We start from the raw sequence: 52088 nt of genomic DNA, 5'->3' as shown, positions 1-52088 counted from the left end.
TTGTCCAGCGGGATCCCGCCGAACAGCACCCGCATGTCGTCGACCGAGTCGATCGCCACACCCACCTTGCCGACCTCGCCGTGCGCGATCGGCGCGTCGGAGTCGTGGCCCATCTGGGTGGGCAGGTCGAAGGCGACCGACAGACCCATGGTGCCGTTGGCGATCAGCTGCTTGTAGCGGGCGTTGGACTCGGTCGCCGTGCCGAAGCCGGCGTACTGGCGCATCGTCCAGGGGCGGCCGGTGTACATCGACGGGTACACGCCGCGTGTGAAGGGGTACGACCCCGGTTCGCCCAGCTTCTCGGCCGCGTCCCAGCCCGCCAGGTCATCCGGTCCGTAGACCGGTTCGATGGGCAGTCCGGACTCCGACTCGCGCGCCATGGTGTGTTGCCTCCCGCCGAGCAGTTCGCTCGCTGCTTACTCACTGGTACAGACCGACCCTTCGACGGACTGTAGCGGCGGGGCGCGCGCCCGGAGGAGAGGACACCGCTGGGACCTTGCTCACAGCCGCGATGCGGCCCCGGTCACAACAATGCCCCGCCGTTCGCAACCAGTCATCCGCGGGGAACATCTCAAAGGACATCGGGCGGCATTGGGGGGCCGGATGAGGAGCAAGAGGAGAACGACCGGAGCGCTCGCCTCGGCGGCGGCGCTAGCGATCACGTGCGGCGGCTGTACGGTCCAGGCGGCCGATGGGAAGGCGCAGTCTCCGGTCCGCGTCGAACTGCCGAGCAGATCACCTTCCAGTACGCCGCCCAGGACGCCGGACGACTCCAAGCCAGAGCCCGCCGCGCCCGAGGTCCTCTGGTCCCGCGGTGACACCGGCCGCGACGTCCGTGAGCTCCAGGCCCGGCTGCGTCAGGTGGCCTGGCTGTTCGACGGACCGACGGGGACGTACGACGATCTCACCGAGCGGGCGGTCAAGGGGTTCCAGGGCAAGCGCGGGCTGCCGAGGACAGGGAAGACGGACACGGTCACCTGGAAACGGCTGCTGAAGATGACCCAGGAGCCGGGGAAGTGGGATCTGTATCTGATGGGCGGGCAGCCCGCCGCCGAGCCTGATCCGCGCTGTCTGACCGGCCGGGTGCTGTGCATCGACAAGACGAGCCGCACCCTGCGCTGGATGATCGACGGCCGGACCCTGTCCACGGTGGCGGTGCGCTTCGGCTCGGAGTACACCCCGACCCGGGAAGGCGTGTTCCAGGTCTACTGGAAGTCCCGGTACCACCACTCCACGCTCTACGACTCGCCGATGCCGTACGCGATGTTCTTCAGCGGGGGCCAGGCCGTGCACTACTCGTCCGACTTCGCGGCCCGTGGGTACGCCGGTGCCTCGCACGGCTGTGTCAACGTACGGGACGAGGGGGCCATCGCGGAGCTGTTCGCGCAGGTGAGGAACGGCGACAAGGTCGTCGTCTCCTGGTAGCTGTGGGGCGCGGGCGGGACCGGGGGAACGTGTCCCGCCCGCGCCAGGTGCACGAGCCGTAGGTACGGGGGGAACCCCGGCTCCGTGCGACGGCCGATGACCAGTCGGCTCACTGAATACTGCGCTGAGAGCGGCGAAAACGTCACACCCCGCGCGAAAAAACTTCGGCGCTTTACGAAACCGCAGGTCAGCGCATGTGTCGTGGGGCACGCGCGGGGGATCACAGAGCGGAGTACGTCGGGCTCGGTGAGGCGCTCGGGGCGACCGGTTCCGCCTCGGACGTGGTGCGGTCCGGCAGCAGGGGCGCGGTCGACGAGGGCGCGTCGGTGGTGATGCCGTCGGCGCGGTGGTCGTTGCCGGGGCGGGCCTGACCGTTGCCTTTTCCATTGCCTTCGCCGCCCTGGTCGTCGTCCTCGTCCTGCCCGGTGCCGCGGTCGTCGCTCTCGCCCTTGTCGAGTGCATTGCCGCCCTCGGACTCGCCGAGCAGGCCCTTGCAGTACGTCGACACGCGCGCGGAGCCGCCCGCGGCGCTCTCCAGGGCCCGTCGGCCGGCGTCGGCGAGCCGCTTGCCGTCGCGGATGTCCCGGCAGGCCGAGGTGACGGTGCCGTTCCACCCGCCGCCGGCCTTGTCCTTCTGTCCGCCGGTCGCGGCGCCGGGGGCGGTGCCGCCGCCCGCCGTCTCCCGCGAGTTGCCCTGACCCGGAGCGGCCGGGCCGCTGGACTTGCCGTCGGGCACGGTCTCGCCCTCGGCGTCGTCCTCAGGGGACGGCGACACCAGCGGGCGCTCGGGCGATGCGGCCGCCGACACCGAGGCGGCGGGCTCCGGTTCGCTGCCGTCGAACGGCGTGGGCAGGACTCCGGTTCCGGCCGCGACCGCGACCCCGCCGACCATGCCGACGGCCAGCGCGGCGGCGAGGCCGAGGCGCACCGGGCGCGCCCAGCGGGGGCGGCGGGTGCCGCGCGCGGGCGTGCCGATGCGGACGAGCCCGGCGTCGGAGGAGTGCGGGCGGGAGCGGTGGCCGAGGGTCGCGGGGGCGTCGGCGCGCTCGGTGCGGGCCGCGCGGAAGGCGGCCAGCGCGGCTGCCTCGCCGGGGAGTTCGGCGCCGATCGGCGGGGGTTCGACGGTCAGCGCCTCAAGCGTCTTGGCGAGGCGTTCCGCCTGGTCCCGATCGGCCGCGTCGACAGCTTCCAGTGGCTCCCCGTTCAGCAGATCCTCCGCCGTCCTGGGGTCCAGCCACCTGTACTGCTCGTCGGCCATCACACATCCTTCTGCGTCCGCGCCCGCGTATGCGTCACACTGGCGGACGTCACCGCGCGACCACGCGGTTCTCGCTGGGGCGGCAGGGCGTCGAGGACCCCAGCCGATTCCGGATCGCTCTCCGGACGGTCGCCGAGCAGCTCGGCGAGGCGTTTGAGACCCCGGTGCGCCGCCGTGCGGACCGCGCCCGGGCGCTTGCCCAGGGTCTCCGCGGCGGTCTTCGCGTCGAGGCCCACCACCACCCGCAGGACGACGGCTTCGGCCTGGTCCTGCGGCAGCCTGGCGATCAGGGAGAGCGTGCTGTCGGTGGCCAGGGCCTCGATGGCCTCGCCCGCCGTGTCGGACTCGGCGGCCCGGCCGGTCAGTTCCGTCTCGTCGCCGCCTATCGCGGGGCGGCGGCCGCGCATGCGTATGTGGTCCAGCGCGCGGTTGCGGGCTATTCGGGCGGCCCAGCCGCGGAAACGGTCCGCGTCGCCGCTGAAGCGGTCCAGGTCACGCGCAATCTGCAGCCAGGACTCCGACGCCACGTCCTCGGCGTCGGAGTCGCCGACCAGCGTCCGTACGTACCCGAGCAGCCGTGGGTGCACCGAGCGGTACACAGTCCGGAACGCGGTCTCGTCCCCGTCCTGTGCCGCAAGCACCGCGGCCGTCAGCTCCGCGTCGTCCCCCAGCACTCGGTACCTCGGTAGATGGTCGGTGGATGGCCCCGGCTAGGCGGCCCGCCGCTGGTTTCAGTGATCACTCGACCTTCCCCGTGCGGCGCGAAAGGCACGTTACGACCTGAAACCGCTGCTCGTCCATGTCCGCACAAGCCGCAACACACTCGTGACGGTCCGGGGTGTGACAGAAAACGCACTCCTGGCGCTGTAGGAAGTACGGGCCGCGGCGCGGCCCGTGCCGCGTGACGGCCGGGGCCTCTCCTGTGGGGGGTGGCGGCCCCGGCCGTCGCCTCGGCTTACGGCTCTGACCTGGGGCGATGCCCTGAGTCGTCCCAGACGTCGACTTGCGGGCCGTTCACCCGATCGCTTGCCCGGCGAGCAGTGCCTCACATTGACCGAGACCTCCGTGGGACTCTCCCCCACGTCCAGGTCGTTGGTGACCTTGCTGTGACGCCAGTCATGGATGCGGTGGGTGCCCGGAAGCGATTCTCCCTCACCGCCCTGGCCTGCTCGGTTGTCGGCAGTCACGCCCGAACCGTTGACGCGTTGACCGGATTGCGCTTCTAATCGGGCACTCGATGTCATCGATGACACAAGTCATCGATGACACCCCTGGGTTGTCACTCTTCGGTCCGTCCGTGCCGGAGTCGCACTCACCGCTGCGCGGACGGCCGCGGGACAAGGAGACACCATGAGCTCTGTACGCGTATCCCGGTATGCCCGCGTGCGGTTGATGGCGGCGGTGGCGACGGTCTGCGCCCTGTCCGCAGCCCCGCTCGCCCCCCGGGCGGTCGCTGCCGACACCCCGCCGTACACGGAGACCTACCGACCCCAGTTCCACTTCACTCCGGAGAAGAACTGGATGAACGACCCCAACGGCCTCGTCCACTACAAGGGCGAGTACCACCTCTTCTTCCAGTACAACCCGAACGGGAACTCCTGGGGCGACATGTCCTGGGGGCACGCGGTGAGCAAGGACCTTGTGCACTGGGAGGAGTTGCCGCTCGCCCTGTCGCACGACGCCGAGGAGATGGTGTTCTCCGGCAGCGCGGTCGTCGACTGGAACAACACCACCGGGTTCGGCACGAAGCAGAACCCGCCCATGGTGGCGATCTACACCAGCGCCTACAAGAACGGCGGCAAGCAGGCCCAGTCGCTCGCCTACAGCACCGACCGGGGCCGCACCTGGACCAAGTACCAGGGCAATCCGGTGATCGACATCGGCTCCACCGACTTCCGCGACCCCAAGGTCCAGTGGTACGCGCCGACGAGGAGCTGGCTGATGACGGTGTCGCTGTCCGCCGAGCACAAGGTGCGGTTCTACTCGTCCAAGAACCTCAAGGACTGGGAGCTGCTCAGCGAGTTCGGGCCGGCCGGTGCGACGGGCGGCGTGTGGGAGTGCCCCGACCTGTTCCCCCTCGCGGTCGACGGGGACCCGGACAACATCAAGTGGGTGCTGGTCGTCAACATCAACCCGGGTGGCATCGCGGGCGGTTCGGCCGCCCAGTACTTCGTCGGCGACTTCGACGGCAAGAAGTTCACCGCCGAGGACAAGGGCACGTACACCCCGCCCACCGGCACGGTGATGCAGGACTTCGAGAGCGCCGGCTTCGGTGAGTGGACGACGACCGGAGCCGCCTTCGGCCAGGGACCGGCAGCCGGGGCGGTGGACGGTCAGGGAGCCGTCACGGGCTTCGAGGGCAAGGGCCTCGCCAACAGCTTCCACAGCGGTGACGGCACCACCGGCACCCTCACCTCACCCGAATTCACTGTCGACAGCCCCTACTTGAACTTCAAGATCGGTGGTGGGCGGCATCCGCACGAGGCCGGAACCGTCATGGAGCAGACCCCGCCCCAGGGAACGGTCCTCGCCGACTTCGAGGGCGGCACCTACGGCGACTGGACGGCGACCGGGGACGCCTTCGGCACCGCACCGGCCACCGGCACCCTCCCCGGCCAGCAGGGTGTTTCCGGCTTCCTGGGGAATGGCCTGGCCAACACCTTCCTGAACGGCGACTCCACCACCGGCACCCTCACGTCACCCGAGTTCACCATCGACAAGAAGCACATCAACTTCCTCATCGGCGGCGGCAATCACCCGGCCGGCTCCGACAATCCGACCGCCGTCGAACTCCTCGTGGACGGCCAAGTCGTCCGCAGCGCCACCGGAAAGGACGCCGAGGCACTCAACTGGGCCTCCTGGGACGTCAGCGACCTCGCCGACAAAAAGGCGCGGCTCAGAATCGTCGACGACAACACCGGCGGCTGGGGTCACCTCAACGTCGACCACATCGTGATGTCCGACGCCCAGGCCCAGCGCGTCTCCCAGGAGACGTCCGTCAACCTGCTCGTCGACGGCGAGGTCGTCCGCAGCGCGACCGGAGCCGACAGCGAGACCCTGGACTGGGCGTCCTTCGACATACGCCCGTACGTCGGCAAGAAGGCGCGGATCCAGGTCGTCGACATGAACACCGCCGGCTGGGGCCACGTCCTGGCCGACCGGTTCACCGCCGCCGAGAAGCCCGCCAAGTCCGTGGTGCAGCGCGCGGACTGGGCCGACTACGGCAAGGACTACTACGCGGCGGTGTCCTGGGAGAACGCGCCGGGCGACAAGCGCTACATGATCGGCTGGATGAACAACTGGGACTACGGCGGCTCCATCCCCACCTCCCCCTGGCGCGGGGCACAGAGCATTCCGAGGGAGATGGCGCTGCGCACCGTCGACGGCCGGGTCCGGCTGACGAGCAAGCCGGTGAGCAGCGTGAAGTCCCTGCGTGAGACGCGCCCGGCGACCGCGACCGGCGTCACCGTCGCGAACACCTCGCAGTCCCTGATCGGCCCCGCGGCCAGCGGCAAGGCTCTCGACATCGAGGCGACCTTCTCCCTCAAGGACGCCGACCGCTTCGGCCTGAAGGTCCGCACCGGCGCCGGCGGCGAGGAGACCGTCATCGGCTACGACGCCACGACGCAGGAGCTGTACGTCGACCGCACCCGCTCCGGTGCCGGGGACTTCAACAGCACCTTCCCCGGCGTCCAGACCGCACCCCTGAAGCCGAAGAACGGCAAGGTCAAGCTGCGTATCCTCGTCGACTGGTCGTCCGTCGAGGTCTTCGGCGGCAGCGGCGAGGCCGTGATCACCGACCAGATCTTCCCCGACCCCTCCAGCACCGGCGTCGAGGTCTTCTCCGAAGGCGGCACCGCCACCCTCGACCACATGCAGGCGTGGCAGCTGAAGTCCATCTGGCCGTGACCCGCAACCTCAGGTGCCGGGCCCACGAGGCGGGCCCGGCACCGTTCATGCCACCGGGTCGAGGAAGGTCAGCACGGAGGCGTCCTCCTCGATCAGCGGGGCGAGCGCGGTGTTGAACGGGCCGCCGTACGGGGCGTTCAGGTGCGCCTGGAAGGCGTCCTCGTCCCGGTACACCTCGAAGATCCAGTAGGCGCGCGGGTGGGACGCCTTGGTGTAGACGTCGAAGGAGAGGTTGCCCTCTTCCTCCCGCACCTTCTTGGCGTACTCCAGGATCAGGCGTGCGACCTCGTCCTCCGCCCCCTCGCGGGCGGTGAACTCGGCGAGCAGGGTCTTGTTCATGGTGTGGCGTCCTCCGTGATCCGAGGCGGGGTCATGGGCTGCTCTTCTCTTCGTACGCGCCGGCCATACGGGCACGTTGCGGGCAGTCGCCGGACGGCTTCGGGCGGGCGACGGCCACGGGCGTTGCCGATTTGTGACGGGTGCAAGGCATTGACGTTGCCTGGAGGCGGAGTCCATCATCCTCGCCATGCAGTGTCAACGATGACATAAGTCAACGATGACACCCGGGACGGCATGCCCCGATGCCGGCCGCTCGCCCGCGATCCCGCAGGAGTTGTTCATGTCACGCATCTCTCGTCTGCCCTCCTCCGTGCTCAGAGCCGCCGCGTGCACGGGCATCGCGGCCCTCACTCTGACCGCCTGTGGATCCGGATCCGAATCGGGCACCGCGAGCACCGGATCGGGCAGCGTCAAGGTCGGTCTGATCACCAAGACCGACACCAACCCGTTCTTCGTGAAGATGAAGGAGGGCGCGGAGAAGGCCGCCGAGGAGAACGGCGTCGAACTGTCCACCGCGGCGGGCAAGTTCGACGGCGACAACGCCGGTCAGGTCACCGCCATCGAGAACATGGTCGCCGCCGGGGTGAAGGGCATCCTGATCACCCCCAGTGACTCCAAGGCGATCGTGCCGGCGATCGAGAAGGCCAGGGCCAAGGGCGTTCTGGTCATCGCCCTGGACACCCCGACCGACCCGGAGAGCGCGGTCGACGCCCTCTTCGCCACCGACAACCTCAAGGCCGGTGAGCTGATCGGCGAGTACGCCAAGGCCGCGATGAAGGGCAAGGAGGCGAAGATAGCCACCCTCGACCTCGCGCCGGGTGTCTCCGTCGGCGTCCAGCGGCACGACGGTTTCCTGAAGGGCTTCGGCGCCACCGACAAGGACGTCGTCTGCGCCCAGGACACCGGCGGTGACCAGGCCAAGGGCCAGACCGCGATGGAGAACTGCCTGCAGAAGGCACCCGACATCAACGTCGTCTACACCATCAACGAGCCCGCCGCGCTGGGCGCGTACACCGCGCTGAAGGCCAAGGGCCGGGAGAAGGACGTGCTGATCGTCTCCGTCGACGGCGGCTGCACCGGCACCCAGGCCGTCAAGGACGGCAAGATCGCCGCGACCTCGCAGCAGTACCCGCTGAAGATGGCCGCCGAGGGCGTCAAGGCCGTCGCGACGTACGCCAAGGACGGCAAGAAGGCATCCGGCTACACCGACACCGGCGTCACCCTGATCACCGACAAGGCGCAGGACGGTGTCACGTCCAAGGACACCGCCTACGGCCTGGAGAACTGCTGGGGCTGAGCCGCCGCCCCCAGCCGCCGCCGCTCGAAGCCCCGCAGCTGCCGCTGTTCGACACCCCACAGCGGGGCGGCCGGCCCCTCCTCCCCGACCAGGGACGGCCGCCCCCTCGTCCTCCCGCCGTCCGACAGGGACGCACAAGGACTTGAGTCTTCCGACAAGGACCTCGCATGACTGCCACGTCCACGCCACCCTCCACGTCCACGCCGTACGCCGATCTCAAGGCGCCGACCACAGTCCGCAGACTGCTCACGCAGCCGACCACCGGCCCCCTGGCCGCCCTCCTCCTGGCCTGCGTCTTCTTCTCCGTCTCGACCGACCAGTTCCTCACCGGCGGGAACTTCTCGCTGATCGTTCAGCAGGTCATGGTCGTAGGCACGCTGGCCATCGGCCAGACGCTGATCATCCTCACCGCGGGCATCGACCTGTCCTGCGGTGCGGTGATGGCGTTCGGCAGCATCATGATCGCCAAGATGGCGGCCGAGGGTTCGCTGCCCCCGCTCGCCGCGATCGCGCTGGGCCTCGTCGTCTGCGGTGGTTTCGGCCTGCTCAACGGGGCGTTGGTGCAGAAGATCCCGCTGCCGCCGTTCATCGTCACCCTCGGCATGCTCAACGTGGCGTTCGCGCTGACCCACATCTACTCCGAGGAGCAGACGGTCACCAACCTGCCCGGCCCGCTGACCGCCCTTGGCCAGACCTTCCCGCTCGGCGGGACCGACATCACCTACGGCTCGCTGGTCACGATCGCCCTGTTCCTCCTCCTCGCCTACGCCCTGAGCAGCACCAGCTGGGGCCGGCACGTCTACGCCCTGGGCAACAGCCCGGAAGCGGCGCGACTGAACGGCATCCGCACTTCCCGCCTGACCATCGGCGTCTACACCGTGGCGGGCCTGCTGTACGGCATCGCCGCCCTGCTGCTCATCTCCCGTACCGGCGTGGGCGACCCGCAGGCCGGGCAGACCGACAACCTCGACAGCATCACGGCCGTGGTCCTCGGCGGCACCAGCCTCTTCGGCGGACGCGGATCGGTCCTGGGCACGTTCATCGGCGTCCTCATCGTCGGCGTCTTCCGCAACGGCCTGCAGCTGATGGGCGTCGCCTCGATCTACCAGACCCTCATCACCGGAATCCTGGTGATCCTCGCGGTGACCGTCGACCAGATCTCCCGGAAGAAGGCCCGATGACCGCCACCAACTCCCCCACCCCTGTTCTGCAGGCCCGCGGTCTGGTCAAGCGCTACGGCCACGTCACCGCCATCGACGGCGCCGACTTCGATCTGCTGCCCGGCGAGGTCCTCGCCGTCATCGGCGACAACGGCGCCGGCAAGACCAGCCTCATCAAGGCCCTCACCGGCGCGGTGGTCCCCGACGCGGGCGAAATACGCCTCAACGGGAAGCCCATCACCTTCTCCGGCCCGCAAAGTGCCCGTGCCCACGGCATCGAGACGGTCTACCAGGACCTCGCGGTGGCCGCCTCCATGGACATCGCTTCGAACATGTTCCTCGGCCGCGAGCTCCGCCGCCCCGGCATCCTCGGCAGTGCCTTCCGCATGCTCGACAAGAAGCGCATGCGTCAGGAGGCCGCCGAGCACATGGCCGACCTGAAGATCGGCCTGCGGTCCCTCACCCAGTCGGTCGAGACCCTCTCCGGCGGACAGCGGCAGGCCGTGGCCGTCGCCCGTGCCGTCGCCTGGGCCCGCAGCGTCGTCGTCATGGACGAACCCACCGCCGCCCTCGGCGTCAAGGAGTCCGGTCAGGTGCTGGATCTCATCCGCCGGGTCCGGGACAAGGGCATGCCGGTCGTCCTGATCAGCCACAACATGCCGCACGTCTTCGAGATCGCGGACCGGATCCACGTCCACCGCCTGGGCAGGCGCGCTGCTGTGATCAAGCCCTCGGACTACTCCATGGCGGAGGTCGTCGCGATCATGACCGGCGCGCTCAGCGTCGATGAGGCCGGAGGTACTGTCGTAGCGGATTCCGAGGCGGCGAAGGCCGCGGGAGTTCAGGCCAACTGAAGCACTCACAGGTTCCGGCCGAGGCCGCGGCCGGAACCGACGAGACAGGAGACCGTTTCCTCCATGGCAGCGAACCGCCGCCCGACCATGGCAGACGTCGCCCGAGAAGTGGGCGTCAGCGCCAAGACCGTCTCCCGGGTTCTCAACGAGGACGGATACGCCTCGGAACAGACCAGGGAACAGGTTCTCGCCGCCGTGGCCAAGCTCGGTTTCCAGCCGAACCTCATGGCACGCAACATCCGCGTCGGCGGTCCGGACACCACCGTCGGACTGGTCATCCCCGACCTCGGCAACCCCTTCTTCGGAGCCGTGGCCCGCGGCATCGAGGACACGGTCCGAGACCGCGGACTGACCCTGCTCATGGGCTCCTCCGCGGACGACCCCGACCGCGAACGCGCCCTGACGGACAAGTTCCTCGCCCGGCGCGTCAGCACCCTGATCGTCGTGCCGTCCGTCGGCGCCGACCACTCCCACCTCAAGTCGCACCGCACGGCGGGACTGCCCATCGTCTTCCTCGACCGACCAGGAGTCGGCCTGTCCACGGACAGCATCGTCAGCTCCAACCGTGCGGGGGCCCAGGACGGCGTCGCCCACCTGATCGCCCACGGCCACCGCCGCATCGGATTCGTCGGCGACCTGCCCGTCAAGCTGTACACCCGCCGCGAACGCCTCGCCGGATACCGCGCGGCCCTTCAGGAAGCCGACATCCCCTACGACCGCTCGCTCGTCGCCAACGCCCACGACCAGCAGGGCGCCGAGGCCGCGACCTCACAACTCCTCGAACTGGCCGATCCCCCCACGGCCCTGTTCGCCGGAAACAACATCATGGCGCTCGGAATCGTCGCCGAACTCGCCCGCAGCAAGCGCAAGGACGTCGCCGTCGTCGCCTTCGACGACGTCTCCCTCGCCGAGGCTCTCGAACCCGCCCTGACCGTCGTCGCCCAGGACCCCGAAGAAATCGGCCGCAGCGCCGCGGCAACAGCCCTGGCCCGCCTCGACGGCGACCGCTCCCGGGCTCGCACCATCACCGTTCCCACTCGCCTGATCGTCCGAGGCTCGGGGGAGCAACCCGTGCCGAAGCGGTAGACGGCGCGTCAGTTCTTCTTGCCGGCCTTGTCGTTTTCCTTGCCCTGGCCCGGGTTGCCGCCGCTGTTGGCGTTGTCGGCACCCGGCTTGCCGCTCTCCGCCGTCTCCCGCACAAGTTGTTCCGCGCAGTACCCGGCCACCTTCTCCTCGCCGCCCGCGGCCTCGACGAGGCGCTTCCAGGCGACCGACTCCAGCGCCTTGCCGTTGCTCGCCACCTGCTCATAGGCACGGCACTGGGCCTCGGTGTCCTGGGCGGTGGACGGACGCTCGGATGGGCCCTGGCCGGTGCCGGAGGCCGCGGAGGAGGGCTCGGGGTCCGGCTCGGACGGGGCGGTGGACTGCGTGGGCGTGCCGTGGCCCTTGGAGGAGGCGTCCGAGGAGGAACCGGTCGTACCCATCGCGGCGAACGCGACCCCGCCGAGGGCGAGGCTGGCGACGAACAGCGAGAGCGTGGCCCGCAGCGAGCGCACGGTGCGGCGGCGCGTCCGGGGCCGCCAGTCGTCCCGGCGACGGGTGCGGGCCCGGTGCGCGCCCGCGTCCCGGGCGGCCCGGAACGCGGCGACGGCACGCCGCTCGCCCTCGGCGTCGACGTCGGCCGGGCGCATGGCCGCCGCGAGCAATGCCTCCAGGTCGGGCCCTGCGCCGACTCCCTGCGGGCCGGACGCGGTGCCCTGAGGGTGCGCGCGCCGACGGCCGGCAGTGCCGCCGTCGCTCAGCTGTTCACCCATGTCCGTTTCCGTTCCTGTCCGACCCGTCCGATCCGGGGCCCATGGTCCCCACGGATCCTGTGTGGCCCATGGGGCCTGTGCGGGCCGCGTGTGCCCCGGGGGCGACGCGGCTTCCGCGACCTGTGGAGGCGTGGCGCTCCCCCCGTCCTACGCCCGCGCTTCCCTCTCCGTTCATTTCGACTCCCCCAGCGTCCGGGGCCCGTCATCCGTCACACCTTCCACGCCCAGCTGGCCCGCCAGGCGCTTCAGGCCCCGGTACGCGGCGGTGCGCACCGCGCCGGGACGCTTGCCGAGCACCCGGGCTGCCGCAGGGCCGTCCAGGCCCACGACCACCCGCAACAACACCGCCTCGGCCTGGTCGCGCGGCAGCCCGCGGACCAGTTCCAGGGCGTACTCGGTGGAGATGGACTCCAGCGCCTGGTCGTGCGTGCTGTGCGGGCCCGGCAGATCGAGTACGTCCTGCTCGGTCGCCGTCGACCGGGGCCGTACCCGCTGTCTGCGGAGATGGTCCAGCGCCCGGTGCCGGGCGATGGTGGCGCTCCAGCCCCTGAAGCCCGCCCCGTCGCCCTTGAACCGGCCGAGGTCGCGGGCGATCTCCAGCCAGGCGTCGGAGGCCACGTCCTCGGCGTCGTCGCCGACGATGCCGCGCAGGTAGCCGAGGAGTGCGGGCTGCACGATCCGGTAGGCGACCGCGAAGGCCACCTCGTCGCCCTCCTGCGCCCGCGCGACGGCCGCGCCCAGCTCCCCGTCGTACGCGTGCCCACGACGGGGTTCCGCTCCCTGGCCCAAGTACTGTCCTCGTCCCACGAGTTCACGGCGGACCGCACCATGGCGCGGCCCCGCCCTTGCCCACGTCCCCCACGGTCAACAGCGTCAGGCTTCACCGAAGTGTCACAGCAACCGCCCGCACCCCACCCGTCTCATGCCGCGGCCCGCCGGACCCGGCCGTGCAGCGTCAGATAGAAGGTGTGCAGGGACTCCTCGGGGCCGCCCGCCTCGAAACGGTTGTGGACCTTGCCGAGCGGGTTCCAGACCCGGCCGTCCGGCATCCGGACGCCGACCGGCTGGCCGAAGCAGGCCCGCTGGTGGGCGTCGCACTCGACCCATACGGCGCCCGCCCTGCGAACCAGCACCTCACCGACGTACGCGCCGAGTCCGAAGAGCGTCCCGCGGGCCCGTTCCCGGTCGGCGCCGCCCTTGCGCAGGCCGTCGATCAGGAAGTCGACGACCCGCAGGCTGGCCACGGAGTAGTCGAGCGGCAGCCGGTGCCGGACGGTGAGACGCGCGACGAAAGCCGCCGTGAGCCCACGCATCTCGTTCGCTCGCGGCACCCGCTCGTCCACCTGGTCCATCGGCCCCACCCCTCCGGTCGATCCACGGGGGAACCTCTTCGACTCCCCCACAGCATCAAGCGGATTTCGGCACAAGGGCATCACGGGTCACGACTGTGCTCATCCGCACACAGAAAAGCCCTGGATCCGTACAACCTTTTGCTCGGGTGATGTTTGAAAACGACCCAACGCTTAGAGGAGAGCACGCCTGTTACAGGTGTGGCGATCGTGTCCAATCTCTAGGGGTGGGGTAGTTGAGTCCTCGTAGCACCCATGCGTACAAGCCGCTCAGTCTCAAGCGGCGGGCCTGGCTGACCGTCGGGGCGGTCGTGCTGAGCGGGGCGGGTGTCGTCACATATGCGATGGCGGACCAGTCCACGCCGTCCGACGACAAGGCGGGCGAGCGCGAGCCGTCCGTGCACACGCTGAAGCTGGAGAACGAGGGCTCGGGCCGCAAGGGCCTGGACAAGCGGGACACCGAGCGGTTCAGCGCGGTCGTGGTGACCTGGGACGACCCCGAGGCCGAGACCAACGGCACCCCCGAGGTGCGCACCCGGGACATCGAGACCGGCAAGTGGTCGGACTGGCAGAAGCTGGTTCTGGAGCCGAGCCAGGCGGATGGCGCGGAGGCCGAGCGGGCCGCTCTGCGCGGCGGTACGGAGTCGGTGTGGACCGGTGAGTCCGACGGCGTCGAGGTGCGGGTCGTGAACGCCGACGGCACCGAGGTCGGCGGTCAGCCGGCCGGCATGGACGTCAAGCTGCTGGACCCGGGCACGGATCCGGAGGGCGGGGTGGAGCCGGCGGCCTTCGCGGTGGAGGAGCCGACTCCGCCCGCCTCTGCCTCCCCGAGTCCGAGCCCGACGCCGACGCCGACCCCCACCTCCACGGTCCCGGCCCCCCGCCCCTCCACGGTCGTGAAGCCGCCGGTCATCACGCAGGCGGAGTGGGGCGCGTCGACGGACTACAACGGCACGCCGAGCTACGGCACCGACATCAAGGCCGCCGTCATCCACCACACCGGCGTCGACAGCGACAACACGCTGTCCTGCGCCGAGTCCCGGGCCCGGATGCGCACGATCCAGCAGGCGCACTTCTCCCAGGACTACTTCGACGTCGGCTACAACTTCGTCGTCGACAAGTGCGGCCAGATCTTCGAGGGCCGCAGCGGCGGCATGGACCTGCCGGTGATCGGCGCGCACGACGCCGGCTTCAACACCGACACCCTCGGCATCTCCTACATCGGCAACTTCGAGTCGGCCAAGCCGACCAAGGCCGCGCTCGACGCCATCGCGCGGGTCGTCGCCTGGAAGTTCGGGATGTACGGCATCGACGCGACGTCCGAGGTCACGCTGACCTCCCGCGCCCCGCTGAACTACAGCGGCAACAAGGTCGCCGAGGGCCAGCAGATCACGCTGCCGCGGGTCTTCGGCCACAGGGACACCAACGCCACGGCCTGCCCCGGCCTCAACCTGTACCCGAAGCTCGGGCAGATCGCCTCGCTCGCCAAGACCCCGGGCATCTCGCACGCCCTGGCCACCACCGACTTCAACCGCGACGGCGTGACCGACCTGGTCGCCGGCACCCCGAAGGCCAACCGTGTCACCGTGATCCCGGGCGGCGTCGACGGCCCGGTCACGACGGCGAAGATCGGCTTCACCCAGAACAGCGCCGGTGTCCCCGGCACCTCCGAGACCGGTGACTCCTTCGGCGCCTCGACCGCCTGGGGCGACGTCAACGGCGACGGTCACGCCGACCTCGCGATCGGCTCGCCGGGCGAGGACGACACCAGCGGCAACGCCGACCGCGGTCAGGTCACGGTGATGTACGGCCCGGCCCTCAACACCGGTTTCTCGTACACCACGACCGGGGTCACCGCGGCCGGCGCCAAGCTCGGCTCGGCCGTCACCGTCGGCGACTTCAACGGCGACGGCAAGGCGGACGTCTTCTCGGCCGGCACCGGCAAGGGCGGCAGCTACCACGTCCGTCTGACCGACGGCTCGACGACGTACGGCACCCTCACCACCGCCACCGGCTCGATCGCGTACCTCGACGCCGCGACCGGCGACTTCAACCGGGACGGCTACTCCGACGTCGTCCTCAACTACCGCGACAGCGGCGGCATCGGGCGCGTGGTCCGTTTCGCGGGCTCGTCGACCGGTCTGACCAAGGCCGGGGTCCTGTCGGTCAAGGGCGGCCGCTCGATCGCGGCCGGTGACTTCAACGGCAACGGCTACGACGACATCGTCATCGGCCAGCCGGTCGCCTCGGAGTCGGGCGCGATCTCGGGCGGCCAGATCACCATGCTGTTCGGCACGTCGACCGGCTTCACCACGACCGGCATGAGGGTCATCCACCAGGACACATCGGGCGTCCCCGGCGGCAACGAGTCCGGCGACTCCCTCGGTATCTCCGTCTCGGCCGGCGACTTCAACGCCGACGGCTACGCCGACGCCCTGGCCGGCGCCCGCGGCGAGGACCTCACCCGCAGCGGCGTCAGCTACGCCAACGCGGGCACCGTGATCCTCGTGAAGGGCAGTTCGACCGGACTGACCGGCACCGGCTCGGTGGAGATCTCGCAGGACACGACGAGCGTCCCCGGCTCCGCGGAGGCGGGCGATCTGTTCGGTACGTCGGTGTCGCTGGCCGACCTGTCCGGCTACGGCCGCGCCGACCTCACGATCGGGGCGGACGGCGAGGACGGCACGGACGGCATCCTGCTGCACATCCCGAGCAACAGCACGGGCATCGGATACGGCGACTCGGTCATCTACAGCAAGACCACCCTGGGCACGCCGACGGACGGCGGCCTCGGAGCGGTGCTGGCGCCGTAACGACGGCAACAGCCCTTGGATTCGGCCGGGGTCCCGCCCACTGCACGGGACCCCGGCCGCTTCACATCCCGACGGTCGCGTCCCGGCACAGCAGCCGCAGCGAGCCGTCGCCGGTGAAGCACCGGCGGGCCTCGTCGATGGGGTCCCACAGTTTGCCGTCGGGCGTGCGTATCCAGTGGTCGCCGCCGCTCGCCCACCACTCGGCACCGGTCTGACGGACGATCACCTCACCGGCGTACGCCCCGAATCCGCGCAGCACGCTCTCCACGGCGCCCTGCGGGGTGCCCTCCCGACGCAGATCGTCGATCATCCGATCCAGCCGCCACAGGCTCTGCGCCGAGTAGTCGAGGCGCAGCCGCGCCCCCTCACGCATCGTCGAAACCGTGTCCGCCGCCCATCGCACCGGCTTCGCCGCAGCTGAGGGCCTGGTCTGCTGCTCAGTCGTCACATCGACAAGAGCGTGGCCACCCCGGGTTTCGTCACTCGGATCCGGCCGCTGATCCGGACCGGCGCACTACCGCCCCACCTCCACCCCAGGACGGTCACAGGAAACCCTCACAACGCGGGTGTGACGTCTGGCCGCTCCCGTGCGCTCCAGAGACTGATGAGCGTGTACTTCCATCTGCGCGCGGTGCCGCCCTCGGCACTGCGCAACAGCGCGACCTGGTTCCGTCGTCTGTTCGCCGACGACTGGAACACCGTCCGGGAGCGGATCGGCCGGCACCGCGAGGAGGTGCTGGACAAGGGGTACCGGCACCACGCGGCGCTGTACGCCGGGGTCCCCCCGCACCAGGCGCCGGACGGCCCATGCACCCATGTGGTGCTGGGCGGCTGCCCGGTCTCCCACCCCGACCCGTCCCTGCCGCCCTTCCTGCTGCTCACCGCCGCCCAGGCGCACCGCGTGGCGGAGTACCTGGAGGAGACGGACTTCGAGCACCTGTGGCGGCAGGCCCGCGAGGAGCTGATGCGCCCGTACGGCATGCCGGAGGCCGAGCGGGACATACGGAGCGCCTTCGCCTCGGCGCACCGGGACCTGACCGCGTTCTACGCGCAGACGGCCCAGTACGGCGACGCGGTGGTGAAGTGGCTGATGATCCAGGGCACGGGCGCCTCAGACCCGGCCCCGTGCCCTCCGTGACACCACCGCGCGCAGCACCCGCCGGCCCTCGGTGGACACCTCCAGCGCGGGACGCAGCCCGCCCGCGCCATGACCGGAGAGCAGTTCCAGCACGGTGATCTGGCGCCGCAGTTCGGCGGCGACGAGCGGCGACATGCCCTCCGTACGGCCCTCGCGGCGGGCGTCGACCGAGGAGGCCTCGTCGGCGACCAGGTCGAGCATGCGGTGGATCTGGAGCGCGGCGACCGAGCAGGCGTCCGCCCAGACCCGCACCTCGGCGGCCGAGCGCTCGGCCGGGGCCGCCTCCAGCATCCGGCGGGCCAGCAGCACGGCCTCGTCCTCGTCCGACTCATCACACGTACCGTCGACCTTGCCGCGCACCTGTTCCAGGCGGTCGGCCCAGTCTCCGCCGCCGGAAGGGTCCGCGAGGCTCGCCCACAACGGCCGCAGCAGTTCGTCATCACCGCCCAGCAGCGGTACACACCGATCCAAACAAGCCAACCCGCTGGCGGCCAGTCCGCGTTCGTCGGCCTGAGCGATCAACTCCACCAGGCTCATCCACGCCTCCCTCTGCGGGCCTCTATGGGGCTCCACCGGGCACCTTCCCTAACGGAGCCCGCACTTCCCCTTACTGCGTGCGACGGCCCAGGAGTGTCACAGGGGCACTACTCCGAGTCGGTCGAGCAGCCGGAAGAAGAGGTTTTCGGCCAAGGGGTCGGGCTCGGCGCCGAACACATCGAACAGGGGCTCGGCCGCCACGGTGTGCCCGGCCTCGGCGGCCCAGGCGACGGCCCGCTCGGCGGCGTCACGGGGCTCCAGGAAGTAGTCCTCCAGGGTGAGCCCTTCGCCGGCACCGAGCCGGTTCGCCATCGCGTCCCGCCCGAGGCAGGTCGTCCACGCCCCGCTCTCCGGGCCCGCCGCCTCCAGCACCGCGCAGTCGCTGTCCATGACGTACCCGAACAGCGCGGGCCACCCGGTCTGATGGGCGAGCTCGTGCATGTTCCCGACGTCGCCCTCGCCGCTCGGATACTCCCAGACCTGCCAGCCGCCCGGCGCCTCCTGACGCAGGGTCAGCCCCGGCGCGCCCGCCAGTGCCGCCAGCTCCGCGAGCGGCCGCTCATCGCGCCCCACGACGAAGTACCCCCAGTAGCCCATGTCCGTTCCCCCAGGCTGTTCGCTTCGGCTCGGGCCGAATACACCACAGCCGTACGCCCGTTCGCAGCCGGATCGGACAATCCATGCCTACGCGGGCACCGGTGCCGGTCCCTGGAGGGCCTTCTCGTGCTGCATCCGGGTCAGGCGCAGGACGACGGCGATGGCGAGCGCGGCCGCCGCGATGTCGAGGACGTCCGTGATGAGCACGGACTGCACGGCGTCCTGGATCTCCTTGGGGGTCTTGGACTGCTTGTACTGGGTGAACGAGGCCCGCCCCGCGATCAGCGAGATCACCCACAGCGTCCACCAGGCGTTGACCAGCCCGTGCGGCCGCGGCGCCGCCCAGGGGCTGCTGGCGTCCCAGATGTCCAGGGTGATCCGGCGCGGGTACCAGAGGTGGATGATCGGCACGAACCAGCCGCCGATCGCCCAGCCCCGCTTCTTGCTGTGCCCGAAGGGGCTGAACACCTCGGCGTTGACCCGCACCCGGTGGAACCAGCACAGGAACAGCACGACGCTGGCGATCAACGCGGCCGTCTGGGCCATGCCCGTCCAGGAGTACAGACGCTCCACACGGCTCGCCCGCCCGTCGAGTACGGCGTCGTAGGTGCCGTCCGCGTAGTCGGCCCACAGGTCGTACATGCCGTAGTCCGCCCAGACCGCGACCAGATCGGTGGCGATGACCAGCCCGAGCCCGGCGACGGCGGCGCGTCCGAGCCCGACCGGCGAGCGCAGCCAGGCGGGTGCCGCACGGAATTGGCCGTGCTGAAGGTCGGTCATGAGGCTGTCCCCCCGAGGTTCTGAAACGGAAAGCCGGGCGCGGCTCTCCCCCACCTCACGCACGGCATGCGGAACATACGGTTCGGCAGGGCCGTACGTCCATCCCTTTCAGCCCAGGCGGTCGGCCAGCGCCGTGAAGTCCGCCCAGGACCGCTCGGGCGTGCCCGGGTTCCAGAGCTTCTCGACGGTCGCCCGCAGCGGCATCCGGATGCCGGCCGTCACCTGGTCCTGGGTCTGGGAGTTCGCGAGGTCGCACCAGACGGCGAAGGACCCGCCGAGGATCTGGCCGTCGTACTTCGCCGCGACGGCCTGGGTGCCGCGCAGGACGAGCGGGGTCCACTGCTCGTAGATGCGCTGCCCGGTCGGATAGACGAAGGTCTGCGGCTGCCCGAGGACGTAGTACAGGAACTCGTCGTTGTAGTTGACGACCTGCCGCCCCGCCGCCAGATACTCCACCGGCAGCCGGGCGCCGATCTCCTTGCCGGTCCAGTAGGCGACCTTGATGTCCTTGTCCGCCTGGACGGAGGTGCCACTGAAGAAGCCGTCGTTCCAGGCCCGTGGGGTCCGGTCGTGGACGCGGACCGTGGCGGCGCGGTCGTTGAGCCAGCCGGTGGTCAGATCGGCGACGGTCGCCCCGGAGCCGTAGGCCTCCCGCGCCGCGGTCGCGAGCTGCGGGTAGGACGTCTCGGGGTCGGAGACGGTCAGCGCCTGGTACTCGTCACCGCCGAGATGCCACTCACCGCCCGGGAAGAGCTCGGCGTACTCGTTCAGCAGGTCGTCGAGGATCTCGGCGGACTCGTCCTGCGAGATGTCGATCGCCCCGCGTGTGGCCACGCCCGACGCGTTGCGCAGTTGCAGATCGGGATGGGCCGCGATCACCGCCCCCAGATGCCCGGGCGAGTCGATCTCGGGCACGACGGTGATGTGCCGCTCGGCGGCGACCTCGACGATCCGCTCGACCTCCGCCTTCGTCAGATGCGGATCGGAGACGATCTCGGGATGCGACGAGGACTCGATCCGGAACGCCTGGTCGTCGGAGAAGTGCAGCCCCAGCTGGTTGAACTTCAGATCGCCCAGTTCCCGGACCCGGTCCTCGATCCAGTCGGCGGTGAAGTGCTTGCGCGCGATGTCCAGCATGAATCCGCGCACCTTTTTCGCCGGGTCGTCCCGCACGACGCCCTCCGGCGCCGTGCCACCGCCGTGCACCGCCTGCTTCAGCGTCCGGGTTCCGTAGAAGACGCCCGCGTCGGCGGCCCCGCTGATGTTCACCCGCCCGCCGCGCACGGTCAGGGAGTAGGACTCCGGATCCGCGCCCTCGTCGTCGTTCAGCGACAGCCGTACGTCCCCGGCCAGCACGTCGTCCTTCTCGCCCGCGTAGGTCAGCCCCAGTTCCCGCGCGATCAGCCGCCCCTCGTCCGCCAGATCCGCGTCCCCGACGACCACCCGCTCCCCCCGCACCGGCCGCCACCCGGGCCCGCGCGCCGGCGTGTGCGAGCGGACCGCCGGAATGGTCCGGGGCGTGCTGGAGAGCGCGTACGACCGACTGGGACTCGGCGCCGGCACCGCCGCGGACCGGGAGGGCTCGGCCGGCCGGGACGACACCTCGCCGGACGGCTGCCACGCCGCCGAGCCCGTGGGCCCGGAGTCGCCGTCGCTGCCGGAAGCCCACAGTCCGAGGCCCACGCCGAACGCGGCGACCACGGCCCCGACCAGGAGGGCCCGCTGTCCGACCTTCTTCTCCGGCGCCCGGCGCCTGTGCTGGCTCACCCAGCCAACCTACGACCGGTGAGCGCGGCGCGCGTCCACCACACGTTCCGAAACTCTCCCGTTCGGCTGAAATTCGGGCATCCGTCGGACGTCTCACGGCCACGGTCGATAACGTGGCGCCACATCTCTCACAGCATCCCCTGCCGAAACACACGTGACGCCCACACACCTCCCTGGCCAAGTGGCCATACCCCACCAGAAGCGCGGCACCACTCTGGAGCGCTTCAACACGGCACCCGCCGCCGAGGTCCAGCACACCCTCCTGACCTGCCTGCACAGCCCCCGCTGGGCCCACCGCATCGCGGCCCACCGCCCCTATCCGACGTCGGACGCCTTGCTGGCGGCATCGGACGAGGCGGCGTACGACCTGACCCCGGGGGACCTGACGGAGGCACTGGCGGGCGAGACACTGCCGGAACTTCCGCAGGGCGCGTATTCAGCCGCCCACACAGCCCTGGATGCCGCGAACGCCGCCTACGAGGCGAAATTCGGCCACGTGTTCGTCATCTGCCTGGACGACCTACCGCCGAACGAGTCCCTGAACCACGTACTGACAGCCATCCGGTCACGATTGACAAACGATCCGGAGGAGGAGCGGGTGGTGGCGTGGGAGGAACTCCGGCACCTGGCCAGAGGGCGGTTGGCCGAACTCCTCAGGGACGCGACCAGCCCAAACGGCGCCGCACCCGACAAAAAACAGGACACCGAGCCCCAGTAGCCACCCAAACGCTCACCCATCCGCATGCCACTTTGATCACACAGATAGGCCCGGCGTAAGCCAAAGCCGGCCACATCGATAACATGCTGGGGGCCGGTGGACCGTACCCGGCCGGGCCCGACCGACAGCACAAGCCGGCGCGGCCCCAATCCCCGCTCCCGGAGGGACTTCCGTGCCGGCTGGAACGCTGTACCGCGGCCGGGAAGGAATGTGGTCCTGGGTGGCTCACCGAGTCACCGGCGTCCTCATCTTCTTCTTCCTGTTCGTTCACGTGCTGGACACCGCACTCGTGCGTGTCTCCCCCGAGGCCTACGACGAGGTCGTCGCGACGTACAAGACGCCGATCATCGCGCTGATGGAGTACGGCCTGTCCGCCGCCGTCCTCTTCCACGCGCTCAACGGTCTGCGCATCATCGCCGTCGACTTCTGGTCCAAGGGCCCGCGCTACCAGAAGCAGATGCTCTGGTCCGCCGTCGGTCTGTGGCTGGTGCTGATGCTGGGGGCGATCTACCCCATGCTCGGCCACGCCGCTCGTGAACTCTTCGGGAGCTGACGCCCATGTCCACGACTGAGAAGACCGCGTCCGGGATCGGCCCCGTCGAGGGCGCCTCCGTGTACAACGTCGACAACCCGGCCCCCTACATCGAGGCCCCGCGCAAGCGCACCAAGAAGACCCCGAAGGCCACCCGGGGCAACTTCGAGATGGCCGCCTGGCTGTTCATGCGCCTGTCCGGTGTCGTCCTCGTCGTCCTGGTCATCGGCCACCTGCTGATCCAGCTGGTGCTCGACGGCGGCGTCTCCAAGATCGGCTTCGCCTTCGTGGCGGGCCGTTGGGCGTCCCCGTTCTGGCAGGTCTGGGACCTGCTGATGCTCTGGCTCGCGATGCTGCACGGCGCCAACGGCCTGCGCACGGTCATCAACGACTACGCGGAGCGCGCGAACACCCGGCTGTGGCTGAAGGGCCTGCTCTACACCGCCACGGTGTTCACCATCCTGCTGGGCACGCTGGTGATCTTCACCTTCGACCCGAACATCCGCTAGGCACGGGGCTGCGAGAATCATGAAGATCCACAAGTACGACACCGTCATCGTCGGCGCCGGTGGCGCGGGCATGCGCGCGGCCATCGAGTCCACCAAGCGCAGCCGCACCGCGGTGCTCACCAAGCTCTACCCCACCCGCTCCCACACGGGCGCCGCGCAGGGCGGCATGGCCGCCGCGCTGGCCAACGTGGAGGAGGACAACTGGGAGTGGCACACCTTCGACACGGTCAAGGGCGGTGACTACCTGGTCGACCAGGACGCCGCCGAGATCCTGGCGAAGGAGGCCATCGACTCCGTCCTCGACCTGGAGAAGATGGGCCTGCCGTTCAACCGCACCCCGGACGGCACCATCGACCAGCGCCGCTTCGGCGGTCACAGCCGTAACCACGGCGAGGCGCCGGTGCGCCGGTCCTGCTACGCCGCGGACCGCACCGGCCACATGATCCTCCAGACGCTGTACCAGAACTGCGTCAAGGAGGGCGTGGAGTTCTTCAACGAGTTCTACGTCCTGGACCAGCTGATCACCGAGGTGGACGGCGTCAAGAAGTCCGCCGGTGTGGTCGCCTACGAGCTGGCCACCGGTGAGATCCACGTCTTCCAGGCGAAGGCCGTCATCTACGCCTCCGGCGGCTGCGGCAAGTTCTTCAAGGTGACGTCCAACGCGCACACCCTGACCGGTGACGGCCAGGCCGCCGTCTACCGCCGGGGTCTGCCTCTGGAGGACATGGAGTTCTTCCAGTTCCACCCGACCGGCATCTGGCGCATGGGCATCCTGCTGACGGAGGGCGCCCGCGGTGAGGGCGGCATCCTCCGCAACAAGGACGGCGAGCGCTTCATGGAGAAGTACGCGCCGGTCATGAAGGACCTCGCCTCGCGTGACGTCGTCTCGCGCTCCATCTACACGGAGATCCGCGAGGGCCGCGGCTGCGGTCCCGAGGGCGACCACGTCTACCTGGACCTCACCCACCTTCCGCCGGAGCAGCTGGACGCCAAGCTGCCCGACATCACCGAGTTCGCGCGGACGTACCTCGGCATCGAGCCCTACACGGACCCGATCCCGATCCAGCCGACCGCGCACTACGCGATGGGCGGCATCCCGACGAACGTCGAGGGTGAGGTGCTCAGCGACAACACCACGGTCGTCCCGGGCCTGTACGCGGCCGGTGAGGTCGCCTGTGTGTCGGTGCACGGCGCCAACCGGCTGGGCACCAACTCGCTGCTGGACATCAACGTGTTCGGCCGGCGCGCGGGTATCGCCGCCGCCGAGTACTCCCAGAAGGCCGAGTTCGTCGAGCTTCCGGAGAACCCGGCGCAGCTCGTGATCGACCAGGTGGAGAGCCTGCGGACGTCCACCGGCACCGAGCGGGTGGCGACGCTGCGCAAGGAGCTCCAGGAGACCATGGACGCGAACGTCATGGTGTTCCGCACCGAGCAGACGATCAAGACGGCGGTCGAGAAGATCGCCGAGCTGCGCGAGCGCTACAAGAACGTCTCGATCCAGGACAAGGGCAAGCGGTTCAACACGGACCTGCTGGAGGCCATCGAGCTGGGCAACCTGCTCGACCTGGCCGAGGTGATGGCCGTCTCCGCGCTCGCCCGCAAGGAGTCCCGCGGCGGTCACTACCGCGAGGACTACCCGAACCGCGACGACGTCAACTTCATGCGCCACACCATGGCGTACCGCGAGGTCGGTGCCGACGGGTCGGAAACCGTCCGTCTCGACTACAAGCCGGTCGTCCAGACCCGCTACCAGCCGATGGAGCGTAAGTACTGATGGCAACCCCCGTTATGGACAAGGTGGAGGCCGAGTCCGCCGCGTCCCCGTACATCACGGTCACCTTCCGGGTCCGCCGCTTCAACCCGGAGGTCTCGGCCGAGGCGACCTGGGAAGACTTCCAGATGGAGATCGACCCGAAGGAGCGCGTCCTCGACGGCCTCCACAAGATCAAGTGGGACCTGGACGGCACGCTGACCTTCCGCCGCTCCTGCGCGCACGGCATCTGCGGCTCGGACGCGATGAGGATCAACGGCAAGAACCGTCTTGCCTGCAAGACCCTCATCAAGGACATCAACCCCGAGAAGCCGATCACGGTCGAGCCCATCAAGGGCCTCACGGTCCTGAAGGACCTCGTGGTCGACATGGAGCCGTTCTTCCAGGCGTACCGCGATGTGATGCCCTTCCTGATCACGAAGGACACCAACGAGCCGACGCGTGAGCGTCTCCAGACCGCCGAGGACCGCGAGCGGTTCGACGACACGACGAAGTGCATCCTGTGCGCCGCCTGCACCTCCTCGTGCCCGGTGTTCTGGAACGACGGCCAGTACTTCGGCCCGGCGGCCATCGTCAACGCGCACCGCTTCATCTTCGACTCGCGCGACGAGGCCGGCGAGCAGCGCCTGGAGATCCTCAACGACAAGGACGGCGTGTGGCGTTGCCGCACGACCTTCAACTGCACGGACGCCTGTCCGCGTGGCATCGAGGTCACCAAGGCGATCGCCGAGGTGAAGAAGGCGCTGATCACGCGCCGCTTCTGAGCTTCCGCGCGCCGGCCGAGGCCCTGCTCCCGTCTCGTCGGGATCGGGGCCCTCGGGCTTTCCGGCGGACCCTCGTCAGCCGCCGACCAGGGGTATGAGCTTCAGGAAAGTGACCTCCGTATCGGCGGTGAGGTCGACCTCCTCGTCCAGCTCGGTGAGTTGGCGTTCACCCACGAGCAGCAGGAAGCCGTTGGCCGCGAAGGCCTTCAGGACGAGCTCCGTCTGCCCCTCCGGGTCCTTGCGGCGCCTTCGGCCCGCGGCGATCTCCTCACGCACCCGGCGCCCGATCAGTTCCCGGACCGTCAGACGCTCCTGCGCGACTTCGAGCCGCGGGCCCGTCTCGCGCTCCCCCGTGGTCGTCTCGTCGACGAAGGTCACGTATCCCATGGGCCGACAGTACGAGCAGCCACTGACAATCCCGGGTTCCGGCCGATCATCGACCTATTCTGACAGTGTGTCAGATGACGAGTCGTACGAACTGCTCGGGTTCGACAACGTGCTGCTGCCCGTCGGGGACCTCGGTGAGGCCGTCGGGTTCTACGAACGCGCCGGGTTCACGGTGGCGTTCCGCTTCGACGAGGCGGGGATCGCGCTGCTGAAGGTGGGCGGCGAGACGCCGGGGATCCTGTTGCGGCAGGCGGAGGGGCTGAACCATCGCCCGCCGCCCTGGCATTCGCCCCGGGTGTGGCTGGAGGTGCCGGACGCCCGCGCGGCCGCCCGCCGGCTGGCCGGGGCCGGGATCGTGCCGCTGGACGAGCCGTTCCCGGTGGCCACCGGGTGGACCGTGGAGATCGCCGACCCCTGGGGCAATGTCGTCGGACTCACCGACTACTGCAAGCGTCCGGAGCTCGGGCGTCGGCCGTGACGCAGGTCTCCGCACCGTTGAGTTGAACACGTTCAAAAGCAGGTCTACAGTCATCCCTGTCAGCGTTTTGAACGCGTTCAAGAAGGGGGACGGCATGGACCGCACGGTCATCGCCTACGTCATCTACCTGGTCGTCAGCATCGCGCTGACGGTCTGGGTCGCCCGCACGCTCAGTCGCAACGGGCGGATCTTCCTCTCCGACGTCCTGCACGGCAACGAGCAGCTCGCCGACGCCGTCAACCACCTTCTGGTGGTCGGCTTCTACCTCGTCAACCTCGGCTTCATCGCCCTGTACCTGAGCGACGACGGCACGGTCGTCGACGCGCGGGGCGTCTTCGAGGCCCTGTCGACCAAGCTGGGCGTGGTGCTGCTGCTCCTCGGCGTGATGCACCTCGGCAATGTGTACGTCCTCAACAAGATCCGGCGGCGCGGGGCGTTGGAGCGGGAGCAGGTGCCGCCGGTCGCGCCGCAGGACTGGGTCCGCGCGTGAGCGCCGCGGTGGCGGACCGGACCACCCCGGTCCGCCGGCTCACCGTCCTGTACGACGCCGACTGCTCCCTGTGCGTCTTCCTGCGCGACTGGCTGGTACGGCAGCCGCAGTTGGTGCCGCTGGAGATGGTCCCGACCGGGTCGCAGGAGGCCGGGCGGCGGTTCCCCGGGCTCGGCTCGACCCTCGACGAGATCACCGTCGTAGGGGACGGCGGGCAGGTGTACCGGTCCGCCGCCGCCTGGATCGTCGTGCTGTGGGCGCTGCGTGAGCACCGGCCGCTGGCCTACCGGCTGAGCACGCCGAGCGGTACCCGGCTCGCCAAGGGTGCGGTGCTGGCCGCCGCCAAGTGGCGCGGGGCGCAGTGGGGCGGGCGGGCCTACCGGCAGGGGGACGGGTGGGCGTACCACCCGAGTGAGGGATGGCAGTACAGCGCGCCGAACTAGAACGGACGGCAGGACAGCGCGCCGAACCGGATGTGAACCCGGCCGGACCGCGAACGGCCGGGTTTCGGCCTGTTTTGGCATGCACTCTTCCAAAATTCGGCCCGAGTGGGACGCTGCTGCACGGTTCGATCCACTCCGCACCCCTCACAGAAGGAGTACGCGTGAGAGGCACACACCGCATAACCGTCCTCGGTGCCCTGGCCGGCGTCACCGCGCTGCTCGCCACCGGCGTCCTCGCCGCACCCGCCGGCGCGGCGCCCGCCCCGAGGTCCGACACCGGCGTCAGCCCGGTCACCGCCGCCGCGCAGGAGAAGGCACGCGACTTCTGGACGCCGGAGCGGATGCGGGCGGCCGCCCCGCTGGACCTGCTCGACGGACAGCCCGGCAGTGGCTCGACGCCCGCCAAGGGCACGAAGACGACCGTCGCGCCCACCGCGCCGGGCACGGCGGCGGACGTCGGCATCCTCGCCTTCCCCAACGGGGGCAGCCAGTGGACCGGCGGCGGCGCGGTCGTCAACACCGCGGGACGCGTGTTCTTCACCTACCAGGGCCGTACGGCGTCCTGTTCCGGCAACGCGGTCACCAGCGCCAACAAGAGCACGGTCATCACCGCGGGCCACTGCGTGAAACTGGACGGCGCCTGGCACACCAACTGGGTCTTCGTCCCCGGCTACCACGACGGGCAGTCCCCGTACGGCCGCTGGAGCGCCGCCAGGACCCTGTCCACACCTCAGTGGACGGCGAGCGAGGACATCAACTACGACATCGGCGCGGCCGTCGTCGCCCCGCTGGACGGACAACGGCTCACCGACGTCGTCGGCGGCCAGGGGCTGGCCTTCAACACCGGCTACAACCTGCGCATGTACTCCTTCGGCTTCCCGGCCGCCTCGCCCTACGACGGCGAGAAGTTCATCTACTGCAGCGGCAACACCAGCCGGGACTTCCTGCTCTCCAGTGACCACGGCATGACCTGCAACATGACCGGCGGCTCCAGCGGCGGTCCGTGGTTCACGCAGTTCAACGAGGCCAGCGGCACCGGCCTGCTGTCCTCGGTGAACAGCTTCAAGTACAACTTCTTCCCGAACCGGATGTACGGCCCGTACTTCGGCGCGGACGCGCAGAACCTGTACCAGGCGGCGCAGTCCTCCTGAGCAGGGCTGGTTAGGCTCCCTCCGTGCCCTCGAAGAACGACAGCCCCGAGCCCAGCAAGTCCGAGCAGACCCGCGCGCTGATCCTGGAGACCGCGATGCGACTGTTCCAGGAACGCGGCTACGACAAGACGACGATGCGGGCCATCGCCCAGGAGGCCGGGGTCTCCGTCGGCAACGCGTACTACTACTTCGAGGGCAAGGAACACCTGATCCAGGGCTTCTACGACCGGATCGCCGCCGAACACCGGGCGGCGGTCCGGGAGGTCCTGGACCGGGAGACCGACCTGGAGGCGCGGCTCGCGGGCGTGCTGAAGGCCTGGCTGGACGTGGCCACGCCGTACCACGAGTTCGCGGTGCAGTTCTTCAAGACGGCCGCCGACCCCGACAGCCCCCTCAGCCCGTTCTCCCCGGAGTCGGAGCACGCGCGCGTGGAGGCCATCAGCGTCCACCGGGAGGTGCTGGCCGGGGCGACGAAGACCAAGGTCCCTGAGGAACTGCGGGATGTGCTCCCGGAGTTGATGTGGCTCTCCCAGATGGGCCTGGTGCTCTACTGGATCTTCGACCGGACTCCGGACCGCGAGCGCAGCTACAAGCTCGCCGCGCGCGGCGCGCGCCTCACCGCGCGCGGGGTGGCCCTGGCCCGCTTCCGAGTGCTGCGCCCACTGGTGCGCGAGGTGCACGAGCTGTTCACGGACTTCCTGCCCGGCATGACGAAAGGGGCGCCCGCCGAGGACGGACGCCCCTGAGCGTCACTCAGTTGACCGCGTCCACCTCGCCCTCGGCGAGCTCGACGTCGTAGACCACCGGCTCACCGTCCACCATCACATGCCGCGCCCGCGACCCGTACGGCGCGGCCGTCGCCGCCAGCAGATAGGTGCCCGGGGCCGGGACCGAGACGATGTACGACCCGTCGGCCAGCGATGTCACCCGGTCCAGCTGGCGGCCACCCTTCGTGAGCAGGGTGACCGCCGCGCCCTCCACCGGGTCGCCGTCCGCCGTGCGGATGAAGCCGTGGATCACCGACATGCCGCCCTCGGCAGTCGGCACCTCTTCCTCCTTCGGCTCGACCGCCAGATGCGGCAGCCGCTTCTCCAGGCCGGCCGGGAGCCACCAGTTGGAGTTGCCGAGCAGATGCATCGCGGCCGGCACCAGCGCCGTACGCAGGATGAACGCGTCCAGTGCCACCGCCGCCGCGAGTCCGACGCCCGCCATCGCGCCCTCCATGTCGCCGCTGAGGACGAACGCGGAGAACACGCAGATCATGATCAGGGCCGCGCAGTTGATGACCCGGCTGGTCTCCGCGAGGCCCACCCGGACCGCGCGGGCGTTGTCCTTGGTGTGCACCCACTCCTCGTGCATCCGGCTGACCAGGAACACCTGGTAGTCCATGGAGAGCCCGAAGAGCAGCGAGAGCATGATGACCGGCAGGAACGAGGTGATCGGGCCCTCCTTGCCGACGCCGATCAGCTCGGTTCCCCAGCCCCATTGGAAGATCGCCACCAGCACACCGAACGACGCGGCGGCCGCGATCAGGTTCATCAGCGCGGCCGTCAGCGGCACGACCAGCGAGCGGAACGCCACCAGCAGAAGCAGGAAGCCCAGCGTGATGATCGTCGCGATGAAGTAGGGCAGCCGGTCCGCGGTCACCGAGGCGAAGTCCTTGAACACGGCTGTCACACCGCCCACATGGGCCTCGACGCCCGCCTGTGGGATCACGTCGTCGCGCAGCCGGTCGATCAGCTGGTCGGTCTGTTCCGACTGCGGTGAGGTCGTCGGCACCACGTTGATCACCGAGACCCCGTTGGCGGGCGGCACGGCGACGGCTTGGGCCACTCCCTCGGTCGACTCGATGGAGGTGACGAGCGAGTCGGGGGCGGTGCCCTCCACGACGACCTGGAGCGGGCCGTTGAAGCCGGGCCCGAAGCCCTCGGCAAGCAGGTCGTAGGCCTGCCGGGTGGTCGTGGACTCCTGGTGGTTGCCCTGGTCGGTGGCGCCGAGCCGGATCGACAGCACGGGCAGCGCGAGCACCGCCATGACGACGAGGGCACCCGCCGCGATGGACCGCGGCCGCTTCTGGACGTACGTCGACCAGCGCGCCGCGAGCCCGCTCGCCTCCTCCGGCTCCGGTCCCGTCGCGGCAAGCCGCCGGCGCTGCCTGCGGCTGAGCACCCGCGTGCCGAGCAGGCCAAGCAGGGCGGGCAGCAGGGTGATCGCGGCGAGCACGCTGAGCACCACCGTCAGCGAGGTCGCGATGACCACACCGTCCAGGAACCGCATGTTCATCACGAGCATGCCGGCCAGCGCGATGCACACCGTGCCGCCCGCGAACAGCACCGCGCGCCCGGAGGTGTTGAGGGCCGTCACCGCGGCGTCCTCCGGCTTCATGCCGCGCAGGATGCCGCGCCGGTGCCTCGTCACGATGAACAGCGCGTAGTCGATGCCGACGCCGAGGCCGATCAACGAGCCGAGCAGCGGGGCGACTTCGGGAACGTTCGTGACATGGCTGAGCAGCATCGTGGAGAGCATGCCGGTGCCGACACCGGCGATGGCCACGATGATCGGCAGCAGCATCGCGAACAGGGAACCGAAGGCGAGGAACAGCACGACCGCCGCGGCGAGGATGCCGACCGCCTCGGAGGTGCCCGCCGGGGGCTCCTGGGTGCGGGCGATGGCCTGGCCGCCCAATTCCACCTGGAGTCCGTCCTGTTCGGCGGCCTGCGCGGTGTCGACAATGTCCTCGATCACCTCCTTCGGGATGGCGTTGGCCTGCTCCTTGAAGGTGATCTCGGCGTAGGCGATCCGCCCGTCCTCGCTCACCCGCGGATCGGTGACCTCACCGACCCCCTCCATCCCCGCGATCTTCTCCAGCGCCGGCTGGACGCGGTTCTGTACGGCGTCGTCCCGTACGGAACCCTCGTCCACCTTCCACACCACCGTGTCGGTGTCTCCGGCACGCTCCGGGAATGCCTTCTCCATCAGGTCGTACGCGTGCTTGGAGTCCGTGTCCGGCAGGGAGAAGACGTTCGCGTAGTCCGTGCCCGCGGCGGAACCGCCGAAGCCCAGGCCGAACAGTGCCCCCACCCACAGCAACAGGACCACCAGCCGGTGCCGATAGCACCACCGTGCCAATGTCGCCACGCTCAACGCTCCTTCATCGGTCGTCGGTCGGTCCCCCAGGTCCTGCACACCAGAATCGGTGGCGCGGCTCGCGCGCGGACATGCGACAGGCTCGACTCTCAAGGAACTCCAAAGCGGGAACCGGCCCCGCTGTCAGTGGTCGTGCCGATACTGGGGACATGACTACGGCTGTGGGCACCGTGCTGGTCGTGGAGGACGAGGAGAGCATCGCGGACGTCCTCGCCATCGCCCTGCGCTACCACCGGTTCGAGGTGATGACCGCGGGCACCGTCCGCGAGGCCCTGGCGCTCGCCGGGCGTACCCGGCCGGACGTGGCGCTGCTGGACGTGATGCTGCCGGACGGCGACGGCCGCGCCCTCGGCCGCCAACTGCGCGTCCAGCGCCCCGGACTGGCTCTGGTCTTCCTCACCGCGCGCGACTCGCCCGCCGAGATCGTCGGCGCTCTCGGCTTCGGCGACGACTACATCACCAAGCCCTTCGACATCGACGTGGTGATCGCCCGCATCACCGCCGTCCTGCGCCGCACCCGCGCCACCGACGTCCTCCCCCAGCGCCCACCGCTGCGCTACGGCGATCTGGAGCTGGACGAGTCGACGTACTCCGTGCACCGCGCGGGCCGCACGGTCGAGCTCACCCCCACCGAGTACGCCCTGCTGCGCTTCCTGGTGCGCAACGGCGGCCGGATCGTGCCCAAGGAGCAACTCCTCAGGCACGTCTGGCAGTACGAGCACACCCCGCCCGAGTCGACCGTCGTGGAGACCTACATCAGCTATCTGCGCCGCAAGCTCGACACCCTCGGCCCCCCGGTCATCACCACCCGGCGGGGCGTGGGCTACGGACTGGCATGAGGCTGCCGACCGGCATGAGGCTCCGGGTGCCGCGCTGCGGCCCTCGGGGCATCCACTCGCTGCGCGCCAAGCTGACGCTGGCGAACGTGGCCCTGCTCGCCCTGGGCATCGTCGCGGCGACCGCGATCAGTCTGATGACCGCCCGCCACTATCTCCTGGACAGGATCGACTCCGAGCTCCTCGCGACCCGCTCCACCCTGCAGAACGCCGGGTTCAGCATGCGCCAGATCGAATCCCTCGGTGAACTGGGCATCGCCATGGACGAGTTCGCGGGCAGCGGCGCCGAACCCCTGCCCAGCGCGAGCGGTTCGGTGCTCGTGGCCGTCGACCGTACGGGCCGCCCGGTGCCCCTGGGGCCGCTGAAACCGACGTCACGGCAGCGCGCGGTGGCCGCCGGGGTCGATGATCCCTCGGCCCTGGCCGCCGAGGCGGAGCCCCGCGACATCGACGTGGAGGGCACCCCGTACCGGGTGACCGCGGCCCGCCTCTCCGACGGCCCGGTGGTCCTGATCGCCCACTCCACCGACGCCCTGCACGAGGGCATGGCGAAGGCCCTCAAGCTGGACCTCGCCTTCGGCACCCTGCTGCTGGCCCTGCTGGCCTGTCTGACCCTGTTCAGCGTGAGCCGCAGAATGCGCCCGCTGGAGGACATGGTGGAGACCTCCTCGGCCATCGCGGAGGGCGATCTGACGCGCAGAGTCCCCTCCAGCCGGGAAGCGACCCTGGAGGTGGAACAGCTACGGCTGTCCCTCAACTCCATGCTCCACCAGGTGGAGTTGGCCTACCGCACCCGCGAGCGCAGCGCGGCCCAGCTCCGCCGCTTCGTCGCGGACGCCTCGCACGAACTGCGCACCCCGCTCGCGGCGATACGCGGCTATCTCCAGCTCTACGACAAGGGCATGCTCAACGACCCCGACCAGCGCAAGCGCGCCTGGGAGCGGGTGTTGGCGGAGGCGGACCGCATGGGCCGCCTGGTGGACGAACTCCTGTGCCTGGCCCGCCTGGACCAGCAGCCCGAACTCCGCTTCCGCAACGTGGACATCAGCCGTCTGGTCCGGGACGCCGCGGAGGACCTGCGCATACAACAGCCGGAGCGTCCGGTGACGGTGACGGCGGACGGCGCCCTCCTGGTCCGCGCCGACGAGTCGGGGCTGCGGCAGGTGCTGGGCAACCTGGTCGGGAACGCCCGCACGCACACGCCCGTCGACGCTCCGGTCCACCTGGGGGTGGAACGGGAGGACGGTGTCGTCAGGGTGTGCGTGCGGGACAAGGGCCCGGGGCTGGCTCAGGAGGACGCGATCCGCATCTTCGACCGCTTCTTCCGGGCGGGAGGAGGCGCGGGAAGCGGTCTGGGCATGGCGATCGTGCAGGGGGTGGTGAAGGCGCACGGAGGCGAGGTGGTGGTGGACACGGCTCCGGGTGAGGGGTTGAGGGTCACGGTCACCCTGCCGACCTAGATCCAGCCGAGGCGCCAAAGCCGGAACACACCCGTCCCGTCGGACAGATACTGCCCGCCCCCGACATCCGCACTGGCCACCACGTACTCCTTCGCCTGCCACAGCGGAATCACCGGCACATCATCGGCGATCACCTGCTGCAACTCACGGAAGTCGTCCGCGGCCTCCCCCCGATCGGCGAACCGCTGGCTCTCCCGGATGAGCCGATCGACAGCCTTGCTGCTGTACCCGGTGTTCATGGTCCCCTCGGACCCGACAAGAGGCGCGCCGTACGTGTCCGGGTCGGGGAAGTCCGCGACCCACCCCACGCCGTACGCGTCCAGCTTCCCCGTGGCCCACCGCTTCTGGAAGTCGGTCCACTCGTAACCCTTGAGCGTCACCTTGAACAGCCCGCCGGTCTCCAACTGGGCGGTTTCCTCCGCGGCGGCACCCCGCCCGGTGGCATAGCCGTAGGTGAAGCGGACGGGGAGACTGACCCCGGCCTCCTCAAGAAACTCGCGCGCCTTGGCGACGTTCTGCTTCGGATACGAGTCGAAGAACGACGTCGTATGCCCGGTGATCCCCGTGGGTGTTTCACAGCCTGCGCACAGGTTCGTGGTCAGTACACGATCGCGAACACGAGCGCGCCGACGCACACCGCGATCACGACCCCCGCACGGAGAAGAATCAGCCGGTCCACGACCCTGCGCAGGGCCCGGCTCGGCAGACAGCGCAGCGCCCAGGTGAGCACCAGCGAGGCGGCGGCCGTGACCGCCAGCAGACAGAAGGGCCTGGCGGGCGGATACGTCGGGTCCCACGGCTCGTGCGCCCGGTTCTCCAGGTACAGCAGCCCGGCGAAGGCGAACCACACCAGCGCACAGGCGCCGGTGAGCAGGGTTTCCAGTACGGCGAACAGCACAGGTCTGGTGCGCGCAAGGCGCAGGACGGACGCGTCGGACATGGGCGCGCTCCCCCGGATCAGGCCTGCTTGGAGGCCAGTTCGATCACCGTGATGTCCGACTCGGCCCCGACCCGCGTGGGCGGACCCCAGGCGCCGGCGCCGCGGCTGACGTAGAGCTGAGTATCGCCGTAGCGCTCAAGTCCCGCCAGGGTCGGATTCGCCCCGGCCGCGATGAGGTTGCCGGGCCAGAGCTGGCCGCCGTGGGTGTGTCCTGAGAGCTGGAGGTCGACGCCGTGCTCGACGGCGTCATGGATCTGGACGGGCTGGTGGGCGAGGAGCACGCACGCGCGTGCCGGGTCGCGGTCGCCGAGCGCCTTGGCGAAGTCGGGGCCCTGGCCCTCGTCCTCGCCCGCGATGTCGTTGACACCGGCGAGGTCGAACCAGGGCAGTTCGGTGCGGGCGTTCTCCAGCGGGAGCAGCCCGAGTCGCCGTACCTCCTCGACCCACTGCTCGGCGCCGGAGAAGTACTCGTGGTTGCCGGTGACGAAGTAGGCGGGGGCCTTGAGTCGGGTCAGCGGGGCCGCGGCCGGGCCCAGGTCCTTCACGCTGCCGTCGACCAGATCGCCGACGACGGCGACGATGTCGGGCTGGGTGGAGTTGATGGTGTCGACGACCCGCTGTGCGAAGCCCCTGCCGAGGACCGGGCCCAGGTGGATGTCGCTCACGACGGCGATGCGGTAACCGTGCGCGGCGCGCGGGAGCTTGGCGAGGGGGACGGTGACCCGCTTGACGCTCGGCCCGTTCAGCACGCCGTACGTGCCGACCCCGACGGTGCCGACGGCCGCTGTAGCGACGGCGCCGCCGATGACGCGGGAGACGAAGAGGCGGCGCGAGGGCGCGGCGACGAGGGGGGCCGGGTCCTCGGGCTCGGGCGGGGTGGGCGCGCCCACCGGCACCGGCTCCGCCTGCCGTACGGGCACCTGGGCGGGCTTGCGCCGCTCCAGCCACCGTCGCAGCAGCGGACGTACGGCCTCACCCGCCAGCAGCCCCAGCAGCAGGTAGATCGAGAGCGCCAGCCACAGGAAGCCCGGCCAGGCCAGTACGCGCTGGAGCCAGAAGGGCGCGCCGGTGCGCTCGGCCACCAGGGCGCCGAACGCCATCAGCCAGCCGCCGGCGACCAACGCGGCACCCGCGCGGCGGACCCAGCCGGGGCCGCTGGTCGTGTCGCGGAACAGGCGCCGCCACACATACCAGTTGGCGGTCACCATGACCGCCAGGACGAGCACTACGAAGACGATGACCACGTAAGTCGTATCCCTCTGCCTATGACGTCCGGCGCAATGCGCGCACTCCGCGCAACCCGATGCCCCCGACGACCGTCCCCAATACGAAGGAGACGACCGCGAGCAGCAGGTGCACCCAGAAGTAGCCCGTCGGGTCGCCCGCGTCGTCGAACGCGAGCCCGCTGCCGTCCTTGACGAGGTTCTTGACGAAAGTGATCCAGATGACCCAGCTCCACACCCCGAAGGCGAGCAGGAACCAGGAGACGGGGCGGCTGAGCTTCATACGTTCAGTATCACCGCCGCATGTCCGGTTCCGTGGCCGGGGTGGGGGTCGGGGCGGGACTTCACATGCCGTGCCCTGTACGTTCTCGTCCGTGTCCGCACCTCAGAAGACCACCAGGCGATCACTGTTGGTCACTTCCGCCATGTTTTCGTCCCTCGCGCTGAGCGTTCCCGTCTCGTACGCGGCCCCGAGTCCCTCGCCGACTCCGTCCGCCACTCCCCCGGCGAACATGTCGACGGTGGGTGGCGAGCGGCTCGGGCAGCCCGGGACACAGGTCGAGCTGGCGAGCGGGGTGCCCGTGCTGCCCAAGGACCTGTCCGCGCGCTCATGGATCGTCGCCGACGCCGAGTCCGGCGAGGTGCTCGCGGCGCACAACGCGCACTGGCGGCTGGCGCCGGCGAGCACCATGAAGATGCTCTTCGCCGACACGGTGCTGCCGAAGTTCCCCTCGTCGACCAAGCACAAGGTCGTCCCCTCCGACCTGGCGGGTCTCGGCTCCGGCTCCAGCGTGGTCGGGATAAAGGAGGACGAGACGTACACCGTCCACGACCTGTGGCTCGGCGTCTTCCTGGCCTCCGGCAACGACGCCGTGCGCGTCCTGTCGGCGATGAACGGCGGGATCGAGGCGACCGTCGAGCAGATGAACGAGCACGCCGAGGAGCTCCAGGCCCTCGACACACATGTGGTCTCCCCCGACGGATACGACGCCCCCAGGCAGGTCTCCTCCGCGTACGACCTGACCCTGATCGCCCGCTCCGGGCTGCAGAAGAAGGACTTCCGGGAGTACTGCTCGACCGTCACCGCGAAGTTCCCGGGCGAGACGAAGAAGAACAAAAAGGGCAAGTCGGTCCGCGGGGCCTTCGAGATCCAGAACACCAACCGACTGCTGCGCGGCGACTCCGACATCCCCGTCTACCAGGGCATCGCGGGCGTGAAGAACGGCTACACCAGCAAGGCGGGCTACACCTTCACCGGTGTCGCCGAGCGCGACGGCAGGGTGCTGCTGGTCACCGTCATGAACCCGGAGAAGGACGAGCACAACGAGGTCTACAAGGAGACCGCGAAGCTCTTCGACTGGGGCTTCAAGGCAGCCGGCAAGGTGACGCCGGTGGGTGAGCTGGTGCCGCCGAAGAGCGCCGAGCCGAGCGCCCAGCCGGGCGCCAACGACCCCGGCTCCGGCTCCGGCTCGGGTGAGGCGGGCGGCTCCGGGGACGGCGAGTCGTCGCAGAAGCCGGTGGTGGGTGCGGCGGCCGAGGGCGGTTCGAGCGGCATCGGGATCGCGCTCGGGGTGACCGGCGGGCTGCTGGTGCTGCTCGCGGCGGGCGCGTTCCTGGTCAACCGCCGGTGGCCGCTGCCTGATCTGGTACGTCGTCGTCGGTGACGCCCTCTTCCTGCTTGCTGGGCGTGGCCGTCCAGGCGGCGCAGAACACGACCAGCTTCGCGGTGAAGTTGATCCACAGCAGCAGGGCGACCGGCACCCCGAAGGCGCCGTACATGCTCTTCGTGGCCACGCCCTGCATATAGCCGCTCAGCAGCAGCTTCAGCAGTTCGAAGCCGATCGCGCCGATCAGCGCGGCCACCATCAGGCGGCGGCGCGGCGGTTCGACGCCGGGCAGCAGGGTGAGGACGTAGAGCAGGAGCAGGAAGTCGGCGACGACGGCCACGGAGAAGGCCACGACGCGCAGCAGGATGCCGTCCCAGCCGCCCTCCTCGATACCGATCTCGCGGGTGATCCAGCCGACCATCGCGGAGGCGACGGTGGAGGTGGCGATCGTGACGAGCACGGCGCCGCCGAAGCCCACCAGGACGCCCGCGTCCTTGGCCTTCCGCAGGACGGGGTTCTCCTCCTCGTCGTCCAGCTCCCACACCGCGCGCAGGCACTCGCGCATCGAGCCGACCCAGCTGATGCCGGTGACCAGCAGCAGGGCGCCGGCGATGAGACCGACGGTGCCGGCGTTCGCCACCAGGCCGTCGATGTTCAGCTGGTCGGAGATGCCTGGCACCTGTTCGGCGATCTTGTCCTCCAGCTTGTCCTGCTGCTCCTGGCTGAGCGTCGCCGCGGCGATGGCGGCGGCCACGGCCAGCATCGGGAACAGCGCGACGAAACTGGTGAACGTCATCGCCGCGGCCAGCCGTGTCCACTTCACCCGGTCCATGCGCTCGTACGACCGCCACGCGTGCGTGGTCATCAGCCGGGCGACGAGCGGCCCGACGACGGGGAGCTTTTTCAGCCAGTCCATGATCCGACTCTCCCCTCCTTGCGGAACACCCATGTCCGGGTTCCCCAGAACCGCAGGACAGTCGCCAGTGCCATGCCCACGCCGGCGCCGGAGACGATGTCCGCGCGCGGGGAGGTGAGCCCGAGGCCGTAGTGACTGACGGCGAGGCAGAGCAGTTGTACGGCGGCCCCGGCGACGTTCACCGCGAAGAAGGCGGCGTAGGGGCGCAGGCCCCTCGGGCGGGTGTGCCGGTAGGTGCCGAGCGCGTTGCCCGCGTAGGCGACCGTGCAGCCGGCGACGAAGGAGAGCACCTTGGCGGTGAGCGGGTCGAGCCCTGCCGGTCCGCGCAGGGCGACGAACAGGGCGGTGTCGACGACGTAGGCGAGCAGGCCCGCGGCGGCGAAGCCGAGCAGTTCGCGTCGGCCCGCCCACGCACGCGTGCTCACCAATTGGCCACAGCCAGGCCGTACATGGCGAGCCACACGAGGGCGATCAGGGCGAGGGCGCGGTCACGGAGCACGACGTCCTCGGGTTCGCCCGCCGTGCCGCGGTCGGCGAAGACGGCGTATCTGAGGATCGCGAGGATGAACGCGACCATGGACAACTGCCGCCAGGGCAGCACGCTGGTGTGCGGGACCCCACCCTCCTCCAGGGCCCACAGGCAGTACCCGAGGACGGCGACCCCGGCGGCGAGCTGCCAGACGAAGCGCAGGTAGCCGGTGGTGTACTCGGTGAGCAACGCGCGCGTGGCGCCCCCTTTTCCGGCCATCTGCACGGCTTCGGAGTAGCGCTTGGCCGACACCATGAACAGCGCGCCGAAGCCGGTCGTGATCAGGAACCAGCGCGAGAGCGGGATCCCGAGGGCGAGCCCGCCGACCATGGCCCGCATCAGGAAGCCCGTGGTCACCACGACGAGGTCGACGACCAGGACGTGCTTGAGGCTGACGCAGTACGCCAGTTGCATGCCCAGGTAGGCGGTGAGCAGGGCGGCGACCAGGGGGTCGCTCAGCCATAGGGCGGCGGCGGGCGCAAGGACGGCGAGGGCGCCGCCCACGGCGTAGGCGACCGGCACGGGGACCTGGCCCGCGGCCACGGGGCGGTGCCGTTTGGCGGGGTGGGCGCGGTCGGCCTCGGCGTCACGGGCGTCGTTGATCAGGTAGACGGCGGCGGCGCAGGCGGTGAAGAGGGCGAAGACGAGGGCGACTTGGGTGAGGGCTTGGGCGGTGAAGAGCTGTCCCGCGGCGGCGGGGGCGGCGACCACGAGGACGTTCTTGACCCACTGTTTGGGGCGGGCGGTCTTGAGCAGGCCGCGCAGGAGGCCGCGGTCGGGGGGCCAACTGCCGGTGGTGCGCGGGGGCGTGCGCTGTTCGAGGAGCGCGGGTTCTCTGGTGGCGTGCGCGGCGCCGGTGAGGGGTGCGGTCTCAGTCATGCGCGCCGCCCCTCATCCAACGCGCGCCCGCACACGCCGTGAGCGCCCCCAGTGCCGCGCCTGCCGCCACGTCGGAGGGGTAGTGAACGCCGACGACCAGGCGGGAGAGGCACATGGCGGTGGCGAGGGGTGGGATCGCGCGCGCGCCCAGCGCGCCGAAGGCGACCGCCGCGGCCGTGGCGGAGGTCGCGTGCGAGCTGGGGAAGGAGTGGCGGCCCGTGGTGCGTACGAGGGGTTCGACGTGCGCGGGGCGCGGGCGGCGCACCACCCTTTTCACACCCATGCTGACGAGGTGCGCGCCCGCGGTGAGCGCGGTTCCGCGCAACCAGGCGCCGCGCCGGGCGCCGTCCACGGCGGCTCCCGTGAGGCCCGCCGCCAGCCACAGGGCACCGTGCTCGCCGGCCCAGGACAGGGCGCGCGCGGCGCCGGCGACGCGCGGATCACAGCCGTACACACGCAGCGCCGAAAGGATTCGGTGGTCCAGGTGGTCCATGTGGACTCACTGTTCACGCCGACCCCGCCGGAACTCCGGCAATATTGGGCGACATCCCATTAATCACCCATTTCGGGGATGAAAGGGATGTTTCATAACTACCCGCTCGTTAACCGGCGATACCGTCGCCGACATGCCTGCCGACGCCGTTTCCGTCACGGGATGGGGCCGCACCGCTCCCACCGCCGCCCGTCTGATCCGCCCACGGACGTACGAGCAGGCCGTGGCCGCCGTTCGTGAGTGCGGGGCCCGGGGCGGGATCCCGAGGGGCCTGGGGCGGGCGTACGGGGACGCGGCGCAGAACGCGGGCGGGGCCGTGATCGACATGACGGGCCTGGACCGGGTGCACGCCATCGACGCCGACGGCGGCACCGTCCTGTGCGGCGCGGGCGTCTCCCTGCACCGTCTGATGCAGGTGCTGCTGCCGCTCGGCTGGTTCGTACCGGTGACGCCGGGCACCCGCCAGGTGACCGTCGGCGGGGCGATCGGCGCGGACATCCACGGCAAGAACCACCATGTGTCCGGCGCCTTCTCCCGGCACGTCCGCTCCCTCGAACTGCTCACGGCGGACGGCGAGATCCACACGGTCAGCCGTGGCACGCCCCTGTTCGACGCGACCGCGGGCGGCATGGGCCTCACGGGCGTGATCCTCACGGCCACGCTCCAGTTGCTGCCGGTCGAGACCTCGCTGATGTCGGTCGACACCGAGCGCGCGACGGACCTCGACGACCTGATGGCCCGCCTCACCGCCACCGACCACCGCTACCGCTACTCGGTCGCCTGGATCGACCTCCTGGCCCGCGGCGGCGCCACCGGCCGCGCGGTCCTGACCCGCGGCGACCATGCCCCCCTGGAGGCGCTCCGCGAAGGCACGCGCGCGCGTAGGGACCCGCTGGCCTTCCGCCCCTCCCAGTTCCCGTCCCCGCCCGCCCTGTTCCCCGAGGGCCTGCTCAGCCGCCGCACGGTCGGCCTGTTCAACGAACTCTGGTACCGCAAGGCCCCTCGCGCGCGTACCGGCGAACTCCAGCGGATCTCCACGTTCTTCCACCCCCTGGACGGCGTCCCGCACTGGAACCGCGTCTACGGCCGGGGCGGCTTCGTGCAGTACCAGTTCGTCGTCGGACACGGCCGGGAAGACACCCTGCGCCGGATCGTGCGGCGCATCTCGGCGCACCGGTGCCCGTCCTTCCTGGCCGTCCTCAAGCGCTTCGGGGACGCCGACCCCGGCTGGCTGTCCTTCCCGGTACCCGGCTGGACGCTGGCCCTGGACATCCCGGCGAACCTCCCGGGCCTCGGCGCCTTCCTCGACGAACTGGACGAAGAGGTGGCCGCGGCGGGCGGCCGCGTCTACCTCGCCAAGGACTCCCGGCTGCGGCCCGAACTGCTCGCCGCGATGTACCCGCGCGTGGCCGACTTCCGCGCCCTGCGCGCCGAGGCGGACCCACGCGGGGTCTTCACCTCGGACCTCTCCCGCCGCCTCGGTCTCTAGCCCTCTCCCTAAGGAACCGTCATGAAGGACGCCTTCGGCCTCCCCCAGTCCCTGCTCGTCCTCGGCGGCACGTCCGAGATCGCGATGGCCACCGCCCGCCGGCTGATCGCCCGGCGCACCCGCACGGTGTGGCTGGCCGGGCGTCCGACGCCCGCCCTGGAGGAGTCGGCCGAGCAACTGCGCGCCCTGGGCGCCCAGGTGCACACGGTCGCCTTCGACGCGCTCGACACCGAGTCCCACGAGTGGGTGCTCGGCAAGATCTTCGCCGAGGGCGACATCGACCTCGTCCTGATGGCGTTCGGCGTCCTCGGCGACCAGGCCCACGACGAGCGCGAGCCGCTGGCCGCGGTGCGCGTGGCGCAGACGAACTACACCGGCGCGGTCTCGGCGGGCCTGATCTGCGCCCGGGCCCTCCAGACCCAGGGCCACGGCTCCCTGGTCGTCCTGTCCTCGGTGGCCGGCGAACGCGCCCGCCGCGCCAACTTCATCTACGGCTCCAGCAAGGCGGGCCTGGACGCCTTCGCCCAGGGCCTCGGCGACGCCCTGCACGGCACGGGCGCCCACGTGATGGTCGTACGCCCCGGCTTCGTACGCTCCAAGATGACGGCCGACCTGGAGGCGGCCCCCCTGGCGACGACCCCGGAGGCCGTGGCGACGGCGATCGAACTGGGACTCAGGCGCCGGGCGGAGACGGTGTGGGTGCCGGGCACTCTGCGCCTGGTGATGGCGGCGCTGCGCCACATGCCGCGGGCGCTGTTCCGACGGCTGCCGGTCTGAGGGCCGTAAGCGGGACTAACTCGCCGGGATCGAGCCGCGCTCGACGTGACTCGCCTGCGGCGGTACGACCGCCCCGCCGAATGCGAACTCCCGCAGCTTGCGCCACACGCCGTCCGCGCCCTGCTCGTACAGCGCGAACCCGGTGCAAGGCCACTCGGCCTCGTAGTCGGCGAGCGCCTCGAACGCGCGGTCCATCGACGCCTCGTCGATGCCGTGGGCGACCGTCACATGCGGGTGATACGGGAACTGCAGTTCACGCGCCACGGGCCCGGACGCGTCCCGCACCTGTTTCTGGAGCCAGGTGCAGGCCTCCGCCCCCTCGACGACCTGGACGAACACGACCGGCGACAGGGGCCGGAAGGTCCCCGTACCGGACAGCCGCATGGGGAACGGCCGCCCCGAGGCGGCGACCTCCACGAGGTGCGCCTCGATCGCCGGCAGCAGCGAGGCGTCCACCTCGGTCGGCGGCAGCAGAGTGACATGCGTGGGGATGCCGTGAGCCGCGGCGTCGCCGAAGCCCGCGCGCCGCTCCTGGAGCAGGCTGCCGTGAGGCTCCGGGACCGCGATCGACACGCCGATCGTTACGGTCCCCACGTCGTCTCCTGTCGTCGTGACGGTTGGTTCTCTCAGCCGTCGGCTATCGACTGTACGGCCACGGCTGTGCCGTGGGCAGGCGCAACCGTAGTGATGTGCAGCGCTCTGCCCAGTGGTACTTCTGTGCGGTGGTACGCCTCAGTGCTTGGCGGGCAGGAAGCCGACTCTGTCGTAGGCCTGCGCCAGCGTCTCCGCGGCGACGGCACGCGCCTTCTCCGCGCCCTTGGCCAGGATCGAGTCGAGCGTCTCCGGGTCGTCCAGATACTGCTGGGTCCGCTCCCGGAACGGCGTCACGAACTCGACCATGACCTCGGCGAGGTCCGTCTTGAGCGCACCGTAGCCCTTGCCGTCGTACTTCTGCTCCAGTTCCGCGATTCCCGTGCCCGTGAGGGTCGAGTAGATCGTGAGCAGGTTGCTGACGCCCGGCTTGTTCTCGACGTCGTAGCGGATGACGGTGTCGGTGTCGGTGACCGCGCTCTTGACCTTCTTCGCGGTGGCCTTGGGCTCGTCGAGCAGGTTGATCAGGCCCTTCGGCGTGGACGCCGACTTGCTCATCTTGATCGACGGATCCTGAAGGTCGTAGATCTTCGCCGTCTCCTTGAGGATGTACGGCTTGGGGACCGTGAAGGTCGCGCCGAACCGGCCGTTGAACCGCTCGGCGAGGTCACGGGTCAGCTCGATGTGCTGGCGCTGGTCCTCGCCGACCGGGACCTCGTTGGCCTGGTAGAGCAGGATGTCGGCGACCTGGAGGACCGGGTACGTGAACAGGCCGACGCTCGCGCGGTCGGCGCCCTGCTTGGCGGACTTGTCCTTGAACTGGGTCATGCGGGAGGCCTCGCCGAAGCCGGTGAGGCAGTTCATGACCCAGGCCAGCTGGGCGTGCTCGGGGACATGGCTCTGGACGAAGAGCGTGCAGCGCTCGGGGTCGAGTCCGGCCGCGAGGAGCTGGGCGGCGGCCAGGCGCGTGTTGGCGCGCAGTTCCTTCGGGTCCTGCGGGACCGTGATCGCGTGCAGGTCGACGACCATGTAGAACGCGTCGTGGGTCTCCTGCAGGGCCACCCACTGACGGACGGCACCGAGGTAGTTGCCGAGGTGGAACGAGCCTGCGGTGGGCTGGATTCCGGAGAGCACGCGGGGACTGTCAGAGGCCATGCTCACCATTCTCTCAGGTCTGGGGGGCCGATCCGGAACCGATGACGAACTGATCGGCAACAGCTGGGAACCGATCCGTCTCCGGCGGTGTAACAAGAGTGTGAGAACGCGGGAGGGGGGCCGCATCGTCGATGAGGCCGCGGTGATCGCCCGGGTGCGCGCCGGAGAGCCGGAGGCGTACGCGGAGTTGGTGCGTGCCCATACGGGCATCGCGCTGCGGGCGGCCGCCGCGCTCGGCGCCGGTGCGGACGCGGAGGACGTGGTGCAGCAGGCCTTCGTCAAGGCGTACTGCGCGCTGGGGCGGTTCCGGGACGGTTCGGCGTTCCGGCCGTGGCTGCTGTCGATCGTCGCCAATGAGACGAGGAACACAGTGCGCACGGCGGCCCGGCAGCGCACGCTCGCCGGCCGGGAGGCGGCCTTTGTGGAGGCCGAGCCGCTGATACCGGAATCGGCGGACCCCGCGGTGGCGACGCTGGAGACAGAGCGCCGCGCGGCCCTGCTGGCCGCCCTGGAGAAGCTGAGCGAGGAGCACCGTCTGGTCGTCACCTACCGCTACCTGCTGGAGATGGACGAGACGGAGACGGCCCAGGCGCTGGGCTGGCCCCGGGGGACGGTGAAGTCCCGGCTCAATCGCGCACTGCGCAAGCTGGGCAGGCTGCTGCCGGATTTCAAGCCCGGGGAAGGGGGTGAGGAGCATGGGTGACAAGCGTGGTTCGTACGACGGTGACGGCGGCCCCGGGCTGCCGGAGGAGCTGCGGTCGCTCGGGCGGTCCCTGGACCGGCCGGGGCCGGACGGCGCCGAGACGATGGTCGAGCGGGTGCTGGAGCAGATACTCGCCGAGCGGGTACCGGTGCCGGTGGCCGAGCCGGCGGGGGCCGGGGAGCGGCTGCGCTCGGCGCGGCGGTGGACGCGGGCGCGGTGGCGTTCGCTGACGGCGGTGCTGTGCGGGCTGCTCACGATGCTCGTGCTCACGTCCCCGGTGCGGGCGGCGGTCTTCGACTGGTTCGGCTTCGGCGGGATCGAGGTGCGCTACGACCCGTCGGCCCGGCCGTCGGCGAGCGCCGAGGTGCCTCGTTGCGAGAGCGCGGGGTCGGTGTCGTTGGCGCGGGCCGGGCGCCGGGCCGGGTTCGAGCCGGCCGTGCCGGGGGTGCTGGGCGCGCCGGACGCGGTGACGGTGACCAGGGAGCCTCAGGGGCGGTATTTGGTGAGCCTGTGCTGGCAGGAGGGCGGTCGGACGATACGGCTGGACGAGTTCCCTGCGCGTCTGGACATCGGCTTCGTCAAGACCGTGCGGGAGCAGCCGGAGTGGATCCCCCTGGGCGACTCCTCGGTGCCGGAGCCCGCTCTGTGGTTCGCGCGGCCGCATCTGCTGAGTTTCTGGCTGGTGGGCGCGGACGGCTCTCCCTACACCCGCGACGAGCGGACGGCCGGACCGACGCTTCTGTGGATGCACGGTACGGGCGCGGCGGGCGACGACACCCTCACGCTGCGGCTGGAGGGCGTGGCGTCGAAGGAGCGGGCGGTGGAGATCGCGAAGTCGCTGGAGAAGTCCTCCGAATAGTCGGTCGGGGGTGGGAACCCCGGCGGGTCGGGCGGTGTACCAGAAGTGACACGCGGCTCGCGGACGGGCCGCTCGGCGATCGACTGCTTGGGGGTTCGGATGCGCAGGCGAGTGCTCGGCTTGAGGGACGGATGGCGTCGACTGACGGCGCTGGCCGGGGCGTTGACGGTGACGGTGGGGATGTTGGTGTGGGGTGCGGCGCCCGCTTCGGCCGGGGGGCCGACGAGTGCGTTCCTGGTCTCGCCGGCGACCGGGGAGGCGGCGGGGCTGTACTACTCGGACCGGGAGTACACCCAGCTGGACTCCCTCCTCCAGGCGGGCACGCTCGGCGCCCCGCCCAAGGGCGTGATGGCGGACCGGCGCATCACCGTCACCTGGCTGATACATGACACCTCGCCCTGGCGGATCGATGGGATCTTCCCGGTCGTCGGCGGTGGGGACGTCTGGGTGCACCGGTCGATGAGCCTCACCGAGTCGTCGAAGGACAGCTGGCACCGCGCCCCGAACCCCGAGCGGCTCCGGGCTCTGCTGAAGGACCTGGGCATGCTCGGCAAGGGCGACGGCGGTGAGGACCTGACTGCCTTCTCGCTCCGGGAGATGTACACGAGCACCGGGGAGGACGGGACCGCGACGGAGACGGGGGCATCGACGGCAGCGTCAGCAGCGGCACCGGCGCCCCGGCCCTCGGCCGCTTCTGGGACGAGCGAGGACACCGACTGGTGGTGGGCCCTGCCCGGCGGGGCGGCCGGGGCGGTACTGGCGCTGACCCTGCGGCCCCTCGCCACGCGGTTGCCGCTGGGCCGTCGGAAAGGGGAGCCCGGGCCCCGGCAGGAGCTGCTGGACGCGTAAGGCCCATGGCTGGACGGGATCGGTAGGGGGAGGTCGAGGACGGATGAGGGGCCCTAGGGGACGGGTGGGGCAGGTGGCGGCGCGGCTTGTGCTGATGGGGCCGGTGTCGGCGGCGCTGGCCCTGTGCGGCGGGGCACCGGCGGCCGGGGCGGTCGGCAGCGCGGCTCGGCCGCCCGATCTGGCGATGGTGGTCGCGGGCGGCGCGGGGCAGCCGACAGCGGTGCGGTCCGGTGAGCCGCGGTTCGCCCGGCTGTGGCAGTTGCTGGAGCCGATGCACACCGGGACCGAGCGGGTGCCCGAGGCCTGGACCGAGGGCCGGCATCCGCCGGTGCGGATCACGGTGGTGTGGGGGCTGACGGGGGTGGGCGGCTGGCCCATGACCGACAGTCCGCCGGGCGGGGACGTGGCGATACAGCGGCAGGATCAGCTGCTCGTCGCCGAGGACGGCACTCCGTGGGTGCGCTCGGACCCGGCGCCCGAGGTGGAGGACGACGACATCCGCTGGCATCGGGCGCCACGCTCGGTCTTCGAGCGGCTGGACCGGGCGGGCCTGCTCGGCGGACCGGTGGGCGGCGCCTCGACCGAGGCCGACGGCCCGGATCCGGCGCTGGACGCCGTGTGGTGGGCGCTACCGGGTCTGGCCGTGGGCTTCGCGGCCGGGGTGGGCGGCACGCTGGCGATACGCCGCGCGGCGGCCCGCCCTGGAGGGGGACCGCCGCGTCAGGAGCCACGACAGCAGCTCATCGATCTGTGAGAGTCACCGTTCTTTGACAACTCAACAGTGGGGCGTTTGTCAGCCGAGGTCGATCTCCGGGTACAGCGGGAAGCCGGCCACCAGGTCGGTCGCCCGGTGGGAGATCTCGTCCGCGATCTTCGCGTCGAGGACGTGGGCGGCCTTGGAGGGGGCGCCGGACTTGGTGGTGCCGGGCTCCGCCGTGGTGAGGACGCGGTCGATGAGGCCGGCGACCTCGTCCATCTCGGCGGTGCCCAGACCGCGGGTGGTCAGGGCGGGGGTGCCGATGCGGATGCCGGAGGTGTACCAGGCGCCGTTGGGGTCGGCCGGGATGGCGTTGCGGTTGGTGACGATGCCGGACTCCAGCAGCGCGGCCTCGGCCTGGCGGCCGGTGAGGCCGTAGGAGGTGGCCACGTCGATCAGGTTCAGGTGGTTGTCCGTGCCGCCCGTGACCAGGGTCGCGCCCCGGCGCATCAGGCCCTCGGCAAGGGCACGGGAGTTGTCGACGATGCGCTGGGCGTAGTCCTGGAAGGAGGGCCGGCGGGCCTCGGCGAGGGCGACGGCCTTGGCGGCCATGACGTGCGGGAGCGGGCCGCCGAGGACCATCGGGCAGCCGCGGTCGACCTGGTCCTTGAGGGAGTCGTCGCACAGGACCATGCCGCCGCGCGGGCCGCGCAGCGACTTGTGAGTGGTGGTGGTGACGATCTGGGCGTGCGGCACCGGGTCGAAGTCGCCGGTGAGGACCTTGCCCGCGACCAGGCCGGCGAAGTGGGCCATGTCGACCATCAGGGTCGCGCCGACCTCGTCGGCGATCTCCCGCATGATCCGGAAGTTCACCAGACGGGGGTAGGCGGAGTAGCCGGCGACGATGATCAGCGGCTTGAACTCGCGGGCGGACACCCGCAGCGCCTCGTAGTCGATCAGACCCGTCGCCGGATCGGTGCCGTAGGAACGCTGGTCGAACATCTTGCCGGAGATGTTCGGGCGGAAGCCATGGGTGAGGTGGCCGCCGGCGTCCAGGGACATGCCGAGCATGCGCTGGTTGCCGAAGGCCTGGCGCAGCTCGGCCCAGTCCGCGTCGGAGAGGTCGTTGACCTGGCGGACACCGGCCTTCTCCAGGGCGGGGGCCTCGACACGGGCCGCGAGGACGGACCAGAAGGCGACGAGGTTGGCGTCGATGCCGGAGTGCGGCTGGACGTAGGCGTGGCGGGCGCCGAAGAGTTCCTTGGCGTGTTCCGCGGCGAGGGACTCGACGGTGTCGACATTGCGGCAGCCGGCGTAGAAGCGGCGGCCGATGGTGCCTTCGGCGTACTTGTCGCTGAACCAGTTGCCCATCGCCAGCAGGGTGGCCGGGGAGGCGTAGTTCTCGGAGGCGATCAGCTTGAGCATCTCGCGCTGGTCGTGGACCTCCTGGCCGATGGCGTCGGCGACCCGCGGCTCCACGGCGCGGATGACGTCGAGGGCGGCGCGGAAGGCGGTGGATTCGTTGGACAGGGGCTGCTCGGACAAGTCGGCCTCCGGACGGCGTGGCGTTCAGCGTTCACGGTTCGGCCCAGGCGCTCGGCACACAGTCACGACCGGGCCGCTCCCCGATGGTCGGTCCCATCCCAGCGCGCCAGTCACGGCCCGCCGTCAGCCTACCGGGCGCGCCGTCGGGTGAAGGTCCCGCGTCCACCATCCGAGCAAGGATAGGAAGGGGGTCCCGCTTGTCTTCCGGTGTCTTCTGGAGGTCCCGTGAGCACTACGGAAACCCTCATCGCCGCGGCCGAGGCGCACGGCGCGCACAACTACGCGCCGCTGCCGGTCGTCGTCGCCTCGGCCGACGGGGCGTGGATGACGGATGTGGAGGGGCGGCGGTATCTGGATCTGCTGGCCGGTTACTCGGCCCTCAATTTCGGTCATCGCAACCGGCGGATCATCGAGGCGGCCAAGGCGCAGCTGGAGCGGGTGACGCTGACGTCGCGGGCGTTCCATCACGACCGGTACGCCGCGTTCTGCGAGGAGCTCGCGCGGTTGTGCGGCATGGAGATGGTGCTGCCGATGAACAGCGGCGCGGAGGCGGTGGAGACCGCGGTGAAGACGGCCCGCAAGTGGGGGTACCGGGTCAAGGGCGTGCCCGCGGAGATGGCGAAGATCGTGGTCGCGGGCGGCAACTTCCACGGCCGGACGACGACGATCATCAGCTTCTCCACCGATCCGGAGGCGCGCGCGGACTTCGGTCCGTACACGCCCGGGTTCGAGATCGTGCCGTACGGGGATCTGACGGCGATGCGTCAGGCGATGACGGAGAACACGGTCGCCGTGCTGCTGGAGCCGATCCAGGGCGAGTCGGGGGTGATCGTGCCGCCGTCCGGTTATCTGCCGGCGGTGCGGAAGCTGGCCCGGGAGCGGAACGTGCTGTTCGTGGCCGATGAGATCCAGTCGGGCCTCGGACGGACGGGACGGACCTTCGCGTGTGAGCACGAGGGGGTGGTGCCGGACGTGTATGTGCTGGGCAAGGCGCTCGGGGGCGGTGTGGTGCCGGTATCGGCGGTGGTGTCGTCGGCCGAGGTGCTGGGGGTGTTCCGGCCCGGGGAGCACGGATCGACGTTCGGGGGGAATCCGCTGGCCTGCGCGGTGGCGCTGGAGGTGATCGCGATGGTGCGGTCGGGCGAGTACCAGGCGCGCGCCGCGGAGCTCGGCGAGCATCTGCACCGGGAGCTGGCGGCGCTGGCCGACATGGGACGGGTGACGGAGGTGCGGGGGCGCGGACTGTGGGCGGGCGTGGACATCGCCCGGGCGTACGGGACCGGGCGGGAAGTGTCGGAGAAGCTGATGGACCGGGGCGTGCTGGTGAAGGACAGCCGCGGCCCGACGATCCGCATCGCACCCCCGCTGGTGATCGGCAAGGAGGACCTGGACTGGGGGCTTGCCCAGCTCCGGGCCGTGCTGGGGGCCTAGAGGATCACGTGCGGGAGGAAGCGGGCGTACTCGTCCGTGATGAGCCCGGAGGACTCCCGGATGCCGAGGCCGGCCGACTCGTCCTCGACGACCCAGGCGCCGAGGACGACCCGGTTGCCGTCGAAGTCGGGCAGCGGGGCCAACTCCTGGTAGCAGCAGGGCTCGTCGCGGACGACGGGGTCGGCGCCCGGTTCGTGGACGGTGACGCCGGCGCCTTCGCGGCCCAGCAGGGGCTTGGCGACGTAGCCGGTGGTGCCGGCCAGTTCGCGTGGGCCGTCGAGGTGGGCGGGGAGCAGGTTGGGGTGACCGGGGTAGAGCTCCCAGAGGATCGCCAGCAGGGCCTTGTTGGACAGGAGCATCTTCCAGGCCGGTTCGATCCAGAGGGTGGATCCGGTGCTTCCGCCGTTGTCGAGGGTGTCCAGGACGTGGCCGGAGAAGCGGTCGGTGGTGAGCCACTCCCAGGGGTAGAGCTTGAAGCAGCTGCGGATGAAGCGGAGCCGGTTGTCGACGAAGCGGCCGGAGAGTCGGTCCCAGCCGATCTCCTCCATGGAGATCCAGTCGGTGTCGAGGCCGGCCTGTTCGGCGGTCTCCTTGAGGTAGGCGACCGTCATCAGGTCCTCGCCGAGTTCGTCGGCGGAGGAGTGCGCGAAGTACAGGGGGTTGCCGGGCGGGAGAAGGGCGGCCTGCTTCTTCCAGGCGGCGATCAGGCGTTCATGGAGGGAGTTCCACTGATCGGCGCCGGGGAAGCGCTCCTCCATCCAGAACCACTGCGGGGAGGCGGCCTCGACCAGGGAGGTGGGGGTGTCGGCGTTGTACTCCAGCAGCTTCGCCGGGCCCCGGCCGTCGTAGCGCAGGTCGAAACGGCCGTAGACGGAGGGGAGTTCGGCGCGGCGGTGCCAGGCCTCGGTGACCGCCTGTGCCACGCGCGGGTCGGTGATGCCGAGGTCGGCGAGGCGTCCGGAGGTGACGATGTGGTCCGCGGCCCGCAGACACATGCGGTGGAGTTCCTCGACGACCTCCTCCAGCGCCTCGACCTCCTCCAGTGAGAAGACGTAGTAGGCGCTCTCGTCCCAGTACGGGCGCAGGGAGTTGTCGGGGTAGCGGGTGAGCGGGTAGATCAGGCCCTGTTCCTCGACGGTCTGCTGCCAGCCGGGGCGGGGTTCGATGGTGCGGCGTTCCATGGTGTTCGTCCGGGCGGACCGGCTCAGCCGCCGCCGCTGCCGGAGCCCGAGCAGCCGAAGCCGCCGCGGTCGACGGCCTCGCTGCGGCTGAACGTGCCGTAGTCGGCGCGGCCGCCGTCGACTTCGGCGTCGTAGTACCAGGCGGCGTCGGCGCTGCCGCCCTTGCCGGTCTTCTTCTTGCCGCTCTTGCCGTACGACGAGCCGGAGGAACCCGAGGAGCCCGACTTGCAGTTCTTGTCGGCGATGACCTTGTAGCCGTCCCAGGTGTAGCTGTCCCGGTCGACGCAGCGGCGGTCGGGCTCGGAGCCGCAGGAGGTCAGTGTCGCCGCGACGACTCCCATACCGCCGAGCACCACCGTGCTGGACCGCAGTCGGCGCTTCGTCTGAGCCATGTCCCGTCTCTCCCCCGTGTTCCTCGACTGGGCGATCACCTTACGGCAGCACCCTGCACAGGGCTTCGAGGGCCCCCGCCCAGGCGTGGTCGGGCGGGGTTGCGTAGCC

The 52088-nt window shown here is 70.4% G+C and carries 55 protein-coding genes, 1 pseudogene and 1 riboswitch (1 of these 57 only partly in view); of the genes and pseudogenes, 28 read left to right on the top strand and 28 right to left on the bottom strand.

What is annotated here, in order from left to right:
- Nucleotides 1-380 (bottom strand): methylmalonyl-CoA mutase family protein (locus H4N64_RS07430; protein WP_260859582.1); only part of this gene is annotated, 380 nt, incomplete at its 3' end.
- A gap of 223 nt (nt 381-603) precedes the next feature.
- Here H4N64_RS07430 and H4N64_RS07425 point away from each other — a divergent pair.
- On the top strand, nt 604-1425 hold the full coding sequence (locus H4N64_RS07425) for a L,D-transpeptidase family protein (RefSeq protein WP_186281294.1): 822 nt from the start codon (nt 604-606) through the stop codon (nt 1423-1425).
- A 220-nt stretch (nt 1426-1645) separates the two neighbouring features.
- Here H4N64_RS07425 and H4N64_RS07420 read toward each other — a convergent pair whose 3' ends face one another.
- Complete coding sequence (locus tag H4N64_RS07420) at nt 1646-2683, bottom strand: hypothetical protein (protein ID WP_186281293.1); 1038 nt, start codon at nt 2681-2683, stop codon at nt 1646-1648.
- On the bottom strand, nt 2683-3357 hold the full coding sequence (locus H4N64_RS07415) for a sigma-70 family RNA polymerase sigma factor (protein WP_186281292.1): 675 nt from the start codon (nt 3355-3357) through the stop codon (nt 2683-2685). The genes H4N64_RS07420 and H4N64_RS07415 overlap by 1 nt, the downstream gene beginning before the upstream one ends.
- A gap of 676 nt (nt 3358-4033) precedes the next feature.
- Between H4N64_RS07415 and H4N64_RS07410 the strand changes: the two genes are divergently transcribed.
- Nucleotides 4034-6592 (top strand): GH32 C-terminal domain-containing protein, encoded by a 2559-nt coding sequence (locus H4N64_RS07410; RefSeq protein ID WP_186281291.1) that lies wholly within the window; start codon nt 4034-4036, stop codon nt 6590-6592.
- Nucleotides 6593-6637: 45 nt separating this feature from the next.
- On the opposite strand, the gene H4N64_RS07405 is transcribed toward H4N64_RS07410, so the two are convergent.
- Nucleotides 6638-6931, bottom strand: a complete 294-nt coding sequence (locus H4N64_RS07405; protein WP_186281290.1) for a putative quinol monooxygenase — start codon at nt 6929-6931, stop codon at nt 6638-6640.
- Between the two features lie 280 nt (nt 6932-7211).
- On the opposite strand from H4N64_RS07405, the gene H4N64_RS07400 reads away from it, so the two are divergent.
- The 4 genes from H4N64_RS07400 (at nt 7212) to H4N64_RS07385 (ending at nt 11328) form a co-directional block, all read left to right on the top strand.
- Nucleotides 7212-8228, top strand: coding sequence for a sugar ABC transporter substrate-binding protein (locus H4N64_RS07400; protein WP_186281289.1), 1017 nt, complete (start codon nt 7212-7214; stop codon nt 8226-8228).
- A gap of 167 nt (nt 8229-8395) precedes the next feature.
- On the top strand, nt 8396-9409 hold the full coding sequence (locus H4N64_RS07395) for an ABC transporter permease (RefSeq protein ID WP_186281288.1): 1014 nt from the start codon (nt 8396-8398) through the stop codon (nt 9407-9409).
- A complete protein-coding gene (locus H4N64_RS07390) occupies nt 9406-10242 on the top strand; it encodes an ATP-binding cassette domain-containing protein (protein WP_186281287.1) in 837 nt (278 codons plus the stop codon). The genes H4N64_RS07395 and H4N64_RS07390 overlap by 4 nt, the downstream gene beginning before the upstream one ends.
- A 63-nt stretch (nt 10243-10305) precedes the next feature.
- A complete protein-coding gene (locus H4N64_RS07385; RefSeq protein ID WP_186281286.1) occupies nt 10306-11328 on the top strand; it encodes a LacI family DNA-binding transcriptional regulator in 1023 nt (340 codons plus the stop codon).
- A gap of 8 nt (nt 11329-11336) precedes the next feature.
- On the opposite strand, the gene H4N64_RS07380 is transcribed toward H4N64_RS07385, so the two are convergent.
- From H4N64_RS07380 to H4N64_RS07370, 3 genes are all read right to left on the bottom strand, one after another.
- Nucleotides 11337-12056, bottom strand: a complete 720-nt coding sequence (locus H4N64_RS07380; RefSeq protein WP_186281285.1) for a hypothetical protein — start codon at nt 12054-12056, stop codon at nt 11337-11339.
- Nucleotides 12057-12227: 171 nt separating this feature from the next.
- On the bottom strand, nt 12228-12845 hold the full coding sequence (locus tag H4N64_RS07375; protein ID WP_186281284.1) for an RNA polymerase sigma factor: 618 nt from the start codon (nt 12843-12845) through the stop codon (nt 12228-12230).
- A gap of 131 nt (nt 12846-12976) precedes the next feature.
- Entirely contained in the window at nt 12977-13408 is a 432-nt protein-coding gene (locus tag H4N64_RS07370; protein WP_186281283.1) for a hypothetical protein, read from the bottom strand.
- Between the two features lie 233 nt (nt 13409-13641).
- Between H4N64_RS07370 and H4N64_RS07365 the strand changes: the two genes are divergently transcribed.
- Entirely contained in the window at nt 13642-16218 is a 2577-nt protein-coding gene (locus tag H4N64_RS07365; protein ID WP_186281282.1) for an FG-GAP-like repeat-containing protein, read from the top strand.
- Nucleotides 16219-16279: 61 nt separating this feature from the next.
- On the opposite strand, the gene H4N64_RS07360 is transcribed toward H4N64_RS07365, so the two are convergent.
- Nucleotides 16280-16666, bottom strand: coding sequence for a hypothetical protein (locus tag H4N64_RS07360; protein WP_186281281.1), 387 nt, complete (start codon nt 16664-16666; stop codon nt 16280-16282).
- A 156-nt stretch (nt 16667-16822) separates the two neighbouring features.
- On the opposite strand from H4N64_RS07360, the gene H4N64_RS07355 reads away from it, so the two are divergent.
- Nucleotides 16823-17356 (top strand): DUF1877 family protein, encoded by a 534-nt coding sequence (locus H4N64_RS07355; protein ID WP_186281280.1) that lies wholly within the window; start codon nt 16823-16825, stop codon nt 17354-17356.
- Here the strand turns inward: H4N64_RS07355 and H4N64_RS07350 are convergent.
- From H4N64_RS07350 to H4N64_RS07335, 4 genes are all read right to left on the bottom strand, one after another.
- Nucleotides 17330-17893 carry a hypothetical protein gene (locus tag H4N64_RS07350; RefSeq protein ID WP_186281279.1) on the bottom strand — a complete coding sequence of 188 codons (564 nt, stop codon included), beginning with the start codon at nt 17891-17893 and terminating at the stop codon, nt 17330-17332. The two genes, H4N64_RS07355 and H4N64_RS07350, sit on opposite strands and share 27 nt — an antisense overlap.
- A gap of 96 nt (nt 17894-17989) precedes the next feature.
- Nucleotides 17990-18490, bottom strand: coding sequence for a hypothetical protein (locus tag H4N64_RS07345; RefSeq protein WP_186281278.1), 501 nt, complete (start codon nt 18488-18490; stop codon nt 17990-17992).
- A gap of 87 nt (nt 18491-18577) precedes the next feature.
- Nucleotides 18578-19270 (bottom strand): DUF4328 domain-containing protein, encoded by a 693-nt coding sequence (locus H4N64_RS07340; RefSeq protein WP_186281277.1) that lies wholly within the window; start codon nt 19268-19270, stop codon nt 18578-18580.
- A 108-nt stretch (nt 19271-19378) separates the two neighbouring features.
- On the bottom strand, nt 19379-21037 hold the full coding sequence (locus H4N64_RS07335; protein WP_186281276.1) for a family 20 glycosylhydrolase: 1659 nt from the start codon (nt 21035-21037) through the stop codon (nt 19379-19381).
- Between the two features lie 154 nt (nt 21038-21191).
- On the opposite strand from H4N64_RS07335, the gene H4N64_RS07330 reads away from it, so the two are divergent.
- The 5 genes from H4N64_RS07330 (at nt 21192) to H4N64_RS07310 (ending at nt 25331) form a co-directional block, all read left to right on the top strand.
- Entirely contained in the window at nt 21192-21755 is a 564-nt protein-coding gene (locus H4N64_RS07330) for a 2-oxo-4-hydroxy-4-carboxy-5-ureidoimidazoline decarboxylase (protein WP_186281275.1), read from the top strand.
- A gap of 172 nt (nt 21756-21927) precedes the next feature.
- Nucleotides 21928-22308 carry a succinate dehydrogenase, cytochrome b556 subunit gene (gene sdhC, locus H4N64_RS07325; protein WP_186281274.1) on the top strand — a complete coding sequence of 127 codons (381 nt, stop codon included), beginning with the start codon at nt 21928-21930 and terminating at the stop codon, nt 22306-22308.
- A 5-nt stretch (nt 22309-22313) separates the two neighbouring features.
- Entirely contained in the window at nt 22314-22796 is a 483-nt protein-coding gene (locus H4N64_RS07320; RefSeq protein ID WP_186281273.1) for a succinate dehydrogenase hydrophobic membrane anchor subunit, read from the top strand.
- 19 nt (nt 22797-22815) lie between these two features.
- Nucleotides 22816-24570, top strand: coding sequence for a succinate dehydrogenase flavoprotein subunit (gene sdhA / locus H4N64_RS07315; RefSeq protein WP_186281272.1), 1755 nt, complete (start codon nt 22816-22818; stop codon nt 24568-24570).
- Entirely contained in the window at nt 24570-25331 is a 762-nt protein-coding gene (locus H4N64_RS07310) for a succinate dehydrogenase iron-sulfur subunit (RefSeq protein WP_186281271.1), read from the top strand. The genes sdhA and H4N64_RS07310 overlap by 1 nt, the downstream gene beginning before the upstream one ends.
- A gap of 75 nt (nt 25332-25406) precedes the next feature.
- Here the strand turns inward: H4N64_RS07310 and H4N64_RS07305 are convergent, their stop codons facing one another.
- Nucleotides 25407-25718: a hypothetical protein gene (locus H4N64_RS07305; RefSeq protein ID WP_186281270.1), complete on the bottom strand. Its 312-nt coding sequence runs from the start codon at nt 25716-25718 to the stop codon at nt 25407-25409.
- Nucleotides 25719-25785: 67 nt separating this feature from the next.
- Between H4N64_RS07305 and H4N64_RS07300 the strand changes: the two genes are divergently transcribed.
- The 5 genes from H4N64_RS07300 to H4N64_RS07280 all read left to right on the top strand — a co-directional run bounded on the left by H4N64_RS07300 (nt 25786) and on the right by H4N64_RS07280 (nt 29026).
- Nucleotides 25786-26196: a VOC family protein gene (locus H4N64_RS07300; protein ID WP_186281269.1), complete on the top strand. Its 411-nt coding sequence runs from the start codon at nt 25786-25788 to the stop codon at nt 26194-26196.
- Nucleotides 26197-26290: 94 nt separating this feature from the next.
- Complete coding sequence (locus H4N64_RS07295) at nt 26291-26686, top strand: hypothetical protein (protein WP_186281268.1); 396 nt, start codon at nt 26291-26293, stop codon at nt 26684-26686.
- Complete coding sequence (locus H4N64_RS07290; protein ID WP_186281267.1) at nt 26683-27129, top strand: DCC1-like thiol-disulfide oxidoreductase family protein; 447 nt, start codon at nt 26683-26685, stop codon at nt 27127-27129. Before H4N64_RS07295 ends, H4N64_RS07290 begins: the two co-directional genes overlap by 4 nt.
- 161 nt (nt 27130-27290) lie before the next feature.
- Complete coding sequence (locus tag H4N64_RS07285) at nt 27291-28280, top strand: trypsin-like serine peptidase (protein ID WP_186281266.1); 990 nt, start codon at nt 27291-27293, stop codon at nt 28278-28280.
- Nucleotides 28281-28303: 23 nt separating this feature from the next.
- Nucleotides 28304-29026 (top strand): TetR family transcriptional regulator, encoded by a 723-nt coding sequence (locus H4N64_RS07280; RefSeq protein WP_186281265.1) that lies wholly within the window; start codon nt 28304-28306, stop codon nt 29024-29026.
- A 7-nt stretch (nt 29027-29033) separates the two neighbouring features.
- Here H4N64_RS07280 and H4N64_RS07275 read toward each other — a convergent pair whose 3' ends face one another.
- On the bottom strand, nt 29034-31409 hold the full coding sequence (locus H4N64_RS07275; protein WP_186281307.1) for an MMPL family transporter: 2376 nt from the start codon (nt 31407-31409) through the stop codon (nt 29034-29036).
- A 167-nt stretch (nt 31410-31576) separates the two neighbouring features.
- On the opposite strand from H4N64_RS07275, the gene H4N64_RS07270 reads away from it, so the two are divergent.
- The gene (locus tag H4N64_RS07270; RefSeq protein WP_186281264.1) at nt 31577-32266 is read left to right on the top strand and encodes a response regulator transcription factor; all 690 of its coding nucleotides are present in this window, start codon (nt 31577-31579) and stop codon (nt 32264-32266) included.
- Nucleotides 32267-32280: 14 nt separating this feature from the next.
- Nucleotides 32281-33723, top strand: coding sequence for a sensor histidine kinase (locus tag H4N64_RS07265; protein ID WP_186281306.1), 1443 nt, complete (start codon nt 32281-32283; stop codon nt 33721-33723).
- On the opposite strand, the pseudogene H4N64_RS07260 reads toward H4N64_RS07265, so the two are convergent.
- The 4 genes and pseudogenes from H4N64_RS07260 to H4N64_RS07245 form a co-directional block, all read right to left on the bottom strand.
- A pseudogene (locus H4N64_RS07260) lies at nt 33720-34292 on the bottom strand (ABC transporter substrate-binding protein); the annotation flags it as partial. The gene H4N64_RS07265 and the pseudogene H4N64_RS07260 overlap by 4 nt on opposite strands.
- A gap of 29 nt (nt 34293-34321) precedes the next feature.
- Complete coding sequence (locus tag H4N64_RS07255) at nt 34322-34663, bottom strand: hypothetical protein (RefSeq protein ID WP_186281263.1); 342 nt, start codon at nt 34661-34663, stop codon at nt 34322-34324.
- Between the two features lie 17 nt (nt 34664-34680).
- The gene (locus H4N64_RS07250; RefSeq protein WP_186281262.1) at nt 34681-35907 is read right to left on the bottom strand and encodes a metallophosphoesterase; all 1227 of its coding nucleotides are present in this window, start codon (nt 35905-35907) and stop codon (nt 34681-34683) included.
- Nucleotides 35908-35926: 19 nt separating this feature from the next.
- The gene (locus H4N64_RS07245; protein WP_186281261.1) at nt 35927-36169 is read right to left on the bottom strand and encodes an SCO4848 family membrane protein; all 243 of its coding nucleotides are present in this window, start codon (nt 36167-36169) and stop codon (nt 35927-35929) included.
- A 91-nt stretch (nt 36170-36260) separates the two neighbouring features.
- Between H4N64_RS07245 and H4N64_RS07240 the strand changes: the two genes are divergently transcribed.
- Complete coding sequence (locus tag H4N64_RS07240) at nt 36261-37550, top strand: D-alanyl-D-alanine carboxypeptidase family protein (protein WP_336246653.1); 1290 nt, start codon at nt 36261-36263, stop codon at nt 37548-37550.
- Here H4N64_RS07240 and H4N64_RS07235 read toward each other — a convergent pair.
- The 4 genes from H4N64_RS07235 to H4N64_RS07220 are packed head-to-tail and all read right to left on the bottom strand — an operon-like array spanning nt 37504 to nt 40310.
- A complete protein-coding gene (locus tag H4N64_RS07235) occupies nt 37504-38409 on the bottom strand; it encodes a YihY/virulence factor BrkB family protein (protein WP_186281259.1) in 906 nt (301 codons plus the stop codon). The genes H4N64_RS07240 and H4N64_RS07235 overlap by 47 nt on opposite strands.
- The gene (locus H4N64_RS07230; RefSeq protein WP_186281258.1) at nt 38397-38834 is read right to left on the bottom strand and encodes a GtrA family protein; all 438 of its coding nucleotides are present in this window, start codon (nt 38832-38834) and stop codon (nt 38397-38399) included. The genes H4N64_RS07235 and H4N64_RS07230 overlap by 13 nt, the downstream gene beginning before the upstream one ends.
- Nucleotides 38831-39817 (bottom strand): decaprenyl-phosphate phosphoribosyltransferase, encoded by a 987-nt coding sequence (locus tag H4N64_RS07225; protein WP_186281257.1) that lies wholly within the window; start codon nt 39815-39817, stop codon nt 38831-38833. Before H4N64_RS07225 ends, H4N64_RS07230 begins: the two co-directional genes overlap by 4 nt.
- On the bottom strand, nt 39810-40310 hold the full coding sequence (locus tag H4N64_RS07220) for a phosphatase PAP2 family protein (RefSeq protein ID WP_186281256.1): 501 nt from the start codon (nt 40308-40310) through the stop codon (nt 39810-39812). The genes H4N64_RS07225 and H4N64_RS07220 overlap by 8 nt, the downstream gene beginning before the upstream one ends.
- A 133-nt stretch (nt 40311-40443) precedes the next feature.
- On the opposite strand from H4N64_RS07220, the gene H4N64_RS07215 reads away from it, so the two are divergent.
- Nucleotides 40444-41799 carry an FAD-binding oxidoreductase gene (locus H4N64_RS07215; protein WP_186281255.1) on the top strand — a complete coding sequence of 452 codons (1356 nt, stop codon included), beginning with the start codon at nt 40444-40446 and terminating at the stop codon, nt 41797-41799.
- Nucleotides 41800-41820: 21 nt separating this feature from the next.
- Nucleotides 41821-42576 carry a decaprenylphospho-beta-D-erythro-pentofuranosid-2-ulose 2-reductase gene (locus tag H4N64_RS07210; protein ID WP_186281254.1) on the top strand — a complete coding sequence of 252 codons (756 nt, stop codon included), beginning with the start codon at nt 41821-41823 and terminating at the stop codon, nt 42574-42576.
- 15 nt (nt 42577-42591) lie between these two features.
- On the opposite strand, the gene H4N64_RS07205 is transcribed toward H4N64_RS07210, so the two are convergent.
- Together H4N64_RS07205 and trpS are read right to left on the bottom strand one after the other, a co-directional pair.
- A complete protein-coding gene (locus tag H4N64_RS07205) occupies nt 42592-43170 on the bottom strand; it encodes a 2'-5' RNA ligase family protein (RefSeq protein WP_186281253.1) in 579 nt (192 codons plus the stop codon).
- Nucleotides 43171-43308: 138 nt separating this feature from the next.
- Nucleotides 43309-44322, bottom strand: a complete 1014-nt coding sequence (gene trpS, locus H4N64_RS07200; protein ID WP_186281252.1) for a tryptophan--tRNA ligase — start codon at nt 44320-44322, stop codon at nt 43309-43311.
- A gap of 142 nt (nt 44323-44464) precedes the next feature.
- On the opposite strand from trpS, the gene H4N64_RS07195 reads away from it, so the two are divergent.
- The 4 genes from H4N64_RS07195 (at nt 44465) to H4N64_RS07180 (ending at nt 47487) form a co-directional block, all read left to right on the top strand.
- Nucleotides 44465-45025, top strand: a complete 561-nt coding sequence (locus H4N64_RS07195) for an RNA polymerase sigma factor (protein WP_336246655.1) — start codon at nt 44465-44467, stop codon at nt 45023-45025.
- On the top strand, nt 45018-45884 hold the full coding sequence (locus H4N64_RS07190; RefSeq protein ID WP_186281250.1) for a hypothetical protein: 867 nt from the start codon (nt 45018-45020) through the stop codon (nt 45882-45884). The genes H4N64_RS07195 and H4N64_RS07190 overlap by 8 nt, the downstream gene beginning before the upstream one ends.
- Nucleotides 45885-45983: 99 nt before the next feature.
- Nucleotides 45984-46733: a hypothetical protein gene (locus H4N64_RS07185; protein WP_260859578.1), complete on the top strand. Its 750-nt coding sequence runs from the start codon at nt 45984-45986 to the stop codon at nt 46731-46733.
- Between the two features lie 94 nt (nt 46734-46827).
- On the top strand, nt 46828-47487 hold the full coding sequence (locus tag H4N64_RS07180) for a hypothetical protein (protein WP_418896248.1): 660 nt from the start codon (nt 46828-46830) through the stop codon (nt 47485-47487).
- A gap of 39 nt (nt 47488-47526) precedes the next feature.
- Here H4N64_RS07180 and H4N64_RS07175 read toward each other — a convergent pair whose 3' ends face one another.
- Entirely contained in the window at nt 47527-48975 is a 1449-nt protein-coding gene (locus tag H4N64_RS07175; RefSeq protein WP_186281248.1) for a glycine hydroxymethyltransferase, read from the bottom strand.
- Between the two features lie 34 nt (nt 48976-49009).
- Nucleotides 49010-49099: riboswitch (ZMP/ZTP riboswitch) on the bottom strand.
- Nucleotides 49100-49200: 101 nt separating this feature from the next.
- Here H4N64_RS07175 and rocD point away from each other — a divergent pair.
- Entirely contained in the window at nt 49201-50406 is a 1206-nt protein-coding gene (gene rocD, locus H4N64_RS07170) for an ornithine--oxo-acid transaminase (protein WP_186281247.1), read from the top strand.
- Here rocD and H4N64_RS07165 read toward each other — a convergent pair.
- The 3 genes in view from H4N64_RS07165 to pdxR are tightly spaced (at most 40 nt apart) and all read right to left on the bottom strand, a layout consistent with a single transcriptional unit that may run on beyond the window.
- Complete coding sequence (locus H4N64_RS07165; protein ID WP_186281246.1) at nt 50403-51587, bottom strand: glutathionylspermidine synthase family protein; 1185 nt, start codon at nt 51585-51587, stop codon at nt 50403-50405. The two genes, rocD and H4N64_RS07165, sit on opposite strands and share 4 nt — an antisense overlap.
- 23 nt (nt 51588-51610) lie before the next feature.
- Nucleotides 51611-51979, bottom strand: coding sequence for a hypothetical protein (locus tag H4N64_RS07160; protein WP_186281245.1), 369 nt, complete (start codon nt 51977-51979; stop codon nt 51611-51613).
- A 40-nt stretch (nt 51980-52019) separates the two neighbouring features.
- Nucleotides 52020-52088, bottom strand: the 3' end of a protein-coding gene (gene pdxR, locus H4N64_RS07155) for a MocR-like pyridoxine biosynthesis transcription factor PdxR (protein WP_186281244.1). Its footprint extends 1329 nt past the window's final position; only the last 69 of its 1398 coding nucleotides appear in the window; its start codon lies off the right edge, out of view; its stop codon occupies nt 52020-52022.

This window comes from Streptomyces cupreus (assembly GCF_014257025.1).
GTDB classification, from domain to species: domain Bacteria; phylum Actinomycetota; class Actinomycetes; order Streptomycetales; family Streptomycetaceae; genus Streptomyces; species Streptomyces cupreus.
Note: the sequence above shows the minus strand (reverse complement) of the source record. Positions and strands in the feature narration are given on the sequence as shown.

What these genes read in the sequence shown, in the direction of transcription:
- H4N64_RS07270 (WP_186281264.1), top strand. Translation starts at nt 31,577, where the DNA reads ATGACTACGGCTGTGGGCACCGTGCTGGTCGTGGAGGACGAGGAGAGC.
- H4N64_RS07405 (WP_186281290.1), bottom strand. Translation starts at nt 6,931, where the DNA reads ATGAACAAGACCCTGCTCGCCGAGTTCACCGCCCGCGAGGGGGCGGAG.
- H4N64_RS07410 (WP_186281291.1), top strand. Translation starts at nt 4,034, where the DNA reads ATGAGCTCTGTACGCGTATCCCGGTATGCCCGCGTGCGGTTGATGGCG.
- H4N64_RS07265 (WP_186281306.1), top strand. Translation starts at nt 32,281, where the DNA reads ATGAGGCTCCGGGTGCCGCGCTGCGGCCCTCGGGGCATCCACTCGCTG.
- H4N64_RS07225 (WP_186281257.1), bottom strand. Translation starts at nt 39,817, where the DNA reads ATGACTGAGACCGCACCCCTCACCGGCGCCGCGCACGCCACCAGAGAA.
- H4N64_RS07165 (WP_186281246.1), bottom strand. Translation starts at nt 51,587, where the DNA reads ATGGAACGCCGCACCATCGAACCCCGCCCCGGCTGGCAGCAGACCGTC.
- H4N64_RS07190 (WP_186281250.1), top strand. Translation starts at nt 45,018, where the DNA reads ATGGGTGACAAGCGTGGTTCGTACGACGGTGACGGCGGCCCCGGGCTG.
- H4N64_RS07160 (WP_186281245.1), bottom strand. Translation starts at nt 51,979, where the DNA reads ATGGCTCAGACGAAGCGCCGACTGCGGTCCAGCACGGTGGTGCTCGGC.
- H4N64_RS07355 (WP_186281280.1), top strand. Translation starts at nt 16,823, where the DNA reads ATGAGCGTGTACTTCCATCTGCGCGCGGTGCCGCCCTCGGCACTGCGC.
- H4N64_RS07340 (WP_186281277.1), bottom strand. Translation starts at nt 19,270, where the DNA reads ATGACCGACCTTCAGCACGGCCAATTCCGTGCGGCACCCGCCTGGCTG.
- H4N64_RS07350 (WP_186281279.1), bottom strand. Translation starts at nt 17,893, where the DNA reads ATGAGCCTGGTGGAGTTGATCGCTCAGGCCGACGAACGCGGACTGGCC.
- trpS (WP_186281252.1), bottom strand. Translation starts at nt 44,322, where the DNA reads ATGGCCTCTGACAGTCCCCGCGTGCTCTCCGGAATCCAGCCCACCGCA.
- H4N64_RS07235 (WP_186281259.1), bottom strand. Translation starts at nt 38,409, where the DNA reads ATGGACTGGCTGAAAAAGCTCCCCGTCGTCGGGCCGCTCGTCGCCCGG.
- H4N64_RS07185 (WP_260859578.1), top strand. Translation starts at nt 45,984, where the DNA reads ATGCGCAGGCGAGTGCTCGGCTTGAGGGACGGATGGCGTCGACTGACG.
- H4N64_RS07320 (WP_186281273.1), top strand. Translation starts at nt 22,314, where the DNA reads ATGTCCACGACTGAGAAGACCGCGTCCGGGATCGGCCCCGTCGAGGGC.
- H4N64_RS07420 (WP_186281293.1), bottom strand. Translation starts at nt 2,683, where the DNA reads ATGGCCGACGAGCAGTACAGGTGGCTGGACCCCAGGACGGCGGAGGAT.
- H4N64_RS07345 (WP_186281278.1), bottom strand. Translation starts at nt 18,490, where the DNA reads ATGGGCTACTGGGGGTACTTCGTCGTGGGGCGCGATGAGCGGCCGCTC.
- H4N64_RS07310 (WP_186281271.1), top strand. Translation starts at nt 24,570, where the DNA reads ATGGCAACCCCCGTTATGGACAAGGTGGAGGCCGAGTCCGCCGCGTCC.
- H4N64_RS07215 (WP_186281255.1), top strand. Translation starts at nt 40,444, where the DNA reads ATGCCTGCCGACGCCGTTTCCGTCACGGGATGGGGCCGCACCGCTCCC.
- H4N64_RS07255 (WP_186281263.1), bottom strand. Translation starts at nt 34,663, where the DNA reads ATGTCCGACGCGTCCGTCCTGCGCCTTGCGCGCACCAGACCTGTGCTG.
- H4N64_RS07305 (WP_186281270.1), bottom strand. Translation starts at nt 25,718, where the DNA reads ATGGGATACGTGACCTTCGTCGACGAGACGACCACGGGGGAGCGCGAG.
- H4N64_RS07380 (WP_186281285.1), bottom strand. Translation starts at nt 12,056, where the DNA reads ATGGGTGAACAGCTGAGCGACGGCGGCACTGCCGGCCGTCGGCGCGCG.
- H4N64_RS07210 (WP_186281254.1), top strand. Translation starts at nt 41,821, where the DNA reads ATGAAGGACGCCTTCGGCCTCCCCCAGTCCCTGCTCGTCCTCGGCGGC.
- H4N64_RS07245 (WP_186281261.1), bottom strand. Translation starts at nt 36,169, where the DNA reads ATGAAGCTCAGCCGCCCCGTCTCCTGGTTCCTGCTCGCCTTCGGGGTG.
- H4N64_RS07400 (WP_186281289.1), top strand. Translation starts at nt 7,212, where the DNA reads ATGTCACGCATCTCTCGTCTGCCCTCCTCCGTGCTCAGAGCCGCCGCG.
- sdhA (WP_186281272.1), top strand. Translation starts at nt 22,816, where the DNA reads ATGAAGATCCACAAGTACGACACCGTCATCGTCGGCGCCGGTGGCGCG.
- H4N64_RS07385 (WP_186281286.1), top strand. Translation starts at nt 10,306, where the DNA reads ATGGCAGCGAACCGCCGCCCGACCATGGCAGACGTCGCCCGAGAAGTG.
- H4N64_RS07180 (WP_418896248.1), top strand. Translation starts at nt 46,828, where the DNA reads ATGGGGCCGGTGTCGGCGGCGCTGGCCCTGTGCGGCGGGGCACCGGCG.
- H4N64_RS07220 (WP_186281256.1), bottom strand. Translation starts at nt 40,310, where the DNA reads ATGGACCACCTGGACCACCGAATCCTTTCGGCGCTGCGTGTGTACGGC.
- H4N64_RS07390 (WP_186281287.1), top strand. Translation starts at nt 9,406, where the DNA reads ATGACCGCCACCAACTCCCCCACCCCTGTTCTGCAGGCCCGCGGTCTG.
- H4N64_RS07425 (WP_186281294.1), top strand. Translation starts at nt 604, where the DNA reads ATGAGGAGCAAGAGGAGAACGACCGGAGCGCTCGCCTCGGCGGCGGCG.
- H4N64_RS07295 (WP_186281268.1), top strand. Translation starts at nt 26,291, where the DNA reads ATGGACCGCACGGTCATCGCCTACGTCATCTACCTGGTCGTCAGCATC.
- H4N64_RS07395 (WP_186281288.1), top strand. Translation starts at nt 8,396, where the DNA reads ATGACTGCCACGTCCACGCCACCCTCCACGTCCACGCCGTACGCCGAT.
- H4N64_RS07370 (WP_186281283.1), bottom strand. Translation starts at nt 13,408, where the DNA reads ATGGACCAGGTGGACGAGCGGGTGCCGCGAGCGAACGAGATGCGTGGG.